The sequence below is a fragment of the uncultured Jatrophihabitans sp. genome (assembly GCF_964244045.1).
Taxonomy (GTDB): domain Bacteria; phylum Actinomycetota; class Actinomycetes; order Mycobacteriales; family Jatrophihabitantaceae; genus Jatrophihabitans.
Map to the genome: position 1 here is coordinate 179,325 of NZ_CAXTHK010000003.1, position 55,135 is coordinate 234,459.

60 protein-coding genes and 2 tRNA genes (2 of these 62 only partly in view) are annotated in these 55,135 nt (G+C 69.1%); 40 read left to right on the forward strand and 22 right to left on the reverse strand.

Translation table 11 applies throughout. The features are described 5' to 3' along the window. The 3 genes from trxB to ACFFC4_RS04015 all read left to right on the forward strand — a co-directional run. Window positions 1-320, forward strand: partial view of a thioredoxin-disulfide reductase gene (gene trxB / locus ACFFC4_RS04005; protein ID WP_375498011.1) — the final stretch only. Its footprint begins 658 nt before the window's first position; 320 of the gene's 978 nt are visible here — the last part of the coding sequence; its start codon lies beyond the left edge, outside the window; its stop codon occupies window positions 318-320. Between the two features lie 148 nt (window positions 321-468). Next, a complete protein-coding gene (gene trxA / locus ACFFC4_RS04010) occupies window positions 469-798 on the forward strand; it encodes a thioredoxin (RefSeq protein ID WP_375498013.1) in 330 nt (109 codons plus the stop codon). Between the two features lie 210 nt (window positions 799-1,008). Continuing rightward, entirely contained in the window at window positions 1,009-2,127 is a 1,119-nt protein-coding gene (locus ACFFC4_RS04015; RefSeq protein ID WP_375498015.1) for an N-acetylmuramoyl-L-alanine amidase, read from the forward strand. Window positions 2,128-2,173: 46 nt separating this feature from the next. On the opposite strand, the gene ACFFC4_RS04020 is transcribed toward ACFFC4_RS04015, so the two are convergent. Continuing rightward, on the reverse strand, window positions 2,174-3,382 hold the full coding sequence (locus ACFFC4_RS04020) for a pyridoxal phosphate-dependent aminotransferase (protein WP_375498150.1): 1,209 nt from the start codon (window positions 3,380-3,382) through the stop codon (window positions 2,174-2,176). Window positions 3,383-3,464: 82 nt separating this feature from the next. Here ACFFC4_RS04020 and ACFFC4_RS04025 point away from each other — a divergent pair, with 82 nt between their 5' ends. Next, on the forward strand, window positions 3,465-4,091 hold the full coding sequence (locus ACFFC4_RS04025) for a nitroreductase family protein (RefSeq protein WP_375498017.1): 627 nt from the start codon (window positions 3,465-3,467) through the stop codon (window positions 4,089-4,091). Here ACFFC4_RS04025 and ACFFC4_RS04030 read toward each other — a convergent pair. From ACFFC4_RS04030 to rpmH, 8 genes are all read right to left on the reverse strand, one after another. Continuing rightward, complete coding sequence (locus ACFFC4_RS04030; RefSeq protein ID WP_375498019.1) at window positions 4,058-5,116, reverse strand: ParB/RepB/Spo0J family partition protein; 1,059 nt, start codon at window positions 5,114-5,116, stop codon at window positions 4,058-4,060. The two genes, ACFFC4_RS04025 and ACFFC4_RS04030, sit on opposite strands and share 34 nt — an antisense overlap. Continuing rightward, window positions 5,109-6,197 carry a ParA family protein gene (locus ACFFC4_RS04035; RefSeq protein WP_375498021.1) on the reverse strand — a complete coding sequence of 363 codons (1,089 nt, stop codon included), beginning with the start codon at window positions 6,195-6,197 and terminating at the stop codon, window positions 5,109-5,111. Before ACFFC4_RS04035 ends, ACFFC4_RS04030 begins: the two co-directional genes overlap by 8 nt. Next, window positions 6,197-6,892, reverse strand: a complete 696-nt coding sequence (gene rsmG, locus ACFFC4_RS04040) for a 16S rRNA (guanine(527)-N(7))-methyltransferase RsmG (RefSeq protein ID WP_375498023.1) — start codon at window positions 6,890-6,892, stop codon at window positions 6,197-6,199. The genes ACFFC4_RS04035 and rsmG overlap by 1 nt, the downstream gene beginning before the upstream one ends. Continuing rightward, a complete protein-coding gene (locus tag ACFFC4_RS04045) occupies window positions 6,892-7,485 on the reverse strand; it encodes a protein jag (protein ID WP_375498025.1) in 594 nt (197 codons plus the stop codon). Before ACFFC4_RS04045 ends, rsmG begins: the two co-directional genes overlap by 1 nt. 76 nt (window positions 7,486-7,561) lie before the next feature. Beyond that, complete coding sequence (yidC, locus tag ACFFC4_RS04050) at window positions 7,562-8,701, reverse strand: membrane protein insertase YidC (RefSeq protein WP_375498027.1); 1,140 nt, start codon at window positions 8,699-8,701, stop codon at window positions 7,562-7,564. A 10-nt stretch (window positions 8,702-8,711) separates the two neighbouring features. Next, the gene (gene yidD, locus ACFFC4_RS04055; protein ID WP_375498029.1) at window positions 8,712-9,005 is read right to left on the reverse strand and encodes a membrane protein insertion efficiency factor YidD; all 294 of its coding nucleotides are present in this window, start codon (window positions 9,003-9,005) and stop codon (window positions 8,712-8,714) included. Continuing rightward, window positions 9,002-9,367: a ribonuclease P protein component gene (rnpA, locus tag ACFFC4_RS04060; RefSeq protein ID WP_375498031.1), complete on the reverse strand. Its 366-nt coding sequence runs from the start codon at window positions 9,365-9,367 to the stop codon at window positions 9,002-9,004. Before rnpA ends, yidD begins: the two co-directional genes overlap by 4 nt. Before the next feature lie 35 nt (window positions 9,368-9,402). Then, window positions 9,403-9,540 (reverse strand): 50S ribosomal protein L34, encoded by a 138-nt coding sequence (gene rpmH, locus ACFFC4_RS04065; RefSeq protein WP_375484554.1) that lies wholly within the window; start codon window positions 9,538-9,540, stop codon window positions 9,403-9,405. 518 nt (window positions 9,541-10,058) lie between these two features. Here rpmH and dnaA point away from each other — a divergent pair. From dnaA to ACFFC4_RS04115, 10 genes are all read left to right on the forward strand, one after another. Further along, window positions 10,059-11,477, forward strand: coding sequence for a chromosomal replication initiator protein DnaA (gene dnaA, locus ACFFC4_RS04070; RefSeq protein WP_375498033.1), 1,419 nt, complete (start codon window positions 10,059-10,061; stop codon window positions 11,475-11,477). A 313-nt stretch (window positions 11,478-11,790) separates the two neighbouring features. After that, window positions 11,791-12,939 carry a DNA polymerase III subunit beta gene (gene dnaN, locus ACFFC4_RS04075; RefSeq protein ID WP_375498035.1) on the forward strand — a complete coding sequence of 383 codons (1,149 nt, stop codon included), beginning with the start codon at window positions 11,791-11,793 and terminating at the stop codon, window positions 12,937-12,939. A gap of 3 nt (window positions 12,940-12,942) precedes the next feature. Next, window positions 12,943-14,109, forward strand: coding sequence for a DNA replication/repair protein RecF (gene recF / locus ACFFC4_RS04080; RefSeq protein ID WP_375498037.1), 1,167 nt, complete (start codon window positions 12,943-12,945; stop codon window positions 14,107-14,109). 177 nt (window positions 14,110-14,286) lie between these two features. Continuing rightward, a complete protein-coding gene (locus ACFFC4_RS04085; RefSeq protein ID WP_375498039.1) occupies window positions 14,287-14,955 on the forward strand; it encodes a DUF721 domain-containing protein in 669 nt (222 codons plus the stop codon). 269 nt (window positions 14,956-15,224) lie between these two features. After that, on the forward strand, window positions 15,225-17,267 hold the full coding sequence (gene gyrB, locus ACFFC4_RS04090) for a DNA topoisomerase (ATP-hydrolyzing) subunit B (RefSeq protein WP_375498041.1): 2,043 nt from the start codon (window positions 15,225-15,227) through the stop codon (window positions 17,265-17,267). Between the two features lie 143 nt (window positions 17,268-17,410). Continuing rightward, entirely contained in the window at window positions 17,411-19,888 is a 2,478-nt protein-coding gene (gyrA, locus tag ACFFC4_RS04095) for a DNA gyrase subunit A (protein ID WP_375498043.1), read from the forward strand. Window position 19,889: 1 nt separating this feature from the next. Continuing rightward, window positions 19,890-20,522, forward strand: a complete 633-nt coding sequence (locus tag ACFFC4_RS04100; protein ID WP_375498045.1) for a DUF3566 domain-containing protein — start codon at window positions 19,890-19,892, stop codon at window positions 20,520-20,522. A 22-nt stretch (window positions 20,523-20,544) separates the two neighbouring features. Further along, a tRNA-Ile gene (locus ACFFC4_RS04105) sits at window positions 20,545-20,618 on the forward strand. A 48-nt stretch (window positions 20,619-20,666) separates the two neighbouring features. Next, complete coding sequence (locus tag ACFFC4_RS04110) at window positions 20,667-20,798, forward strand: DLW-39 family protein (protein ID WP_375498047.1); 132 nt, start codon at window positions 20,667-20,669, stop codon at window positions 20,796-20,798. 45 nt (window positions 20,799-20,843) lie between these two features. Continuing rightward, a tRNA-Ala gene (locus ACFFC4_RS04115) sits at window positions 20,844-20,919 on the forward strand. A gap of 17 nt (window positions 20,920-20,936) precedes the next feature. Here the strand turns inward: ACFFC4_RS04115 and ACFFC4_RS04120 are convergent. Further along, window positions 20,937-22,049, reverse strand: coding sequence for an EAL domain-containing protein (locus ACFFC4_RS04120; RefSeq protein WP_375498049.1), 1,113 nt, complete (start codon window positions 22,047-22,049; stop codon window positions 20,937-20,939). Between the two features lie 362 nt (window positions 22,050-22,411). Between ACFFC4_RS04120 and ACFFC4_RS04125 the strand changes: the two genes are divergently transcribed. The 6 genes from ACFFC4_RS04125 (at window position 22,412) to ACFFC4_RS04150 (ending at window position 28,628) form a co-directional block, all read left to right on the forward strand. Continuing rightward, the gene (locus tag ACFFC4_RS04125; RefSeq protein WP_375498051.1) at window positions 22,412-24,322 is read left to right on the forward strand and encodes a protease pro-enzyme activation domain-containing protein; all 1,911 of its coding nucleotides are present in this window, start codon (window positions 22,412-22,414) and stop codon (window positions 24,320-24,322) included. Window positions 24,323-24,386: 64 nt separating this feature from the next. Then, a complete protein-coding gene (locus ACFFC4_RS04130; RefSeq protein ID WP_375498053.1) occupies window positions 24,387-25,679 on the forward strand; it encodes a MurT ligase domain-containing protein in 1,293 nt (430 codons plus the stop codon). Window positions 25,680-25,692: 13 nt separating this feature from the next. Beyond that, window positions 25,693-26,409: a type 1 glutamine amidotransferase gene (locus ACFFC4_RS04135; RefSeq protein WP_375498055.1), complete on the forward strand. Its 717-nt coding sequence runs from the start codon at window positions 25,693-25,695 to the stop codon at window positions 26,407-26,409. Then, a complete protein-coding gene (locus ACFFC4_RS04140) occupies window positions 26,406-27,068 on the forward strand; it encodes a hypothetical protein (RefSeq protein ID WP_375498057.1) in 663 nt (220 codons plus the stop codon). The genes ACFFC4_RS04135 and ACFFC4_RS04140 overlap by 4 nt, the downstream gene beginning before the upstream one ends. A 147-nt stretch (window positions 27,069-27,215) precedes the next feature. Then, window positions 27,216-27,743, forward strand: a complete 528-nt coding sequence (locus ACFFC4_RS04145) for a peptidylprolyl isomerase (RefSeq protein WP_375498059.1) — start codon at window positions 27,216-27,218, stop codon at window positions 27,741-27,743. Window positions 27,744-27,746: 3 nt separating this feature from the next. Continuing rightward, window positions 27,747-28,628, forward strand: a complete 882-nt coding sequence (locus tag ACFFC4_RS04150) for a rhomboid family intramembrane serine protease (RefSeq protein WP_375498061.1) — start codon at window positions 27,747-27,749, stop codon at window positions 28,626-28,628. Between the two features lie 6 nt (window positions 28,629-28,634). Here ACFFC4_RS04150 and ACFFC4_RS04155 read toward each other — a convergent pair whose 3' ends face one another. Next, the gene (locus ACFFC4_RS04155; protein WP_375498063.1) at window positions 28,635-29,060 is read right to left on the reverse strand and encodes a PH domain-containing protein; all 426 of its coding nucleotides are present in this window, start codon (window positions 29,058-29,060) and stop codon (window positions 28,635-28,637) included. A gap of 72 nt (window positions 29,061-29,132) precedes the next feature. Continuing rightward, entirely contained in the window at window positions 29,133-29,429 is a 297-nt protein-coding gene (locus ACFFC4_RS04160; protein ID WP_375498065.1) for a cell division protein CrgA, read from the reverse strand. A 59-nt stretch (window positions 29,430-29,488) separates the two neighbouring features. Here ACFFC4_RS04160 and ACFFC4_RS04165 point away from each other — a divergent pair, with 59 nt between their 5' ends. The 6 genes from ACFFC4_RS04165 to ACFFC4_RS04190 all read left to right on the forward strand — a co-directional run bounded on the left by ACFFC4_RS04165 (window position 29,489) and on the right by ACFFC4_RS04190 (window position 34,402). Then, window positions 29,489-30,223: a DUF881 domain-containing protein gene (locus ACFFC4_RS04165; RefSeq protein WP_375498067.1), complete on the forward strand. Its 735-nt coding sequence runs from the start codon at window positions 29,489-29,491 to the stop codon at window positions 30,221-30,223. Window positions 30,224-30,318: 95 nt separating this feature from the next. Further along, a complete protein-coding gene (locus ACFFC4_RS04170; protein WP_375498068.1) occupies window positions 30,319-31,164 on the forward strand; it encodes a class E sortase in 846 nt (281 codons plus the stop codon). Continuing rightward, window positions 31,164-31,325: a hypothetical protein gene (locus tag ACFFC4_RS04175; protein ID WP_375498070.1), complete on the forward strand. Its 162-nt coding sequence runs from the start codon at window positions 31,164-31,166 to the stop codon at window positions 31,323-31,325. Before ACFFC4_RS04170 ends, ACFFC4_RS04175 begins: the two co-directional genes overlap by 1 nt. Beyond that, window positions 31,322-31,978 carry an aminodeoxychorismate/anthranilate synthase component II gene (locus ACFFC4_RS04180; RefSeq protein ID WP_375498072.1) on the forward strand — a complete coding sequence of 219 codons (657 nt, stop codon included), beginning with the start codon at window positions 31,322-31,324 and terminating at the stop codon, window positions 31,976-31,978. The genes ACFFC4_RS04175 and ACFFC4_RS04180 overlap by 4 nt, the downstream gene beginning before the upstream one ends. Window positions 31,979-32,073: 95 nt before the next feature. Continuing rightward, on the forward strand, window positions 32,074-32,631 hold the full coding sequence (locus tag ACFFC4_RS04185; protein ID WP_375498074.1) for an RNA polymerase sigma factor: 558 nt from the start codon (window positions 32,074-32,076) through the stop codon (window positions 32,629-32,631). Then, the gene (locus tag ACFFC4_RS04190) at window positions 32,624-34,402 is read left to right on the forward strand and encodes a hypothetical protein (RefSeq protein ID WP_375498076.1); all 1,779 of its coding nucleotides are present in this window, start codon (window positions 32,624-32,626) and stop codon (window positions 34,400-34,402) included. Before ACFFC4_RS04185 ends, ACFFC4_RS04190 begins: the two co-directional genes overlap by 8 nt. 70 nt (window positions 34,403-34,472) lie before the next feature. On the opposite strand, the gene ACFFC4_RS04195 is transcribed toward ACFFC4_RS04190, so the two are convergent. Continuing rightward, window positions 34,473-35,324: a heavy metal-binding domain-containing protein gene (locus ACFFC4_RS04195; RefSeq protein WP_375498078.1), complete on the reverse strand. Its 852-nt coding sequence runs from the start codon at window positions 35,322-35,324 to the stop codon at window positions 34,473-34,475. A 94-nt stretch (window positions 35,325-35,418) separates the two neighbouring features. Between ACFFC4_RS04195 and ACFFC4_RS04200 the strand changes: the two genes are divergently transcribed. Continuing rightward, a complete protein-coding gene (locus ACFFC4_RS04200; protein WP_375498080.1) occupies window positions 35,419-35,862 on the forward strand; it encodes a hypothetical protein in 444 nt (147 codons plus the stop codon). An 8-nt stretch (window positions 35,863-35,870) separates the two neighbouring features. Here the strand turns inward: ACFFC4_RS04200 and ACFFC4_RS04205 are convergent, their stop codons facing one another. Further along, complete coding sequence (locus ACFFC4_RS04205) at window positions 35,871-36,446, reverse strand: HhH-GPD-type base excision DNA repair protein (protein ID WP_375498082.1); 576 nt, start codon at window positions 36,444-36,446, stop codon at window positions 35,871-35,873. Between ACFFC4_RS04205 and ACFFC4_RS04210 the strand changes: the two genes are divergently transcribed. The 3 genes from ACFFC4_RS04210 to ACFFC4_RS04220 are packed head-to-tail and all read left to right on the forward strand — an operon-like array spanning window position 36,441 to window position 39,335. Next, a complete protein-coding gene (locus ACFFC4_RS04210) occupies window positions 36,441-37,982 on the forward strand; it encodes a cryptochrome/photolyase family protein (RefSeq protein WP_375498084.1) in 1,542 nt (513 codons plus the stop codon). The two genes, ACFFC4_RS04205 and ACFFC4_RS04210, sit on opposite strands and share 6 nt — an antisense overlap. Beyond that, window positions 37,979-38,386: a (deoxy)nucleoside triphosphate pyrophosphohydrolase gene (locus tag ACFFC4_RS04215; RefSeq protein WP_375498086.1), complete on the forward strand. Its 408-nt coding sequence runs from the start codon at window positions 37,979-37,981 to the stop codon at window positions 38,384-38,386. Before ACFFC4_RS04210 ends, ACFFC4_RS04215 begins: the two co-directional genes overlap by 4 nt. A 22-nt stretch (window positions 38,387-38,408) precedes the next feature. Next, a complete protein-coding gene (locus ACFFC4_RS04220) occupies window positions 38,409-39,335 on the forward strand; it encodes an alpha/beta hydrolase (RefSeq protein ID WP_375498088.1) in 927 nt (308 codons plus the stop codon). Between the two features lie 71 nt (window positions 39,336-39,406). On the opposite strand, the gene hutH is transcribed toward ACFFC4_RS04220, so the two are convergent. Continuing rightward, complete coding sequence (gene hutH / locus ACFFC4_RS04225; RefSeq protein ID WP_375498090.1) at window positions 39,407-40,966, reverse strand: histidine ammonia-lyase; 1,560 nt, start codon at window positions 40,964-40,966, stop codon at window positions 39,407-39,409. 110 nt (window positions 40,967-41,076) lie between these two features. Between hutH and ACFFC4_RS04230 the strand changes: the two genes are divergently transcribed. Further along, on the forward strand, window positions 41,077-42,060 hold the full coding sequence (locus ACFFC4_RS04230) for an NAD(P)H-quinone oxidoreductase (protein WP_375498092.1): 984 nt from the start codon (window positions 41,077-41,079) through the stop codon (window positions 42,058-42,060). 13 nt (window positions 42,061-42,073) lie between these two features. Here the strand turns inward: ACFFC4_RS04230 and ACFFC4_RS04235 are convergent, their stop codons facing one another. Then, a complete protein-coding gene (locus tag ACFFC4_RS04235) occupies window positions 42,074-43,285 on the reverse strand; it encodes an aminotransferase class V-fold PLP-dependent enzyme (RefSeq protein WP_375498094.1) in 1,212 nt (403 codons plus the stop codon). Window positions 43,286-43,332: 47 nt separating this feature from the next. Here ACFFC4_RS04235 and ACFFC4_RS04240 point away from each other — a divergent pair, with 47 nt between their 5' ends. Then, window positions 43,333-43,926 (forward strand): bacterial proteasome activator family protein, encoded by a 594-nt coding sequence (locus tag ACFFC4_RS04240; RefSeq protein ID WP_375498096.1) that lies wholly within the window; start codon window positions 43,333-43,335, stop codon window positions 43,924-43,926. A gap of 19 nt (window positions 43,927-43,945) precedes the next feature. Next, on the forward strand, window positions 43,946-45,385 hold the full coding sequence (locus tag ACFFC4_RS04245; protein ID WP_375498098.1) for an acyl-CoA synthetase: 1,440 nt from the start codon (window positions 43,946-43,948) through the stop codon (window positions 45,383-45,385). Here ACFFC4_RS04245 and ACFFC4_RS04250 read toward each other — a convergent pair. From ACFFC4_RS04250 to serS, 3 genes are read right to left on the reverse strand one after another with little or no spacing between them, the layout of a single operon-like run. After that, complete coding sequence (locus ACFFC4_RS04250; protein ID WP_375498100.1) at window positions 45,369-45,818, reverse strand: hypothetical protein; 450 nt, start codon at window positions 45,816-45,818, stop codon at window positions 45,369-45,371. The genes ACFFC4_RS04245 and ACFFC4_RS04250 overlap by 17 nt on opposite strands. A 13-nt stretch (window positions 45,819-45,831) precedes the next feature. Next, on the reverse strand, window positions 45,832-46,680 hold the full coding sequence (locus tag ACFFC4_RS04255; protein WP_375498102.1) for an HAD family hydrolase: 849 nt from the start codon (window positions 46,678-46,680) through the stop codon (window positions 45,832-45,834). After that, the gene (gene serS, locus ACFFC4_RS04260; RefSeq protein ID WP_375498104.1) at window positions 46,680-47,942 is read right to left on the reverse strand and encodes a serine--tRNA ligase; all 1,263 of its coding nucleotides are present in this window, start codon (window positions 47,940-47,942) and stop codon (window positions 46,680-46,682) included. Before serS ends, ACFFC4_RS04255 begins: the two co-directional genes overlap by 1 nt. Window positions 47,943-48,043: 101 nt before the next feature. Between serS and ACFFC4_RS04265 the strand changes: the two genes are divergently transcribed. From ACFFC4_RS04265 to ACFFC4_RS04275, 3 genes are read left to right on the forward strand one after another with little or no spacing between them, the layout of a single operon-like run. Further along, window positions 48,044-48,346, forward strand: coding sequence for a WXG100 family type VII secretion target (locus ACFFC4_RS04265; RefSeq protein ID WP_375498106.1), 303 nt, complete (start codon window positions 48,044-48,046; stop codon window positions 48,344-48,346). Further along, a complete protein-coding gene (locus tag ACFFC4_RS04270) occupies window positions 48,343-48,630 on the forward strand; it encodes a WXG100 family type VII secretion target (protein WP_375498108.1) in 288 nt (95 codons plus the stop codon). Before ACFFC4_RS04265 ends, ACFFC4_RS04270 begins: the two co-directional genes overlap by 4 nt. A 34-nt stretch (window positions 48,631-48,664) precedes the next feature. Beyond that, the gene (locus ACFFC4_RS04275; RefSeq protein WP_375498110.1) at window positions 48,665-48,982 is read left to right on the forward strand and encodes a GroES family chaperonin; all 318 of its coding nucleotides are present in this window, start codon (window positions 48,665-48,667) and stop codon (window positions 48,980-48,982) included. Here ACFFC4_RS04275 and pheA read toward each other — a convergent pair. Continuing rightward, complete coding sequence (pheA, locus tag ACFFC4_RS04280; protein ID WP_375498112.1) at window positions 48,979-49,902, reverse strand: prephenate dehydratase; 924 nt, start codon at window positions 49,900-49,902, stop codon at window positions 48,979-48,981. The two genes, ACFFC4_RS04275 and pheA, sit on opposite strands and share 4 nt — an antisense overlap. Window positions 49,903-49,993: 91 nt before the next feature. Then, window positions 49,994-50,527, reverse strand: coding sequence for a DUF4446 family protein (locus ACFFC4_RS04285; protein ID WP_375498114.1), 534 nt, complete (start codon window positions 50,525-50,527; stop codon window positions 49,994-49,996). A 173-nt stretch (window positions 50,528-50,700) separates the two neighbouring features. On the opposite strand from ACFFC4_RS04285, the gene hppD reads away from it, so the two are divergent. The 3 genes from hppD (at window position 50,701) to hisC (ending at window position 54,752) form a co-directional block, all read left to right on the forward strand. Then, window positions 50,701-51,897 (forward strand): 4-hydroxyphenylpyruvate dioxygenase, encoded by a 1,197-nt coding sequence (hppD, locus tag ACFFC4_RS04290; RefSeq protein ID WP_375498116.1) that lies wholly within the window; start codon window positions 50,701-50,703, stop codon window positions 51,895-51,897. A 129-nt stretch (window positions 51,898-52,026) separates the two neighbouring features. Further along, window positions 52,027-53,697 (forward strand): DEAD/DEAH box helicase, encoded by a 1,671-nt coding sequence (locus ACFFC4_RS04295; protein ID WP_375498118.1) that lies wholly within the window; start codon window positions 52,027-52,029, stop codon window positions 53,695-53,697. After that, the gene (gene hisC, locus ACFFC4_RS04300) at window positions 53,694-54,752 is read left to right on the forward strand and encodes a histidinol-phosphate transaminase (protein ID WP_375498120.1); all 1,059 of its coding nucleotides are present in this window, start codon (window positions 53,694-53,696) and stop codon (window positions 54,750-54,752) included. Before ACFFC4_RS04295 ends, hisC begins: the two co-directional genes overlap by 4 nt. On the opposite strand, the gene ACFFC4_RS04305 is transcribed toward hisC, so the two are convergent. Then, window positions 54,749-54,946 (reverse strand): hypothetical protein, encoded by a 198-nt coding sequence (locus ACFFC4_RS04305; protein WP_375498122.1) that lies wholly within the window; start codon window positions 54,944-54,946, stop codon window positions 54,749-54,751. The genes hisC and ACFFC4_RS04305 overlap by 4 nt on opposite strands. A gap of 181 nt (window positions 54,947-55,127) precedes the next feature. Between ACFFC4_RS04305 and ACFFC4_RS04310 the strand changes: the two genes are divergently transcribed. Beyond that, window positions 55,128-55,135, forward strand: partial view of an NAD-glutamate dehydrogenase gene (locus tag ACFFC4_RS04310; RefSeq protein WP_375498124.1) — the 5' portion only. Its footprint extends 4,777 nt past the window's final position; only the first 8 of its 4,785 coding nucleotides appear in the window; the start codon lies at window positions 55,128-55,130; the stop codon falls past the right edge of the window.

Consider the following 55,135-nt stretch of genomic DNA (forward strand, 5'->3'; position numbering starts at 1 on the left):
CCACCACCGGTGCTGAGCGCGAGCTCGAGGTGACAGGTCTGTTCATTGCCATCGGCCACGACCCGCGCAGCGAACTGGTCAAGGGCCAGATCGACCTAGACGCCGAGGGTTACGTACTGACCCACGACGGCACGTACACGAATGTCAACGGAGTGTTCGCTGCCGGCGACCTGGTCGACCACACCTACCGGCAGGCGATCACCGCCGCAGGCAGCGGGTGTCAAGCGGCCCTGGACGCCGAGCGCTACCTGGCCGCGCTGGATGACCCATCAGCGCCTTCGCTAGCCACCGAGCGATCGGTGCTGGTCGGTAACGCCTGACTCTCGGGGCACGCCAGCATCGCTGAGTCACACACGTTTCACGGGAAACAACCTGACGACGCCCTCGATCAGGAATCTGCGCCATCTCGCTCGCGTTCCACTTACGGGTCGGCTCGCCGGCCGACACCACATCGACAGGAGACACATCATGGGCGCCAACACCAAGGCCGTCACCGACAGCAGCTTCGACACAGATGTCCTGAACGCCGACGGGCCGGTCCTCGTCGACTTCTGGGCCGAGTGGTGCGGACCGTGCCGTCAGGTGGCTCCCGTGCTCGAGGAGATTGCCGGCGAGCAGGCCGGCAAGCTCACCATTGCGAAGCTCAACATCGACGAGAACCCGGAGACGGCTCGCAAATACCAGGTCATGTCCATCCCCACGATGGCCGTGTTCCAGGGCGGCGAGCTGGTCAAGACCATCGTCGGTGCTCGGCCCAAGGCCGCCATCCTGCGAGAGCTGACCGATTTCGTCGGCTGATACTCGTGCTGCCACGTGAGGCGGTCACCCTGTGGGTGGCCGCCTCGCGTCGTTGTCCGGGCTGGCTGCCGAGACATCTGAAGGTGCGCCGTGTTCCGCGTACGGCACGGCGACCGACTGAGGCACACTGAGGCAGAATGACCGAGGTCCGATGATCTGTCGGCCCGCCCGGTCCCGTTACCCCGATGCGATTGCCGAGGTCCGACGCTCATGCAGCCATTGCGCCTCGGTGATACCGGCAGCGCCGTGGCCCAGGTTCGGGCCATGCTGGCCACCATCGGGCTGCTGAACAACACCGCGCCCGCGTCCGCAGACACTTTTGACGACGCGACCGAGCTGGCCGTCCGGCATTTCCAGCAGCGTCGCGGTATCTCCGTCGACGGCACGGTGGGTCGGGAGACATTCGCCGCCCTCACCGGCGCGCACTGGAAGCTCGGCGACCGTCCGCTGGCCCACGAGGCCGGTCAACCGCTGTTCGGTGACGACGTCGCCGAGCTGCAAACGCAGCTCATGGAGCTCGGCTTTACGTTGTCCCGCGCCGACGGCGTCTTCGGGCTCAGTACCGCGGCAGCGCTACGCAGCTTCCAGCGAGACTACGGGCTCATTGCCGACGGCATCTGCGGGCTCGACACGCTGCGGGCACTGCGCCAGCTCGGCCGCCGGGTAGTGGGCGGACGCCCGCAGTTGCTCCGTGATCAGATTGCCGTGGCCGACTCCGGCCCGAATTTGCTAGGCAAGCGCATCGTCCTGGACGCCGGCCACGGCGGCAGCGACGGCGGCGTGGTGGTCGACGGCATCCGCGAGGCCGACCTCGTCTGGGAGCTCACCTCCCGGTTGCAGGGCCGGCTCAGCGCGCTGGGCGTGCAGACCTGGTCCACCCGTGGCCCGCACAACGGCGCCACTGACGAGGCGCGGGCGCAGCTGGCGAACGAGGTCGGCGCCGACCTGCTGCTGTCCATCCACATCGACGGCTCGGCGTCGCCGCGCGCCAACGGCATCGCCGCGTACTACTACGGCGCGGGCGAGTCCAGCTCGACGATCGGTGAGCGCCTGGCCGATCTCGCCCAGCGCGAACTCGTGGCGCGCACCGGCATGCTCGACTGCCGCATCCACGGCAAGACCTGGTCGTTGCTGCGACTGACCCGGATGCCCACCGTGCGCGTCGAGCTGGGTTATCTCAGCGCAGCGGAGGATCGCAGCAAGCTGCTGGACCCGCTGTTCCGGGACACCATGGCTGAGGGACTGCTGGTCGCCGTGCAGCGCCTATACCTGCCGTTCGGCGATGATCCCACCACGGGGGTCATGCGCATTCCGGCTGCCGCGCACTGACAGGTTGGGCCGAGGTTACCGAGCGCTGACAGGCTCAGACCACCCGTCAGAGATCACCCTGATAGCTCGACAGGAATTCGCCGAGCCGCTCGATTGCAGCTCTCAACTGATCCGGGTACGGCAACGTCACGATGCGCAGGTGATCCGGGGCGAACCAGTTGAACCCACTGCCCTGCACCACGAGGACGTGATGCGAGCGCAAGAATTCGAGCACGAACTGCTGGTCGTCGCGGATCGGGTACCGTTCCGGATCCAGCCGCGGAAACACGTACAGCGCGCCCTTCGGCTGCACGCAGGTCACGCCCGGGATCGCCCGCAACGCCTGTACCGCCGCATCGCGCTGGGCCAGCAGCCGACCGCCGGGCAGGATCAGCTCGCGGATGCTCTGCCGGCCGCCGAGCGCGATCTGCACGGCGTGCTGGGCCGGCACGTTCGCGCACAGCCGCATGTTCGCCAGGATGGAGATGCCCTCGAGATAATTTGCCGCGTGCCGCTTGGGACCCGTCACCAACATCCACCCCGACCGGAACCCGGCAACCCGGTAGGCCTTCGACAGGCCGTTGAACGTCAGCGTGAAGACATCCGGCGCGATCCGCGCGAACGGCACGTGCACCGCGTCGTCGTAGAGGATCTTGTCGTAGATCTCATCGGACAGCACGACCAAACTGTGCTCGCGCGCGAGATCGGCCAGCTGCAGCAGCATCGCCTCGCTGTAAACGGCCCCGGTGGGGTTGTTCGGGTTGATGATGACAATGGCCTTGGTGCGCGTCGAGATCTTCGAGCGGATGTCCTCGAGGTCCGGCTGCCACTCATTTTCTTCGTCGCAGCGGTAGTGCACCGGCCGGCCGCCGGCCAGGGACGTGGTGGCCGTCCAGAGCGGATAGTCCGGTGCCGGGACCAGCACCTCATCGCCGTTGTCGAGCATGGCCTGCAGGCTGATCGAGATCAGCTCGCTGACCCCGTTGCCGAGCCACACATCGTCGACGTCGATGTTGTCCAGGCCCTGCGCCTGGTAGTGGTGCATCACGGCAGTGCGGGCCGAGAGCAGGCCCTGCGAGTCCGAGTACCCCTGCGCAGTCGGCAGGTTGCGAATGACGTCGACCAGGATCTCGTCAGGCGCCTCGAAACCGAACGGTGCCGGGTTGCCGATGTTGAGCTTAAGGATCCGGCGACCTTCCTCCTCGAGGCGTTTGGCCTCGTCGAGGACCGGTCCCCGGATGTCGTAACAGACGTCCTGGAGCTTGCGCGACTGCATCAGGTCCACACTGGCCACCCTAGTCACGACGGCACATTCGCCTAAAGCCGATTAACCAATTCTCGCCTGGCACAGTGAGGCAGTGGAATTCGCTGAGGTCGTCCGCCGCCGCCGCATGATCCGCTCGTACGACCCCGACCGTCCGGTGCCGCCGGACGTGGTGCAAAACCTACTTAACCTCGCGATTCGGGCGCCGTCAGCAGGCCATACCCAAGGTTGGAGATTCCTCGTACTAGCTGACATAACATCGAAGTCCAGGTTCTGGACGGCCACGACCGACGGCGCAGCGGATCGCTGGCTGACCCGAATGCGGACCGCGCCCGTGTTGATCGTCTGCCTGTCCGATCGGGAGGCCTATCTCGAGCGCTACGCCGAACCCGACAAGGGCTGGACCGATCGAGACGTGGAGCGCTGGCCGATCCCCTACTGGCACGTCGACACCGGGATGGCCGCGATGATCATATTGCTGGCCGCCCAGGACGCCGGGCTGGCCAGCTGCTTCTTCGGGGTGCCGGGTAAACACTGGGCGCGCTTCCGTACCGCCTTTTCGGTGCCGGAACGGCTCGACCCGGTCGGCGTCGTCAGCCTCGGCTACTCCGCACCTAACAACTCCGCACCCGACGTGCGCTCGCCGTCGCTGAAGCGCGGCCGACGCAGCCTGCACGATGTCGTCGCCTATGGCTCGTTCGGAGCCGAACCCGTCGCCTGACCCCGCCGCTGCGCCGAGACCTTCGGCGCCATCACGGCGACGATCCGTTCCAGGTCGTCGATCGAGCCGAATTCGACGGTGATCTTCCCTTTGCGCCTGCCGATGTCGACGCGCACGCGGGTGTCGAAGATATCGGACAGGTCCGCAGCCAGCTCGGTGACGGCCGGGGCAGTGATCGTGCGCGCGGGCGGGCGGCGCACGCGCGGAGCGCCGTCGTCGCCGCGCTGGGCCAGCGACACCAGCTCCTCGGTGGCCCGTACGGACAGGCCCTCGGCAACTATTCGCCCGGCCAACTCGTCTTGGCTGTCCCGGTCATCGAGGCCGAGCAAGGCCCGGGCGTGGCCGGCCGAGAGCACGCCAGCGGCCACCCGTCGCTGCACGGCAACCGGCAGGTTCAGCAGCCGGATCGTGTTGCTGACCTGGGGCCGGCTGCGTCCGATCCGTTGCGCCAGCTCGTCGTGGGTGGTCCCGAACTCCTGCAGCAGCTGCTGGTATGCAGCTGCCTCCTCCAACGGGTTCAGCTGCGCGCGGTGGATGTTCTCCAGCAGGGCGTCGCGCAACATGGCGTCGTCGGTGGTGGTGCGCACGATGGCTGGGATGCGCTCCAGCCCGGCCGCGATGGCCGCCCGCAGCCGGCGCTCCCCCATGACCAGTTCGTAGCCTCCCGCCGGATCAGCGCGAACGACGACGGGCTGCAGGACGCCGAATTCCCGAATCGAATGGCTGAGTTCGGCCAACGCGTCCTCGTCGAACACCTGCCGGGGTTGCCTGGCGTTCGGGTGGATGTCGGCGACGGGAACCTCGGCCAGCGTCGCGCCCGGCACCTCGGCCGGGGAATCGTGCTCGGCCCGAGCCGCTGCTGCTTCGGCGCCCGCAGTCGGTGAGGCGTCGGGCGAGTCAAGCGAGTCGAGGGACGCCGCGCGGTCGCCGGTCGCATCCGCCTCGGAAGCCGGCTCCGGGGGCGCGGTGGGAATCAGCGCCCCCAGGCCCCGCCCGAGGCCGCCACGACGCTGCTTGTTACTCATTGCGATCCTCCGACGCTGTCGTGACCGATGACTGTGCTGCCGCCGCGGGCATGCCGATCGGGCGAGCCCCGCGCTCGGCGAGTTCGCGCGCTGCTTGAACGTATCCGATAGCGCCCCGGGAGCCGGCGTCATAGGTGATGACCGTCTGCCCGAAACCAGGAGCCTCGGACACCCGGACGTTGCGCGGAATTGTGGGAGTCAGCACGAGGTCACCGAAGTGCCTACGGACCTCGTCGGCAACCTGATCGGCTAGCCGAGTGCGACTGTCGTACATGGTCAGCAGCACGGTGGTCACCTCGAGCGTCGGGTTGAGGTGCGATTTCACCAGCTCGACCGTCTTGACCAACTGCGCCAGACCCTCGAGCGCGTAGTACTCGCACTGGATCGGCAGCAACACCTCGCGGGCCGCCACCAGAGCGTTCAGGGTCAGTAGTCCCAGCGACGGCGGGCAGTCGATGAGGACGTAGTCGACCGGTTCATGATCGGCGGCTCGGTCAGCGGATCGGTCCGCTGCGAGGTAGGTCTGGAGCGCGCGCTGCAGCCGGTACTCACGCGCGACCTGCGAGGTGAGCTCGATGTCTGCGCCGGCGAGGTCCAACGTGGCCGGGACGCACTGCAGCAGCGGCGCGAACTCCGTGGTCTGCACGACGTCGGCGATCGCGCGGCCGCCGAGCAGCACGTCGTAGATTGACGCTGTTCCGACGCCGTGCTCGATGCCCAACGCAGTGCTGGCGTTGCCCTGCGGGTCGAGGTCGATCAACAACACCCGCAGGCCGTGCAACGCCAGCGCGGCGGCAACATTCACCGCACTCGTCGTCTTGCCCACGCCACCCTTCTGGTTGGCGACAGTCATAACCCGGGTCGCCGGCGGGCGGAGCCACTGCTCCTGGCGCACGTTGCGCACCTGGATCGCCTGGGCTGCCTCTCGTGCGATGGGGGTCTCGTCGTCAGTGTGCAGTGGGAGCCCGACGGTCTCGGCAATGAATGTTTCACGGGAAACACCACTAGAGGCGGCGCGGAACGCAACCGGGTCGGTTTCACGTGAAACCCGCGCATCGCCATGCGGACTGTTGTCCTGCATCACTGAGACCTCCGTCGCCGCGCGCTTCGTTGCACCCGGATTACCTGAGTAGCGGGCATCGCATACTCCTGGCCCAGCTGGACCACCTCGATCTCGGCCACCGAGGCTCGTAGCGCAGGTTGCGCCGTAGCGTGGAACTGAGCCACCTCGTCGGCTGCTCTTGATCCTTTCAGGGCCAGCAGCCGTCCACCAGGGCCCAGCAGCGGCAGGCACCAGCCCAACAGCCGAGGAAGCGGAGCAACGGCCCGGGCGGTGACCCACGCGCCGTCCCCGATTGCCAACCGAGTCGCGGGATCCTCGGCCCGCCCACGCAGAACCTGCACCCGCGACTCGAGCTCAAGCCCGACGACTGCCTGCTCGAGGAACATCGATCGACGCAACATGGGTTCCACCAGCACCACCTGCAGGTCCGCCCGCCGGATCGCCATCGGCAGCCCAGGTAGCCCGGCGCCGCTGCCGACATCGACGACCGTGGCCCCCGCCGGTACGAGGTCCGTGACCACTGCCGAATTGGCGAGGTGTCGCTCCCAGATCCGCGGCACCTCGCGCGGGCCGAGATGACCATGCTCGATGCCGGGACCGGCCAACAGTCGTGCGTAGCGCTCGGCCAGCTCGAGAGCGTCACCGAACAACGCCTGAGCAGCCGATGTCGCCGCCGGCAGCTCCGAACCGACCACGTGGTCGGCCGGGTCCATCACCGCTGGGTCAGGATGACAACCCGCCGGTGCGGCTCCTCGCCCTCGGACTCGCTGATGACACCCTCGATCGCCGAGACGGCGTCGTGGACGACCTTGCGCTCGAACGGGTTCATCGGTGCGAGCCGCACCGGCTCGTCGTTGTCGCGCACCCGGACTGCGGTGGCCGCGGCCAGCTTCTCGAGCTCGGTACGCCGCGCCTGACGGTGCCCGCTGACGTCCAGCATCAACCGGCTGCGCACGCCCGTCTGCTGCTGCACGGCAAGGCGGGTCAGTTCCTGCAGCGCGTCGAGAGTCTCGCCGTGACCGCCGACGAGGGCCTGGAGGTCGCCGCCCACGATCGCGACCGCGGCGCGGCCGTTCTCGACGTCGAGATCGATGTCGCCGTCGTAGTCGACAATATCGAGCAAGCGCTCGAGGTAGTCGGCCGCAATGTCGCCCTCCTGCACCAGGAGCGAATCACCGGCCCGCTCGGCTGGGACGTCGTCGCTGGTGTCCGCGGAATCGTCGGCCGTTTCGGAAGATGCGTCCAGCTTGTCGGCAGTACCGGTGGCGTGGGTGGCCAGCTCGTAGCCAGTGTCGGTGTTACTCACGGGGTGTTCCTCTCCTGCGGGTCCCGAGCAGCTGCTCGGGCAGATTCATCGGCCAGACGGCAGAGCGGGCGGGAGTTCAGCGCCGCTTCTTGGTCTGGGTGGCGCGTTTGGCCGGCGGCCGCTTGCCGGACGGACGATTGGGCCGCTGCCCCGGTCGGGGCACGGCACCTCGGGCCGGCTCACTACGGGTCGCACCGCCGCTCGTGCCTGCACTGCCCGCGCCCGCCCCCGACACACTGCGGGACGCTGCTCCGCCGGTACTAGCGGCGTCGCCGGATCCGGAGGCCGCAGAGGTCGCAGAGGTGCCGTTCTTGGACATGCGTACGGGGCGCTGGCCCGGCTTGGGCGCGAGAGTCTTGCCGACCGCGCCCACCGTCGCCGGCGTGCCCTCGTCGGCTGGTGGGTGGAAGCGAATGATGTAGCCCTGCTGGCCCAGCGTCCACAGGTTGCTCGTGAACCAGTACAGCAGGACACCGAGCGGGAAGTTGAACAGCAACCCCGAGGCCAACGTGCCGACCGGGATCAGGTACAGCATCAGCTTCTGCACGGTCGCCGCCGTGCCCTCGGCCGGCGTAGTGGCGTTCGCACGCACCAGCAGCTGGGTGGCAAACGTCGCCGAAGCGCTGATGATCAACAATATGACCAGCAGGATCTTCGTCGACGACGGGTCGCCCCCGAGACCCCTGATGATGGAACTGGAGTCGCGGAACGACGCGGCCAACGGCGCGTTGAAAATGTGTGCGCGAGCGGCGTCACACGTCTCGCCCTTCTGACCGCCGGAGAAGGTGTAGAGCTCGAGCAGCTTGCTGTTGCTGCCCTTCAGGGTCGTGGCGTTGCACAGCCGGTTGGAGTTCGAGATGTGCCGCAGCACGTGGTAGAGCCCGATGAACACCGGGATCTGCAGGAACATCGGCAGACAGCCGGCCAGCGGGTTGAACCCCTCGGACTGCTGCAGGGCCATCATCTCGCGATTCAGGGCTGCCTTGTCACCCTTGTGCTTCTCACGCAGCTTCTGGATCTTCGGTTGGATCTTCTGCATGTTGCGCTGGTAGTGCACCTGCTTGACGAACAGCCGGAACAGCAGCAACCGGGCAGTAATGACCAGGAAGACGATCGACAACGCCCAGGCCCAGTTCGCGCCGACGCCGATGGCGTTGAACAGATCATGCCAACGCAGCAGGACCCACGAGACCGCGGTGTAGAGGAAGTTCAGCACTCAGATACTCCTAGCGGCTGGCGGTCGCGGGGACGGCCCGGTGAGAGAGGTCGTGGGGATCCGGCCGGCCAACGAGCGGCGGCACGGGGTCGTGCCCGCCGGTGTGCAACGGGTGGCAGCGCAGCAAGCGCCGCAGCGCCAGCCAGCCGCCGCGCGCCGAACCGTGCGTGCTGATCGCCTCGACGGCATACTCGCTGCACGTCGGGAGATAGCGGCAGGTAGGTGGACGTAGCGGGCTGATCGCGGTGCGGTACAACGAGATGAGGGCGACCAGGGCCCGGGCCAGCGGCGTGCGACGGCTCACGGCCGCGCGCCCTTCGAGATCCGGGACAGCGCATGGTCGAGGTCTCGACCCAGTTCGGCCGAACCGGCCGCGCTCGCGCCCGGCAGCGCGCGTACGACGGTGCCGCTACCGAGAGCAAGCGCATCCAGGCGGGTGGCGAGCTGGGCGCGCAACCGACGGGTGACGGTGTGCCGCTCGACGCTGTTGCCGACGGCCTTGCTCACCACGAACCCGACCAGTGGCGGCCTACTCGACGGACCGTGCAACGACGTGCCGTCCAGAGACGTGCCGTCCAGAGACAAGGCGTGGTGCACGACGACCCGCCCGGTGCGCGCACGGAGCCCGACGCGCATGACGGTGCTGAAGTCCGTCGAGCGACGCATCCGATGGGCACTAGGCAGCACTCGAGCCGCCAGGCTCAGGCGGACAGTTCGCTGCGGCCCTTGCGGCGGCGCGCGGACACGATGGCGCGCCCGGCGCGGGTGCGCATGCGCAGCCGGAACCCGTGCGTCTTTGCGCGGCGGCGGTTGTTCGGCTGAAAGGTGCGCTTGCTCACGGGTCAGATCTCCTGGTTCGACAGCGATGCGGTGACCGCGCGGCGGGGGCGAAGGTGCAGACGATGGAACGTGCAACGTAGGTGTTGCGATCTGCCGCGGGCTTCCGGACAGTGGGTGGCGCACGGCGCAACCCACACACTCTTGCAACGATACGGAGCCAGGTGTGCGCTGGTCAAACTGCCGGGCATCCGCTACCCAATCCGCCCCGTCGGACCGGGGCTACGCCCCCTACCGGTGTGGGGCCCAACGACACGCCGGGACCTATTGTCGTGCCTCACAGTCCGCTAGTAGGTTCCCCTCTCGCTGCTCAATGTGGAGTGGCGTCACGGTGGTTGCGGGATGTCAGAACCCCCTGGGGTCTGCGCCCGCGACGCCCATCGTGTCGTCCGTCCACAGTCTGTGGACAACGCTGTGGATTTCGGGCGGCATGTCGTTTCATGAGAGGGTCGGAACTCAGCCCAGCACCATCGTCGTGACGTCCCCCCGCGACCGACATGCAACATGGAAGAGCCGCCCCGTGGACGACAGCGCCGAACTGGTCGCCGTCTGGAACAGAGCCAGACCGCGCTTCGAGGATCCGTCGATCCGCCCCCAGCAGAAGGCCTGGATCGGACTCACCCGACCGCTCGGGCTTGTCGAGGACACGGCGTTGCTGGCGGCACCGAACGATTTCGCGAAGGATTACCTCGAGAACCGGCTACGCCCGCTCATCGCATCTGTGCTCAGCGAGGAACTCGGCCGCGACATCCGGGTGGCTGTCACCGTGCAGAGCAATGACAGCGCCGCTCCGGTGCAGGACGATCTGGACGACGGGCTGACGACCGACGAGGACGACTGGGTGGCTGACTCGCCGCGCACCCTGACGCCGTCCTACCGCCCCAAGCATGCCGACGACGCCCGCGACACCCGGCTCAACCCGAAGTACACCTTCGACACCTTCGTCATCGGCTCCAGCAACCGCTTCACCCACGCCGCCGCGGTGGCCGTGGCGGAGGCGCCGGCGCGGGCCTACAACCCGCTGTTCATCTACGGCGACTCGGGGTTGGGCAAGACCCACCTGTTGCACGCGATCGGGCATTACGCGCAGCGGCTGCAGGCCGGCCTGCGCACCCGCTACATCTCCAGCGAGGAATTCACCAACGACTTCATCAACTCGGTGCGCGACGACAAGATGCAGGCCTTCCAGACGCGCTACCGCTCGGTTGACCTGCTGCTGATCGACGACATCCAATTCCTGGAGCGTGCCGAGCGCACCCAGGAGGAGTTCTTCCACACCTTCAACACGCTGCACAATGCCAACAAGCAGATCGTGATCAGCTCTGACAAGTCCCCGCGGCAGCTGAACTCGCTCGAGGACCGCTTGCGCACCCGCTTCGAGTGGGGGCTGATCAGCGACGTGCAGGCCCCCGACCTCGAGACCCGCATCGCCATCTTGCGCAAGAAGGCGGCCCAGGAGGGCACGAACCCACCGGCGGTGGTGCTGGAGTTCATCGCCTCCAAGATCCAGAGCAACATCCGCGAGCTCGAGGGGGCGCTTATCCGCGTCACCGCGTTCGCCAGCCTGAACCGCCAGTCGGTCGAGCTGGGTCTGGCCGAGATGGTCCTCAAGGACCTCGTGGGCGAGAACGACGCACCACAGATCACCGCGCCGACGATCATGGCCGTCACGGCCGAGTACTTCCAGATCAGCCTCGACGACCTCACCGGCCAATCTCGCAGCCGCACGCTGGTCGCAGCACGGCAGATGGCCATGTACCTCTGCCGCGAGCTCACCGACCTCTCGCTACCCAAAATCGGCGAGAAGTTCGGCAACCGCGACCACACGACGGTCATGCACGCTGAGCGCAAGATTCGTGCCCAGATGGCCGAGAAGCTGACCGTCTACAACCAGATCTCCGAGCTCACCAGCCGCATCAAGGTGCGGGCCCGCTCGTGACATGCGTATCTGTGGACAGACCTGTGGACCGTGGCGGACGCAGTGTGGACGGCACCGACGGACGCCCAGTCGTCCACCGAATTGTCATTCGCCGGTGGACGACGCGGGCGTTGTCGTCCACAGCCCGTAAGGTGCGCCGGGCCAGCGTTCGTGGGCAATCGAGCACGTCATCCCCAGTGTCCACAGTTGCGAAGACGATGGACGAGAATCTCAATTCATTGATGGTGAACGACCAGAGCTGTAGCCCGGTGGACAACATGGACAGCCACCAGTCCGACGTGACGTGGGGCGACAGCATCGACGGAGGTAGGCGATGAAGTTCCGGGTCGAGCGTGACGCTCTGGCCGATGCGGTCACCTGGGCAGCGCGCAGCCTGGCCAGCCGGCCGACCCTGCCCGTGCTCGCCGGCCTGCTCCTGCAGGTGCAGGACAACCAGCTCTCGGTGTCCGGCTTCGACCTCGAGGCGTCGACTCAGGTCGACCTCGAGGTGAGCTCGGGCGCCGACGGGCAGGCGCTCGTGTCCGGCCGGCTGCTGGCCGACATCACCCGGGCTCTGCCGCCGCATCCCGTCGACGTCGTCCTGGACGGCTCGCGGTTGACGATCGCGTGTGGCTCGGCTCGCTTCACGTTGCCCGGCATGCCCGTCGACGACTACCCGAAGCTGCCCGACATGCCCACGACCGCGGGCACCGTCGATGGCGCCGAATTCGCGGCTGCGGTGGCGCAGGTCGCGGTGGCCGCCGGGCGTGACGACACGCTGCCGATGCTGACCGGCGTTCGACTCGAGATCGACGCCGACTTGCTGACCCTTGCGGCCACCGACCGCTACCGCCTCGCCGTGCGCGAGCTGTCGTGGCACCCCGGCGACCCGAGCGCGGCCGCCGTCCAGGTTCTCGTCCCGGCCCGCACCCTGGCTGACGCGGCCAAGAGCCTGGCGAACAGCGAGTCGATGACGATCGCACTATCAGGAGTGAATGGGGCGGGTGCGGGCGGTTCCGGTGAGGGCATCATCGGCTTCGCCGGTACCACCAATGGCCGGGCCAGCCGCGCAACCACCCGCCTGCTCGACGCGACGTTCCCCGCCTATCGGTCGTTGCTGCCCACCGAGTGGGCCTCCAGCGCCGAGGTCCCGGTGCCGCCGCTCGTCGAGGCCGTCCGCCGCGTCGCGCTGGTCACCGACCGCAACGCCCCGGTGCGCATGGAATTCGCCGACGGCAACGTCTCGTTGACGGCCGGCGGCGATGACGAGGGACGGGCCGAGGAACAGCTCGAGGTCGCCTACGACGGCGAGCCGATCACCACGGCCTTCAACCCGCAGTTCCTGCTCGACGGCCTGGGCGCCCTGGCCACCAGCACGGCGCGGATGTTGTTCACGTCCTCGACGAAGCCGGTCGTGCTGCGACCGACGGAGAGCGACACCGAGTACACGTACCTGATCATGCCGGTGCGGCTGCCCGGCTGATCGGTGCACGTCCGTCACCTCGCGGTCGCCGACTTCCGCAGCTGGACCAGCGCCGACCTGGCGCTGCAGCCCGGCCCGGTGGTGCTCGTCGGCGCCAATGGTCAGGGCAAGACCAACCTCGTCGAGGCACTCGGGTACCTGGCAACCCTTGGCAGCCATCGCGTCGCCCAGGATGCGCCGCTGATCCGGGCCGGCGCAGAGCGGGCCGTTGTCCGCGCCGCCGTGGCCGCGGACGGTCGCGAACTGCGCGTCGAGGTCGAGATCGTGGCCGGCAGAGCCAACCGCGCCCGACTCAACGGGGCGCCCGTATCGCGCCCGCGCGACATCCTCGGGGTCCTGCGCACGGTGCTGTTCGCTCCAGAGGACCTCGCCATCGTGCGCGGGGACCCCAGCGAACGGCGCCGCTTCCTAGACGAGGTCGTCGTGGCCCGAACTCCTCGGATGGCCGGCGTCCGGGCGGACTACGACCGCGTGCTCAAACAGCGCGCGGCGTTGCTCAAGTCGGCCGGCGGGGCCCGGCGCAGAGCGGGCGGAACCGAGCTGCCCACTCTGGACGTCTGGGACGGACACCTGGCCGAGTACGGCTCGCAGCTGTTGCACGCCCGGCTCGAAGCCGTCCGCGCGCTGCGGCCGCATGCGGCGGCGGCCTACGCACAGGTCGCGCCGTCGAGCGTCGAACTCCGCTTGCGCTACGTGACTGCGCTGGCCGAGGTGTTGCCTGCGCTGGACACCCTGAACGATCCCGAGCACATACCGCCGCCGGCCGAGCTCGCGCAGGGCATGCTGGCGCAGCTGCAGCTGGTCCGTGCCGCTGAACTCGACCGCGGTGTGAACCTGGTGGGCCCGCACCGGGACGACCTGGACGCCCGGCTCGGCGAGCTGCCGCTGCGCGGGTACGCAAGTCACGGCGAGAGCTGGTCAGCTGCGTTGTCACTACGGCTAGGCTGTTACGACCTACTGCGAGCCGACACCCTGCCGGGAGGCGATCCGGTGCTCATACTGGATGACGTGTTCGCCGAACTGGATGTCGACCGGCGCGCCCAGCTCGCGTTCGTCGCCGGCAAAGCCGAACAAGCCATCATCACGGCCGCCGTAGTCGGTGATGTGCCACCGGAGCTGCACGGGGTCCGGATCGGCATCTCGGACGGCAGGATTGGTCATGCGGAGTAGGACGCCGGTCCCGGTGTTTTCCACAGGTTCTCGTGGAAAAGTGCGGCGGCCTGTGGACGGGCTGGCGTGGGGAACCGCCCAAATCCGACGAAAATGGCAACTAACTCACCGCCCTAATGCACCCCTTGTGGATAACGAAGGAGGACCGCGGACCCTCTACTGCGGCGGGGTGGCGCCATGACCCGCGACTACGACCGCGCAATGCCGCCCGACGTACCTGTCGAATGGGAACCTGTCGAGGGCCGACCTGTCGAACTCGACGCATCTGTCGGACCTGTCGACCCCGTTGCCGGTTCGTACGCCAGCGACGAGAACGGCGGCGCTGACGGTGACGGCGATGACGACGACCTTGCCCGGAGCGCCCTGGCCGGCGCTCGTGGGTCCACCCGTGCCGCCGGTGGTCGCCGCCGGACAGGTTCCCGCCGTCGCCGTCCTGACGAGTCCGGCCGTAATCGAGGCGGCTACTCCGGCTCCGGACCCGATCCGGTCCGCGATCCCCAGCGGCTCGGCGACCTGCTGCCCGGCTACGTCGCCGACCTGGGGTGGGAGCAACCGATGGCCGACGCCCGGGTCTTCGCACAGTGGGCCGCGCTGGTCGGGGCCGACGTCGCAGCGCACTGCGAGCCGCAGAGCCTGCGCGACGGCGAGCTGCGCATCACGGCAGAGTCCACGGCCTGGGCCACCCAGCTGCGTCTGTTGGCCGGCACGCTGCTGGCACGCCTCGTCGCCGAACTCGGCCCGCAGGTGGTCACCAGATTGGTGATCAGCGGACCGACCGCACCCAGCTGGAAACACGGCCCGCGCAGTGTGCGCAACGGCCGTGGCCCGCGCGACACCTACGGCTGATCGGGCCTCAGCGCGTGGTCCCCAGCTTCCCAGTAGGGACCCGCATGAAAAGGGGGGCCGATCGCTCAGCGTCCACATCAGCCCGCGTTGCGCCCCGCTACTGCCCTCGGGAGGGCTAGACTGGACAGGCAACCATCGGTCCGCTGAGTCCGGGTACAGGTCGACGCGCAGCGTCGCAGTCCGGCTGGACCCGATTTAGCCCGAGTTCTAGTCATCCGCCGATGTTCCGGCTGGGTGGTGCGCGCCCGCGGGCGAGGAAGGTCCAACAGATGACCAGTGCAACGAGCAGCCCGGCCCGTAAGCCCGCAGCCAAGAAGAACGAGTACAGCGGCAGCTCGATCACCGTGCTCGAGGGCCTCGAGGCGGTGCGCAAGCGCCCCGGCATGTACATCGGATCCACGTCGGCGCGCGGCCTGCACCACCTGGTCTGGGAGGTTGTCGACAACTCCGTCGACGAGGCATTGGCCGGGCACGCCGACCGCATCGACGTCACCCTGCTGGCCGACGGTGGCGTCCGCGTCAAGGACAACGGCCGTGGCATGCCGGTCGACATGCACCCCACGCAGAAGCGGCCGACGGTCGAGGTCATCCTCACCGTCCTGCACGCGGGTGGAAAGTTCGACGGCAAGGCGTACGCGGTATCCGGCGGCCTGCACGGCGTCGGCATCTCGGTAGTCAACGCGCTGAGCCACCGCCTCGAGGTCGACATCGAACGCGACGGCTTCCGCTGGACCCAGCCCTACGTCGACCAGGCCCCGGCCGAACCGCTGAAGAAGAACGAGCCGTCGACGAAGACCGGCACGACCGTCACCTTCTGGGCCGATCCGAACATCTTCGAGACCACCGAGTACGACTACGAGACGATCCGCCGGCGCGTCCAGGAGATGGCCTTCCTGAACAAGGGGCTGACCATCGTGCTGCGCGACGAGCGCGCCGAGAAGATCGTCGAGGAGGACGACTCCCAGGTCGGCTCCACCTCACCTGATGCACCGACTAAGCCCCCCATGGTCCGCGAGGTCACCTACTCCTACGCCGACGGCATCGCCGACTTCGTCCGACACATCAACCGGACCAAGGAAGCGATCCACGCCAACGTCATCTCCTTCTCCGGCGAGGACAAGGAAAAGGCGCTGTCGCTCGAGATCGCCATGCAGTGGAATGTCTCGTTCGCCGAGAGCGTGCACACCTTCGCCAACACCATCGCCACCATCGAGGGCGGTACCCACGAAGAGGGTTTCCGTGCCGCACTGACGACCGTGGTCAACAAGTGGGCGGTGGCTCAGAAGCTTGTCAAGAACACCAACGACGACCGCCTCACCGGCGACGACATCCGCGAGGGCCTGGCCGCGATCATCTCCATCAAGCTCGGCGAGCCGCAGTTCGAGGGCCAGACCAAGACCAAGCTCGGCAACTCGAGTGCCAAGACCTTCGTGCAGTCGGTCTGCAACCAGTGGATCGAGGACTGGTTCAACCGCAACCCCGCCGAGGCAAAGCGGATCGTCACCAAGATGACCCAGGCCGCGCGGGCCCGCAAGGCCGCGCAGCAGGCCCGCAAGCTGGCCCGCAAGGGCGCCCTCGACACCTTCGGCATGCCGGGCAAGCTGGCCGACTGCCGCTCGACCGAACCGGGCGAGAGCGAGCTCTACATCGTCGAGGGCGACTCGGCCGGTGGCTCGGCCAAGTCGGCCCGCAACTCGCAGTTCCAAGCGATCCTGCCCATCCGCGGCAAGATCATCAACGTCGAGAAGTCGCGCATCGACCGGGTGCTCAAGAACAACGAGGTCCAGTCGCTGATCACCGCGCTCGGCACTGGCATCCACGACGACTTCGACCTCACCAAGCTGCGCTATCACAAGATCGTGCTGATGGCCGACGCCGACGTCGACGGTCAGCACATCACCACCCTGCTGCTCACCCTGCTGTTCCGGTTCATGCGGCCGCTCATCGAGGCCGGCCACGTCTACCTCGCCGCTCCGCCGCTCTACAAGATCAAGTGGTCGAAAGGCGAGCCGGGCTACGCCTTCTCCGACCGGGAACGTGACGCCCTGATCAAGGACGGTCTCGCCACCGGTCGCAAGCTGCCCAAGGACGAGACCGACCGCACGCAGCGCTACAAGGGTCTCGGCGAGATGAACGCCACCGAGCTCTGGGAAACCACCATGGACCCCGACCACCGCATCCTGCGACTGGTGACCTTGGATGACGCCGCCACCGCAGACGAGCTGTTCAGCATCCTCATGGGCGAAGACGTCGAAGCCCGGCGGAGCTTCATCATCCGCAACGCCCGAGACGTGCGTTTTCTGGACATCTGAGCGAACATGCGTCGCCATCTGAACCGCTCGCTCTGCTCGGGTCCGTCTGACGCCGCATACCGCAAGCTCGCTTCGCTCGCGCAGCGCTCAGCTCTTCGCGCACGCGCTCATCGACCGGTGGTCACCCTCGAAAGGCAATTCCAATGACAGATATAACCGAGCCGCCAGGGTACGACCGCATCGAGCCCGTCGACATTCAGACGGAGATGCAGCGCAGCTACATCGACTATGCGATGTCGGTCATCGTGGGGCGGGCGCTGCCTGATGTGCGGGACGGGTTGAAACCCGTGCACCGCAAGATCCTGTACGGGATGTTCGACTCGGGGTTCCGGCCTGACCGCGGGTACGTGAAGTGCGGGCGGGTCGTCGGCGACGTGATGGGCAACTACCACCCGCACGGCGACTCGGCGTTGTACGACGCGCTCGTGCGGATGGCGCAGCCGTGGTCGCTGCGCTACCCGCTGATCGACCCGCAGGGCAACTTCGGCTCGCCGGGCAACGACCCGGCCGCGGCGATGCGCTACACCGAGTGCCGGCTGGCGCCGCTGGCGATGGCGATGCTGGCCGACATCGACAAGGACACCGTCGACTTCGTCCCGAACTACGCGGGCAACACCGTCGAGCCGGTAATCCTGCCTGCGCGTATCCCAAACCTGCTGATGAACGGTTCCGAGGGCATTGCGGTCGGCATGGCCACCCGGATCCCGCCGCACAACCTGCGCGAGCTGGCCGCCGGCGTCACCTTCGCCCTGGACCACCCGGACGCGACCGACGAGGAGCTCCTCGAGAAGCTCATCGAGCTCATCCCTGGCCCGGACTTCCCGACCAAGGGCCTGATCGTCGGCCGCGACGGCATCGAGGATGCCTACCGCACCGGCCGCGGGTCGATCCGGATGCGCGCCGTCGTCGAGATCGAGGAGGACCAGAAGGGCGCCACCATCCTGGTCATCACCGAGCTGCCCTACCAGGTCAACCCCGACAACCTCGTCACCTCGATCGCCGAGCAGGTCAGGGAAGGCAAGATCGCCGGCGTCCGCAACATCCAGGACGAGAGCTCCGACCGCATCGGCATGCGGATCGTCATCATCCTGAGCCGCGACGCGGTGGCCAAGGTCGTGCTCAACAACCTCTTCAAGCACACCCAGCTGCAGACAACGTTCGGCGCCAACATGTTGGCCATCGTCGACGGAGTACCGCGCACCCTGCGCCTGGACCAGTTCGTCACGCACTACGTCAATCACCAGGTCGAGGTCATTCAACGACGCACGCGCTACCTGCTCAAGCAGGCCGAGGAACGTGCGCACATCCTGCGGGCGCTGCTCAAGGCGCTTGATCAACTCGACGCCGTCATTGCCCTGATCCGCAGCGCGCCGTCGGCCGATGCCGCGCGCGGTGGGCTGATGGAACTGCTGGAGATCGACGAGATCCAGGCCACCGCAATCCTGGACCTGCAGCTGCGTCGCCTCGCCGCGCTCGAGCGGCAGCGGATCCTCGACGAGGCCAACGAGATCGAAGCCAAGATCGCCGACTACACCGACATCCTGGCCAAGCCGGGCCGGCAGCGGCAGATCATCCGCGACGAGATGAACGAGATCGTCGACAAGTACGGCGACGAGCGGCGCACCCGGATGATCCCGCACGACGGTGATGTCTCGATCGAGGACCTCATCGCGCAGGAGGACGTCGTCGTCACCATCACCCGTGGTGGCTATGCCAAGCGAACAAAGACCGATCTGTATCGCGCGCAGCGGCGTGGCGGCAAGGGCGTGCAGGGCGCGGGACTGCGCCAGGACGACATCGTCGAGCACTTCTTCGTGACCTCGACGCACGACTGGATCCTGTTCTTCACCAACAAGGGCCGTGTCTATCGGGCCAAGGCCTACGAGCTGCCCGAGGCGAACCGCAATGCGCGCGGTCAGCACGTCGCAAATCTGCTGGCCTTCCAGCCGGACGAGGAGATCGCCGACGTCATCACGCTGAACAACTACGAGGTCGCGCCCTACCTCGTCCTTGCCACCAAGCACGGCCTGGTGAAGAAGACCAAACTGATCGACTTCGACTCCAACCGTTCGGGCGGACTCGTGGCCATCAACCTGCGCGAGGACGACGAGCTGATCGACGCCGCGCTGATCTCGGCCAGTCACGACCTGCTACTGGTCAGTCGCCGGGCGATGTCGATCCGCTTCACCGCCGACGACGATGCCCTGCGCCCCATGGGCCGGGCAACATCAGGCGTGTTCGGCATGCGCTTCAACGACGGGGACTCGCTGCTTTCCATGGTGGTGGTCGACGACGAGAACGCAGAAATCTTGGTCGCCACTGAGGGCGGCTACGCCAAGCGGACGCGGGTCGGGGAGTATCCGGTCCAAGGCCGGGGAGGCAAGGGTGTGCTCACCGCGCGTATCGTCTCCACCCGAGGCGGACTTGTGGGCGCCATCGCCGTCGCTCCCAGGGACGAGATCTACGCCATCACCTCTGACGGCGTCGTGATCCGCACGACCGCCGGCGAGGTTCGCCGGGCGCAGCGCCAGACGATGGGCGTGCGACTGATGAACCTGCCCGACGGCGTGCTGTTGAACGCCATTGCCCGCAACGCCGACGAGCCTGACGTGACGGAGTGACATGACCGAAGGCGGAGCCTCCAGCGGCCCACCGGCCCAGCAGGCCGCGCCGCGCAGCCCCGACTACGGCTTCTCCACCCCGCAGCACACCACTGCTGGCAACGGCTCGTCGGCGTGGAATGCGGGTCCGGCCGCTCCCGCCGGTTACGGCGGGACCAGTGCCGACTCCCCCACCGGCGCGCTGCCGGTGGTTCCGGTCGACGGTTCGCCGACAGGCGCAACCACATCGACCGCCGCGACCCCCGGCAGCGCACCGAGCAAGCCCCGCTCCGCCGGTAACCGCGGTCCTCGGCGGGCCCGGTTGCAGCTGCGCCACATCAACCCGTGGACGGTGCTCAAGTTCTCCTGCGTGCTCTCGATCGCCCTGTTCTTCGTGTGGTTGATCGTGGTCGGCGTGCTCTTCGGCATCCTCGACGGTGCAGGCATCATCAGCAAGATCAACGACACGGTCACCACCATTCAGGGCGGCGACGCCCAGGCCCCGGTGACCGCGGGCGTGGTGTTCGGCGGCGCGGCCATCATCGGTGTCGTGAACGTCGTCCTGTTCATCGCGTTGTCGACGGTCGGCTCACTCGTCTACAACCTGTGTGCCGACCTGGTCGGGGGCATCGAGATCACGCTGTCCGAGCGCTGATAGTCTTACGCGTCGCGTTCGCGGGCCTGTAGCTCAGACGGTTAGAGCGCATCCCTGATAAGGATGAGGCCGGAGGTTCAAGTCCTCCCAGGCCCACCCCGCGTGCCCATCGGGCACCTGTACCCCGGGCGTATCGTTGGCCCGGTGCGCCAGACGAAACCCGCCCTGCTGATCGCTGCTCTCGCTGCGGCGATCGCCACCGCCGCTCGTCGGCGACAGGCCCAGCACGACGCCGAGATCCTGTGGCGGGAAGCCACCTCCGACGCGTCCCGCTGACGCAGGCGCGGCACCGCGCGCCGCTATAGTGGGGCGTTCGGTTGAGGGGCCATAGCTCAGTTGGCAGAGCGCTGCCTTTGCAAGGCAGATGTCCGGAGTTCGAATCTCCGTGGCTCCACCACTAGGTGTTTCCGACGGCTAGGTGTTCGGCTCGCCCGCGCTCAGGTGCGACATGAGCCGCTCGATGCGCAGGACGCCGAGGAAGCGCCCGGCGTCGTCCGTGCAGGCAAGCGGCGTGAAGCGCACCTCGCGTGGTCGCGCCATGGCTTGCTTGACGGCGTCGGCCACCGGGGTGTCGATGTGGACGGCGAGCACCGGGCTCGTCACCCACTGCCCGGTGCTGCCCTGCTCGAGCAGCGCCGTCGGCCGGCGCTGCTCGTCGAGCACGACCAGCACGTCGAAACCGGTTGTCTCCGGCAGCACGCTCTGGGCCGCCTGCAGATTCGTCGTCGTGTAGGACTGCTGCACCAGGGCGTGCAGGACACCGTCGGTGGGCGCGACGTTGGTGGGCAGTGCGGTGCGGGCGGTGCGTTTGATGTCGGGCCAGAATTGCTGCGCTTCGCCGATGAAAGAGCCCTGCGCGAGTGGGACGTCCAGCCCGGCGAGGGCGCGCAGCTCGGCCGAGGTCGTGACGCCCTCGGCGAGGATGCATGCGTCGAGCTGCGCTGCGAGCCGACCGGTGACTTCGATAGCTGAGCGCTTGGCTTCCGAGCGGTCGGCGCCGCGGACCCAGGCCCGACCCAACCGGATGATGGCCGGCTTGAGCCGCACGATGCTGGTGAGTTCGGGCTGAGCCGCACCGCGGCCCCCGACCGCGACGAGCGCACCGGCTGCGCGGTAGGCCTCCAGCGCCGGCGTCACCGCCTCGAGCGGACCGATCGAGAACTCGGCGATGTCGAGTACCACCCCGTCCAGGGTGGTGTAGTCGGTGAGCGCGGCATGGATCCGATGATCGGCGAGCAGCGCCAGCGGCACCGGGATGGAGATGAAGGTGTTGGTCGGCAGGGTGGGGATCGCTGCGAGTGCCGCGCGGGCGGTCGCTGCGACGCCGGCGGCCCTGAGGTCCGCCCGAGCGGCGTCCTGATCACCGTCCGCCGTACCGATTTCGGACTTACCGTCACTGTGCGTCACGGCTTGGTAGCCGGCGGCCGTGCCCCATGCAACGTGCAGGATGGGCTGGTAGGTGACGGTAAAGGTCGAGCTCGTCGTATCGAGCGCAGGCACGACGTCGTCGAGCACCGGGCTTGCCACCGGGGCATTCGCTGACAACATGGTGTTCCGCTCGGCAGTCAGGGGGTGGCCGAGCTTGGGATATGGGCAGGTAGGCACGCGTTGCGACCTGGCACCACGTCGCCGCAGGCGAGGTGTTTCATCGTCGGTCCTCCGAGGTATAACTGCAGGTTCCCCGTGCGTGCTGATGTTAGTTGCAAGTAAAGCCATTCGGCAAGGCTGTCAATCCTGTCGTAAGCGACATGTCGGTCACTTTCGGCCTGGCAGCAACAAGTCACCGGTTAGCACCCCGCAATACCTATAAATCTCCTAGGTTGAGGGCTTCCTGCTCAAAAACCGGCCGACCGGCCGGCGGGCAGGCGATCTTGCTACGGAGGACATGCATGCACCCACGCACCATCGCGGCGGCTACGGTCGCCGCGGGAACGCTGGTCGGCTCGATGATCGCGGTGATCCCTTCGACATCGGCCACGCCGCCCACACCGCAGGCTATTCCTAACACCAAACCGACGTGGACCGCTTCCGCCCAGAACCTCGGTGCGGCCAAACCCAGCGCCCCGATCTCGGCCCGGGTCTACTTCGCGCCCAAGGGCGGCCTGGCCGCGGTGAAAACCGCGGTCGCGGCGATCTCCACGCCGGGCAGCGCGCAGTACCAGCAGTATTTGACCCAACCGCAGTACCAGCAACGCTTCGGTATCACGGCCGCCACGGTGGCCAACGCCACCAAGTACCTGCGTTCGTACGGGCTGCAGGTCAGTGCGCCGAGTGCCGGCAACCACTACGTCACCATCACCGGCACGGTGAAGGGCGCCAACCAGGCGTTCGGCACGGAGATCGCGCGTTTCCAGCACGACGGGCAGGCGGTGCAGGCCCCGGCCAAGACGCTGGCGGTGCCGGCCTCGTTAGGTGCCGCCATCCTCACCGTCACGGGCTTGGACACCACCCCACAGCACAAGACACCGGAGACCAAGCAGGACGCGCCGCCGCCGGCGGGCTTCCGTAACGGACGACCCTGCTCGATCTATTTCGGTGCTCTCCAGGCGACCTACCAGGCCGACTTCAAGACCAAGCTGCCGAAGTTCAACGGCACGACGCTGTCGTATGCACCCTGCGGCTACACCGGTCCGCAGTTCCGCAGCGCATACGAGGGCAACAGCACCCTGACCGGCAAGGGGGTCACCGTGGGCATCGTCGACGCGTACGCCGCCCCGACGATCGCCAAGGACGCCAACACCTACGCCACGAACCACGGCGACGGTTCCTACACATCGGGCCAGCTCGTCCAGACCGTGCCAGCCTCGTTTACCAATCAGCAGGAATGCGGCCCGTCGGGGTGGTACGGCGAGGAGACGCTCGACGTCGAAGCCGTGCACGCAATGGCGCCGGATGCGAAGATCCACTACTACGGCGCCCAGAGCTGCGAGGACGATGACTTCACCGACACGCTGCAGCAACTCGTCGACGACAACGACGTGTCTATCGTCAGCAACTCCTACGGTGACCAGGGCGAATCCATCCCTGCGGACGAGATCAACGCCGAGGAAGCCGTCTTCCTGCAGGGTGCGGCCCAGGGCATCAGCTTCCTGTTCTCCTCGGGCGACGACGGCGACGAGCTCGCCGCCACCGGCCTGAAGCAGGCCGATTACGAGGCTTCGGACCCATATGTGACCGCCGTGGGCGGCACCTCAACCGGCATCGACGGCAATGGGGCCATCTCATTCGAGGCTGGTTGGGGAACCAACAAGTACAGCCTGTCCAGCAACGGCAAGTCGTGGACCCCGGTCGGGTTCCTCTACGGCGCCGGTGGCGGGGAGTCGGCACTGTTCAACCAGCCGGCTTACCAGGCCAAGGTCACCAATGATGCCTACCGGCAGGTACCGGATGTGGCGATGGACGCCGACCCGAATACCGGCATGCTCATCGGCGAGACGCAGACGTTCACCACCGGCAAGGCCTACGGGGAGTACCGCATCGGCGGGACGAGCCTGGCCTCGCCGCTGTTCGCCGGGCTCACCGCGCTGACCGTGCAGAACGCCGGCAAGCGAGCTGGGTTCCTCAACCCGACGATCTACGCCAAGCCGGGGAACTTCACGGACGTCAAGGGCAACCCCAAGGTCGCCGGTGACGTTCGCGTGGACTTCATCAACGGCGAGAACGCCACGGACGGGCTGCTGTACTCCGTCCGGACCTTCGGCCAGGACTCCAGCCTCGTGGTAACGAAGGGCTACGACCAGGTCACGGGAGTCGGCGTCCCGAACGCCGGCTGGCTGACCGCCTTCGGCACGAAGAAGTAACACCGTCCAGTGCGGATCGAGGGCGCGCCGCTTCGGCGGCGCGCCCTCGGTACCGTTGCTCTCCGTGACCCCCCCGGGCTGCTCGCGAATGACGGCCGTGCTCGCCGTCTGGCTCGGGAAGCTCACGCTGCTGGCGCTTCGCGCCCTGGGCCGACGCGGCAATGCGATGCCCGGCCTGGTGGTCGAGAAGGTCTTCCCGCGCTACCTGGCCACCGCGCTGGCGCGGCTGCCGCAGGGCGTCGTCGTCGTCACCGGTACCAACGGCAAGACCACGACGACCAAGATGGTGGCCACGATCCTGGGTGAGCGGTACCGGGTGCTGACCAATGACACCGGGTCGAATTTCGTGCGTGGCGCGATCACGGCCACGGTCGAGCACGCGTCCTGGTCTGGGTGGTTGCGCTACGACGTCGCCGTCTTCGAGCTTGACGAGGCGTGGGCGGTGCGCTTCGTCGAGCGGGTGGCACCCCAGCACTGCCTGCTGCTCAATGTCATGCGCGACCAGCTCGACCGCTTCGGCGAGATCGACACCACCGCGCGACTGCTCGGCAAGGTCGCCGCGGCCACGACCGGGCACGTCGTGCTCAACCGCGACGACGAACGTGTGGCTGCGCTCGCCGCGGACACCGCCGCGCAGGTCAGCTGCTACGGCGTCACACCCGAACTGCGCGAGCTTTTCCCCAACGACGAGGAGCTCTACGGCGGGCCGGTGACCATCTCCTCGGTGCCGGCGGCCGTCGAGCTGCGGACGCTGCCGTCGCCGTCGCATCCGGCGGCCACGTTACGGGTCGACGGCACCGACCACGACGTCGTATTACGCGCCGAAGGCCCGCACAACGCCCAGAACGCGTGTGGCGCCGCCGCGCTCGGCCTGGCGCTCGGGTTGGACGTCGACACCGTGCTGGTGGGGTTGGCCAAGGTGTCGCCCGCCTTCGGCCGCGGGCAGTCCTTCGAGGTCGACGGGCGCCGGGTGGTGCTGCAGCTGGTGAAGAACCCGGCCGGCTTCCGGCAGACCCTGCGCACCTTGGATATGCAAACGCCCGACGCGGTGGTGGTCGCCATCAACGACGACTACGCCGACGGTCGGGACGTCTCGTGGCTCTGGGACGTCGACTTCGCGGTGTTGTCGGGGTTGCCCACCCGTCTCTCGACGGCCGGTACCCGGGCCGCCGACATGGCCGTGCGGCTGCGCTACGACGACGTCGCGGTGGAGGAGATCGAACCGGATCTCGAGAAGGCGCTGCGCTCGTCCGTGCGCTCGGTGGATGACGATGGCCACGTCGTCATCTTCAGTACCTACACCGCCATGTGGGCGCTGCATGCGGTGCTGCAGCGGATCGGGACGGCGCTGTCGTGAAGGCGGCACTGGGATGAAGGCGCTCCGGCTCGTGCACCTCTACCCCCGCGAGATGAACATCTACGGCGACACCGGCAACGTCCTCGTCCTGCGCCGCCGGTTGCAGTGGCGCGGGCTGGCGGTGACCATCACCCCGGTGAGCGTCGGCGACCCGCTGCCGCACGACGCGGACATCCTGCTCGGCGGCGGTGGGCAGGACGCTGCGCAGGGTGACATCGGCGCGGACTTCGCGCAGCGCGGTCCGCAGTTGCGCGCCATGGCCGACGACGGCGTGGTCATGCTCGCCATCTGTGGCACCTACCAAATGCTCGGGCACGAATTCGTCACCCAGGAGGGTCGCCGCATCGCCGGCGTCGGGGTGCTGGACGTCGTCACGCACGGCCAGCCCGTCCGGTTGATCGGCAACAACTGGGTCGTCACCCCGCAGGCCGGCCGGCTCGTCGGCTATGAGAACCACAGCGGGCTGACGACGCTCGGGCCGGGCGCCGCGCCGTTGGGCACGTCGCAGCTCGGACGGGGCAACAACGGCAAGGACGGCACGGAGGGGGCGGTGCGCGACAACGTCATCGGCACCTACCTGCACGGCCCGGTGCTGGCCAAGAGCCCTCGCTTCGCCGACGACCTGTTGCGCCGGGCCTACCTCCGGCGCGGGGAGCCGGCCGAGCTCGAGCCGATCGACGACGCGCTGCCCGAGCTCGCGGCCCGGGTCGCGGTGGGACGGCCCCGGTGAGGCGGCCGGCGTTGGGGGTGGCGGCCGCGGCCGCTCTGCTGTCGCTCACGGCGTGTACGTCCAGCGGCGAACCCGCGGGCCCGTCCGCCACTCGCACCATCGTGCAGACCGAGACCGCGCCCGCGCCGACCATCTCGTTCACCCCGGCGCCAGCCACAACCGTCCCCGCCTTGGGCGACCGGACGACCGCACCGAAGGGGGAGCGGTTCCAGAAGTGCCCGTACATCAAGGCCGGTAAGGACAGCGATCCGACGAATGAGGCGAACATTGCCGACCTCGAGGGCGACCGGGTCGGCCGCGTCACGGTGCTCACCGGCCTGCGACCCGTCGGTTGCCGGTTCTACTTCTCCTACTCCTACGGAGACACCCGGCACGAGGCCGTTGCCGATATCCGCCCGCGCACGTTCCCCAGCGCCACTGACGCCCACAACGCGCTCGTGCTCACTGCCCGCGCCGGTACCGAGCCGATCAGCGAGCCGAACTTCGCCCCCGGGGTCGACGGCATCGCCTACCGGACGAAGTTTTTCGGCCCGGACGGAGTTCAGGACTGGGCCTTCGCGTTTGCCAAGGGCAAGGTCCTGGTGGTCGTGCACACCCAGGTCACCATCTCGTCGAAGAATGCCGTGAACATCGGGCACGCGATTGTCGGGAAGTTCTGAGCGTCCGATCAGCCGTGTCGTGATCTTGATTGGTGGCCGCCGGGCCCGACGACCCACCCAGCTGGACCGCCACCGGGCTGTCGCCGTGCTCGCCCAACGACGGGAGGACGCCCGGCTCGCTAAGCCCCGTCTGGCAGGATTGCCGGCATGAGCAATGCAACCCAGATCGCCACGCTGCACACCACGTCCGGTGACATCCGGATCGAGCTGTTCGGCAACCATGCCCCGAAGACGGTCAAGAACTTCGTCGACCTCGCGACCGGCGCGAAGGAATGGACACACCCCGGTACCCGCCAGAAGACCAACGACCCGCTCTACGATGGCACCGTCTTCCACCGGGTCATCCAGGGTTTCATGATCCAGGGCGGCGACCCGCTGGGCGAGGGCTTCGGCGACCCGGGGTACAAGTTCGCCGACGAGTTCCACCCCGACCTGCAGTTCGACCGGCCCTACCTGCTGGCGATGGCCAACTCGGGCCCGAACACCAACGGCTCCCAGTTCTTCATCACCGTCGGCCGCACACCGCACCTGAACCGCAAGCACTCGATCTTCGGCGAGGTCGCCGACGCCGACGGCCGCGCCGTCGTTGATGCGATCGCCACCACCAAGACCGGGCGCGGCGACAAGCCGGTCGAGCCGATCTCGATCACCTCGATCACGGTCGAGCCCGCCTGAGCAATGGGGCAGAGTCCGGGCGGGCCGGCCGAGCAGGTCGTCCAGCGTTGCTATCGCCACCCCGACCGGGAGGCGATGATCCGCTGCACGCGCTGCGACCGGCCGATCTGCCCGGACTGCATGCGCCCTGCCTCGGTGGGTTTCCACTGCCCGGACGACGTGCGCGACGGTGCGCGCTCGGTTCGCGCGCCACGCACGATGGTCGGTGGCCGACTGCGGGATAGCCCGCCGTACGTCACGATCACCTTGATCGTGCTGAACATCGCCGCGTACCTGGTGAGTGGGACGCTCGACGGCGCGTCATTGCGCGATCCGGTGTCGCACCCCTCGCGGCTGTTCATCGATTGGCAGCTCTTCCCCCCGGCCATCCACAACAATCACGAGTACTACGAGCTGATCACGTCGGCGTTCCTGCACCTGAGTCCGCTGCACATCGCGTCCAACATGCTGTCGCTGGCCATCGTCGGACCAATTCTGGAGCGGGCTCTGGGCCGCTGGCGATTCCTCGCCGTCTACCTGCTGAGCGCGCTCGGTGGCAGCGCAGCGATCTATGCCTTCGGCAACGAGATCGGTTACACCGCGGGCGCGTCCGGCGCCATTTTCGGGCTGTTCGGCGCGTGCCTGATCCTCATCCGCAAGCTCGGGCTGAACGCGCAGTGGCTGATCGGCACGATCGTCCTGAACTTCGTGATCACCTTCTCGGTGCCGCACATCTCCAAGCTCGGGCACATCGGCGGGTTCCTCACCGGCCTGCTGGCCACCACGGCCATCGCCGGGTTGCCGAACCTACGCCAGCGCATCGAACCGCGGCTACAGGCTGCCGGCCTGGGAGGGGTGCTAATGCTGATCATCGTGGTGGTCGGGGTGCGCACCGCTACCTGGTGACGCGGGTCAGCCGGGGCGGAACGCGTTGATCAGGTCGGCTGCCTGCTCGGGGTCGGTCCCGATGGCGCGCCGGCTCAGCACCACCAGCACCGCCTCGGCGTCGATCTCGAGGACGGTGCTGCGCAGCCCGAGGTGCAGCCGACTGTCCGCCCGCACGTGCTCAACGTCCGACCAGGCCAACGTCGCCCGCGTCGCGGGTGTCCGGATCCGCAGGCCGTCGGCGTCGGCGACCAGCCTGGGCGAGAACACGACGTCACTGATCGCGTAGGCGGCGAGCACGACCGCCGCAATGAGGGCCAGCAGCCCGCCCGGCCCGGTGCCCGCGAGCCCCGCAGCAACGACGGCGAGCAGCGCCCCGGCGGCGGCCAGAGCGGTCATGCGGCGCTCGGGCGCGAAGCAGGCACGCGGCGCGACGTCAGCGGAGTTGTCCACAGGCTTTTCCCCAGCTGGGGACAGAACTACAGTCGTGTAATCACAGGCGTGGAAAACGTTGTGGACGCTGGCTCAGCGCCAACGGACTGCCATGATCAGGCCGAGCAGCATGATCCCGAAGCCGACGGCGAAGTTCCATGCGTCCAGGCTGGCCATCACGGGGATGTGTGGGTCGGTGCCGCTCGAGGTCAGGTAGTAGGTGACCAGATACGCCAGCCCGATCAGCAGGACGATGGCCATGACGACCGGATACCAGGCCGGGCTGGGCGAGAGCTGCCGCACCGGTGCCGCCGCGCTCGACGAGGACCGGACCGGCGCGTCATTCTTCTTGCGGACCTTGGACTTGGGCACGTGCTTACTCCAGTTCATGCGGTGGGACTCATACTGGTGACGAAGATCTGCCACCGACTGCCGCTAGCGTAGTCGCCATGGTGCAGCCGGGCTCGGGCACGCGCACCTGGCGCCTGCTCGTGCCGGTGGTCTCCCTGGTGGCCGGGGTCGGCTTCGCAACGAGCGCGCGAGACTCACACGGTACCGAGCTGCGCGCGCCCGGCATCGTCAGCCTCGGCGACACCGTGCGCTCCGCCGAGCGCACGGTGCGTGGGCTGAACGCCCAGGTGAGCTCGTTGCAGGTACAGGTGCAGTCGGCGGCCGCGCTCGCGGGCAGCACGGACGGCCGGGTCTCAGCCGCGCAGCGCCGCGTCGCCCCACTTGCGGCGGCCGGCGGGCTGACCGCGGTGCACGGCGAGGGGACGCTGGTGGTGCTCGACGACGCCAGGATCGGCGCTGCCAACGCCGGCGTCGATCCCAATCAGTTGGTGGTGCACCAGTCGGACCTGCAGTCGGTGGTGAACGCGTTGTGGGCCGGTGGTGCCGAGGCGATGTCGATCGCGGGTGAGCGGGTCATTCCCACCTCGGCCGTACGCTGTGTAGGCAACACACTGTTGCTCAACGGCGACGTGTACTCGCCGCCGTTCCGTGTTGCGGCGGTCGGTCCATCGGCGACAATGCAGAAGCAGTTGGCTTCCTCCCCCGGGGTCAAGGCGTTCCAGGAGGCGGCCGGGTATTTCGGCTTGGGCTACACCGTCGAGTCCAAGGACAGGGTGGACGTGCCCGCTTACACCGGGCCGCTGACCCTCAGCTACGCCCACGCCGGATCGTAAGTCCGTCGACACCACGGAGGATTCATGACCGACCTGCGCTTCGCTTCGGTCGCCGGAGGCCATGCCCAAACGTCGCGTTCCGACTGCGTCGTCGCGTGACCGACACGGCGATTGCTGAGCCGTCGCCGCCCCCTGCGCATCGTGCGGCGGGCCGCTCGGTTGGTGACCGGATCCGCTTCGTCCTGCGCGGGATCGGCCAGACGCTCATCACGGCCGGATTGGTCGTGCTGCTGTTCGTCGTCTACGAGGTATGGATCACGAACCTGTTCGCCGACCGCGAGCAGTCGCACGTCGCCGACACCTTCAAGAAGGAGATCGTCGACGGGAAGGACCCGCTCCTGCCCCTGCCCGGCAGCAAGGATCCGACGATCCCGCTCGGCGACGGCATCGCTGTGCTCTACATCCCCCGTCTGGGCAAGGACTTCCATTTCGCCATCGTCCAGGGCAGCGTGGTGCCTACTGACGGACAGCTTGAGAAAGGCCCGGCCCACTACCGAGACACTCAATTGCCCGGGCAGGTCGGCAACTTCGCGATGGCCGGGCACCGAGTCGGCAAGGGCGAACCGTTCCTCAACCTCGACCAGTTGCGCGCCGGCGATTCGGTGATCGTCGAGACCGGCTCCTACTGGTACGTCTACCGGGTGAAGGGCCAGCAGCACGGGCTGACGAAGAAGGACGACGACGGAATCGCTGGCCGTCAGATCGTGTCGCCCACTGATGGCAACGTTTTGCTTCCAGTGCCGAATCACCAAGGCGCGAAGCCCACCGAGGCTTTGCTAACGATGACAACCTGCCATCCGAAGTACTCAGCGAATAAGCGGATGATCATTCATGCTGCACTCGATAGCTCGGCCACGGTGAAGGTTGCAGCCCAGTCCGGCAACGCCGTGCTGACCATGCCCGATTCGATCAAGGCGTTGTTTTCGGCGGTGAGCACCTGATGTACGTCTGGATCTGGCGCCACCTGCCCGGGCCGGTCGCGGCCAAACTCGGGCAAACGCTCGTGCTGCTGCTTCTCGTCACCGCCCTGCTGCTGTTCGTGATCTTCCCGTGGATCGAGCCACACCTGCCCATCAACCAGGTCACGGTGCCCAACAAGTGACCCGCGTGCTCGTCGTCGACAACTACGACAGCTTCGTCTACAACCTCGTGCAGTACCTCGCCCAGCTCGGAGCCGAGGTCGTCGTGCGGCGCAACGATGAGGTGACGGTCGGCGAACTCGACGACCTCCGGGTCGACGGCGTCCTGATCTCGCCCGGCCCCGGTGAGCCGGCCGACGCCGGTTGCTCGCTGGCCATGGTCGAGGCCGCCGCCGAGCGCGCGCTGCCCTTGTTCGGCGTGTGCCTGGGTCATCAGGCCATCGGCGAGGTGTTCGGGGCGCCGGTGATTCGCGCCTCCGAGCTGCTGCACGGCAAGACCAGCGCCGTGCTGCACGACGGCACCGGCGTGCTCGCCGGGTTGCCCTCGCCGTTCACGGCCACCCGGTACCACTCGCTGGCCGTCGCCGAGGACACGCTCGCACCCGAGATCCTGGTGACGGGTCGGACGGCTACCGGCATCGTCATGGCGCTACGGCATGCCACGCTGCCCATCGACGGCGTGCAGTTCCACCCCGAATCGGTATTGACGCAGGGCGGGCACCGGATGGTGGCCACCTGGTTGGCCCGGTGCGGGGCGTCCGTCGACGACGCGTTCGTCGCCCGCCTCGGTGACGAGGTTACCGCCCTGCAAGCGACGGCGTTCGCGCCGGCCTGAGCCGAACTCTTTGCTCAACCCTGTTGCTGACGCCGGCCGGCGTGCGTCTGTAGTGGTGAAGCGGTCGCCACGGCTGCTGCGACAGGAGGCTGTCAGTGGACGCTGACGACTCGGCGATCGACGTCGTCGTGACGTCGACGGCGGCGCCGGCTCCATCCGCTGCCCTATCGCACCTGTTCGCAGATCACTACCTGCAACTCGTACGGCTCGCGCGGCGCCTCGTCGACGACAATGACACTGCCGAAGATGTCGTTCAAGACGTCTTCGCGGGACTCGATGTGACTCGCGTCGCCGACCTCGGCGCTCCGGATCGTTACCTGCGGGCTGCCGTGGTCAATCGGTGCCGGTCGGTCCTACGCCGGCGACGGGTGGTGCGTCTGACCTCGGTGGGTCATCGGCGTCCACCGGGCACCAGCGAGGCGGTCGAGCCGGCCGACGCACCGCTCTTGCTGACCGAGCGCCGGCGACGCGTGCTCGACGCTGTCACGCACCTGCCCGGCCGTCAGCGGGAGGTCATCGTGCTCACGTACTACCTGGACATGGACATCGCCGGCGTCGCCGCGCTGCTGAGAATCAGCCCGAGCGCCGCCTCCTCGTCGCTGGGCCGCGCCCTCGCCACCCTCACCCGCATGCTGGGAGACGACGATGCCTGACCTCGAAGCTGAGTTACGTGCGGCCCTGACGGCGGCGGCGGACGAACTGACCACAGCCGATCTGCGGCAGCCGCAGCCGCCCGTCTCGAGCTATCGCGGCGGGCCGCATCGACAATGGACCATCGCGGCGTGCATAGCACTCGTCATCGCGCTGGCTGCCGGGCTGACCCTGGTGGTGAGCAGGCACCAGCAGCGGGCGGCTGCGCCGGATCCGTCCTCGCTGGTCGGTTGGGTTTGGTCGATAACCGAGGTGACCCATGACGGAACGACGTCCGCTGTTGCTGCGCAAGCAGGGCAGTCGACCTTCAGCCCGAATTCCTTCTACTTCCTGCCCGACGGTCGATGGGGGGCGGCCGACCTGCTCAACGCCTACGAGGGGACGTACACCCTCGCTGGTGAGACGGTGCGTATCCACGGCGGCGTCCGGCAGGCCGAGTCGGTCGGCGGCATGCCGGCAACGGGCCTACCGCTGGCAGCCGCACTCGCGGTGTTCAAATCCGGGGTGCCGGCCCGGGTGACGATCACCGGGAACACGGTGATGCTGCGATTCGGCTCCGACCGGCTGGTCGCCACGCGGCCGGCTGCGATCACATCACCGATCATCGGCACGAACTGGCGGATCACGGAGGTACGGCACGGCGCGCAGCAACAGCAGATGCCTGGCAATGCCCAGTTCACCGAGCCGACCCCGACCCTGGCGTTCTTGCGCAGCGGCGTCGCCGTGCTGACTGACCTGAACTTGCTCAGGACCGGGCACTACACGGTTGCCGGATCGACCTTGACGCTGCAGAACATCGAGTTGCACCCTCGGGCCCGCAATACCCAGGATCCCGCTCTCGAACTGCTGAACGGCTCGCTCCGCGAACTCGAGACCCCCGGCGTCCGGATCAGGTTCGCCGTCAGTGGGTCGGAGCTGTCCCTTGTCGCCGGTGATTACACCGTCACGGCAGAGTCGCTGTCGAAGGAGCCGACCCCGACCCCGACACCCACCTTCGCGCGGCACCAAGGAAAGACGCCCGCCTTCGTCGGCTATGAATGGAACATCACCGCCGTCGAGCACGGCGGCAAGCGGGTGAGCATCCCGGCCTCGTTCCGCGGTTCGGTGACCTTCAGCAGCCGCGGCGAATTCAGCGGGGGTGCCGGGAGCAGCGGCCAGGCCGGCACTTACCAGTTGACGAAGCGCGGCTATGTTGCGAGGAATCTGGCCGACAATCTGCTGTTCGGGCCAAGGGGTTCGGCCGGGGAGACTCTTGAGCGTGCGTTGCGTGCGATCGAGACCTCTAACGCCGAGATCATCGTCAGCACCTCCGGACGCACGATCACGATGATGCACGGCGGGTACGTGGTAATCGGCGTCCGTGGTCAACGCGTACGCAGCTTCGCGGACTTAAGCCCGGTACGTGACCCGGCCGCGCTGACCGGTATCACGTGGACCCTTACCGGCATCAGCCAACAGCCGAACGAGGTCGGTGGTCGCCCGACCTTTGCGCAGCCCGACGCCCCGATCACCGTCGAGTTCGCCGGCCCCGCCGGAGGTCAGGGGGCGGTCACGAGTGGCTGCGCCACGGCCTCTGCGTCGGTCTTGACGGGGCAGCTCCTGTTCAGCACGCCGTGGTCACCGCCGACTGGCTGTCAGACCGGCGTACACCTTGGTTCAGCGCAAGCTGCGTTCGTCTATCGGTTGCTGACGCGCAGCGACTTCTGGTCGGTTTATCAGGGGGTGCTGACCATCGCCCGAGCCGGAGTGGGGACGCTGCGGTTCCATCGGTGAGTGCAGGGCGCGGGTACCGCGCGAAGCAAGCGGGTGTCCCTTCGCGGCAGGAAGGCACGGGTAGGTCAGGTCAGCTGTCCAGGCCGAGGGTGAACGTGGGCTTGGGTGCGGTCTCGGGCAGCCGGTGCGACGGGTCGAGCTGGCGGATCGCGGTGCCGGTGGCGAAGAACTCGGTCGCGTGCTCACCCCAGACGTGGTTGTGAACGTCGACCGTGACGCCGACGATCCCGGTGGCGCGGGCCTGGGTGGCCTCGTACTGCATCCGCGCCAGAGACAGCTCCCGGGCCTGATAGATGCCCTGGGTGAAGATCACCATCTCTTGGTTGACACCTGCCTGGCGCAGTGACTGCATGACGCTCTGGTGTGCAATGTGGTAGACGCAGGTACCCAGGACGAAGGCGACCGGCACCGAGCCCGCAGCGAGCAGGCGATAGAAGTCCTGCGCCGATAGGTCGGAGGAGAAGGCCCGGCCGTCGGGCGCGCGGTGTGCCCCATGGCCCTGCAGCGCTCGGACCGCGGTGCCTGTGGCGATGAACTCGAGCACCCCCTGGCCCCACACGTACTGCTGCGCCCGCAGGGTCACGCCGACGACCCCGTCGGCGCCGAGGCGGTCGGCTTCGGCCTGCATCCGGCTCATCGCGAGTTCGCGTGCGGAGTACATCGCCTGCGTCAGGACGGTCAGTTCCTGGTTCTGTCCCCACCGGCTGATCTGGATTCCGATGTGGTAGATCGACGATCCGACGACGAAGCCCAGCGGCTCGAAGCCCGCCTCGTTGAGCAGGACGTACTCCGACACAGACAAGTCCGAGGTGAACACTGCCCCGGGAGTCGCGCCGGCGGTGTTCGCCAACCGGTTGTTCGCGGCGTCGGGTTCCCAGTTCGCCCCGGCGTCCTGGACGTCGTTGCGGCCGAACACGGCCATGGATCCTCCTGCTGTCCCCGGGCGTGGTCCGCCAGCCTGTGCGTCGACCCTAGAGGGACGATCTTGAGAACTCACCACGCTTTACAGTGCGTCCATGCAGCCGCTGGAACCGCCGACGCCGCCAGGTGAGCCCGGTCCGCCGGGTGAGCCCGGTCCGCTGGGCGACCTGGTGGTAGCGCACTTCCGGCGCGTCGAGGTCGCCATGCTCGGCCGCGTCCTGATTTCGACGTTGAGCGGTGCGCTCCCGGCACCGATGGTTCGGGTCGAACGGCGGCGATCGTTCGGACGTCGGCGGACCGGGCGGGCCGGCGAACCGATCGGGATCACGGTCACGGCCGGCGACCGGACGCTGACGTTTCGGGCTCCTGAGGTCGGGGTGGCCGAGGCCACCGTGGGTTTCACCGTGCGGGGCGTTGTGCTGTCCTCGACCCCGGTGCCGGTCGCGCAGTGGCTCGACGAACTGGGTGTCCTGCTCGGTCAGCTGACCAGCGACGACGAGGCCACCCGCGCCGCTCTTGAGCGAGCGTTGCTGAGCTGACGGCGGGCCTAGGTCGCGGCCTGCTTTGCGGCTGCCTTCACCTGCTGCTTGGTGGCCCGCACCTTCTTCAGCGACGCGTCGTCGACCACGTCGGCGACCGAGCGGAAGGCGTCGGGCTCGCCGTAATTGCCGCTCGCCTCGCGCCAGCCGGCGGGCCGGACGCCGAACTGCTTGCCGAGCAGCGCCGCGAAGATGCGGGCTTTCTGGTCGCCGAAGCCGGGCAACCGGCCGATGCGGGCCACCAGGTCGGCACCGTCGGCAGCCTGCGTCCAGACGTTCTCGGCGCGCCCGTCGAACTCCTCGAGGAGCAGCTGGGCGAGCGACTGGACCCGCTTGGCCATCGCGGCGGGGAAGCGGTGCAGGGCGGGCGGGGTGCGGAACAGCTCCTCGAAGGCCGACGGGTCGTACCCGGCGATGGTGGCGGCGTCGAGGCTGCTCCCGTCGCCGAGGCGCTCGAGCAGCACCGACGGTGAGGTGAACGCCTTCTCCATCGGGATCTGCTGGTCGAGCAGCATGCCGACGAGCAGGGCCAGCGGATCGTGTTCGAGCAGCGCGTTGCCGGCGTCGGTGGTGGCGAGATGCATGCCGGAATCCCATCACACCGGCGGGATCGCCGCGGGCTGGGAAGGCTGGTCCGCGTGACGACATCGAGACGATGGCTGTTCGGCGATCAGCTCGGCCCGGCCTTCCTCGACGACGCCGACCAACCGGCGCTGATGATCGAGTCGCGCCGCGTGTTTGCGCGGCGACGGTTCCACCGCCAGAAGGCGCACCTGGTGCTATCGGCCATGCGCCACCGCGCGGCCGAACTCGGCGAGCAGTGCCGCTACGTCCAGGCCGACACCTACCGCGAGGCGCTGGCGCAGGTCGGTGAGCCGCTCACCGTGTGCCACCCGACCTCGCACGCCGCGCTCGACTTCGTCCGGTCGCTGGACGGCGTCGAGGTGCTCGAGCCGCGCGGGTACGCCACGTCGCTCGAGGACTTCACCCGCTGGGCCGACGGGCGCGGGAACAAACGGCTGCTCATGGAGGATTTCTACCGCGAGTCGCGACGCCGCCTGGACGTTCTGATGGACGGCAGCGAACCGGCCGGCGGGAAGTGGAACTTCGATGCCGACAACCGCGAGCCGCCACCGAAGAGCGCCGTGCTCGGCGTCGACGAGCCGTGGTTCCCCGACGAGGACGAGATCGATGAGCAGGTGCGTGTCGACCTCGACCGGTGGGCGGCCGACGGCGACGTCCAGTTCCTCGGCGACGACGGCCCGCGCCGGTTCGCCGCCACCCGCGGTGAGGCGCAGGCCGCACTCGATCGCTTCGTCGATGCCCGGCTCGCGACCTTCGGCGCGCACGAGGACGCGATCCTGACTGCCGACCCGTGGATGTCGCACTCGATGCTCTCCGCACCGCTGAACCTCGGGCTGCTCGACCCCGTCGAGGTTGTGCGGCAGGCCGAGCATTCGTACCGGTCGGGCGGGGCGCCGATCGCGTCGGTCGAGGGGTTCGCGCGTCAGGTGATCGGCTGGCGCGACTACGTCTGGCACCTGTACTGGTACCAGCCGCGCGACTACCGGCGCGGCAATGCGCTGCAGGCGACCAAGGACCTGCCGACGTGGTTCGCCGAACTCGACCACGAGCGGGTCGGCGCGGCCTGCCTGTCCGACACGCTGGCCAAGCTGGCGCAGCACGGCTGGGTGCACCACATCCCGCGCCTCATGGTGCTGGGCAATTACGCGATGCAGCGGGGCTGGCGGCCGTCGCAGGTCACCGACTGGTTCCACCGCGCGTTCGTCGACGGCTACGACTGGGTGATGGTGCCCAACGTCGTCGGGATGTCGCAGTACGCCGACGGTGGGGTGATGGCGACGAAGCCCTACGCCGGCGGCGGCGCCTACATCGACCGCATGAGCGACTACTGCGGCGGCTGTCGCTACGACCCGAAGGTGCGGGTCGGTGAGAACGCCTGCCCGTTCACCGCCGGCTACTGGGCCTTCCTCGAGCGCAACCGCGACAAGCTGCAGGGCAACTTCCGGATGGGCCAGCCGCTGCGTGGCCTGGACCGGCTCAAGGACCTCGGCGCGCTCGTCGAGCAGGAGCGTTCGCGCGGGTCGCGGGCGCCGTGACGTTGCTCGAGGTGGTCGCGGCGGCGATCGTCCTGGACGGGCAGGTGCTGGCGGCTCGTCGTTCCCGGCCCGTCGACCTTGCCGGCCGCTGGGAGTTCCCCGGCGGCAAGGTCGAACCCGGTGAGGACGACAGGGCCGCGCTAACGCGGGAGTGCCGCGAGGAGCTGGGCGTCGAGATCGAGGTCGGCCGGCAGCTCGTCTCGGCGAGCGACGAGCGGGTGACGCTCGCGCTGTACGCGGCCGTGCTCGACGCGGGCACCCCCGAGCCCGGCGACTCGCACGACGAGCTGCGCTGGTTGACCGCCTCGACGCTCGCGTCCGTCGACTGGCTACCCATCGACGCCGCGCTGCTCGATCCGGTGCGTCTGCTGTTGCGGTCACCCGATGCGAGGAGCACCGTGTAGCGGATTGGCCACGGGGGTGGACATGAACGAACGCACGAGCAGCACCGCGCTCGAGACGATCAGCTTCGACAGCTCGGGGACCCGGTGCGAGGCCTGGTACCTGCGCGCGGGCAACGACGAGCTGACGACGTCGCGTGGGCGACCCTGCGTCGTGATGGCGCACGGCTTCGGCGCCACCCGCGACGCCGGCCTGCTGCCGTTCGCCGAGCACTTCGCCGCGGCCGGGGCCGACGTCCTGATCTTCGACTACCGCGGCTTCGGGACCTCCGACGGGGCGCTGCGCCAGGACGTCGACCACCGCCGGCACCGCGAGGACTACCACGCGGCGATCGTCGCCGCCCGGGCCCGTCGTGGCGTCGACCCGTCCCGGATCGCCGTGTGGGGCAGCTCGTACTCCGGGGGGCACGTCATTGCGGTGGCCGCACAGGACCAGCGCGTCGCGGCGGTTGTCAGCCAGGGCGCGGCTATGGACGGCCTGGCCGCGCTGCTCATGGTGCGCGGCGAGAGCGGCACCGGGAAGGCACTCGCGCTGACGAAAGCCGGGCTGCGCGACGCGGCCCGGGCGCTGCGGCGCCGCCCACCGGAGCTCCTGGCGATCGTCGGGCCGCCCGGGTCCGATGCTGTCATCTCGGCACCCGGGGCGGACGTCGGCTACCGCAACATCATGGGCCCGACGTTCCGCAACGAGATGTGCGCCCGCGGGATCCTCCGCCTCGCCCGGAACCGGCCGGTGCGGGTGGCTGCCAAGGTGCTGTGCCCGGTCCTCGTCGTGGTGGCCGAGCAGGACAACATCGCGCCGGTGGCGTCGGTGCGCAAGGCGGCGGCCAAGATGCCGCGCTCCGAGACGCTGTCGCTGCCGGTCGGGCACTTCGACATCTACGTCGGGGAACCCTTCGAGGAGTCCGTTGCGGCGCAGGTGGAGTTCCTGCGCCGCGCGCTCGCGGGTTGACGCCCATCGGTGATCAACAGCACCGAAACGTCGTGACACGACGTTTCAGTGCTGTTGATCAGGGGGGCGGGTCAGGCGAGCGGAGCGTCCAGGGCGGACTCGGCGGCCCGCACGGCGTGGCCGGAGGCCACGAACTGCACGGCGGCCTCGATCTCCGGGGCAAGGTAGCGGTCGGGGCCCGGCCCGGCGACGTGCTCGCGCAGCGCCCGGACCACGGCGCCGGTGGCCGGGCCGGGCTGCAGCGGGGCACGCAGGTCGAGAGCCCGGGCGGCGGTGAGCAGCTCGATGGCCAGGACCCGGGTGAGCGCGTCGACACTGCGACGCAGCTTGCGGGCGGCCGACCAGCCCATCGAGACGTGGTCCTCCTGCATCGCGCTCGACGGGATCGAATCGACGCTCGCGGGCACGGCCAGCCGCTTGAGCTCAGACACCAGGGCTGCCTGCGTGTACTGGGCGATCATGTGGCCCGAGTCGACACCGGGATCGTCGGCCAGGAACGGCGGGAGCCCGCGCGAGCGGGTGGCGTCGAGCATCCGGTCGGTGCGTCGCTCGCTGATGCTGGCCACGTCCGCGGCCGGGATGGCCAGGAAGTCCAGGACGTACGCGACGGGTGCGCCGTGGAAGTTGCCGTTGCTCTCGACGCGGCCGTCTGGCGTGACGACGGGGTTGTCGACGGCCGCCCGCAGCTCGTACCCGGCGACCATCCGGGCGTGGGCCAGGGTGTCGCGGGCCGCGCCGGCGACTTGCGGCGCGCAGCGCATGGAGTAGGCGTCCTGGACGTAGACGCAGTCCGGGCCGGCGTGGCTGGCCACGATCGGTGAGCCGGCCAGCAGCAGCCGCATGTTGCCCGCCGCGACGGCCTGGCCGGGCTGCGGGCGCAGGGCCTGCAGGTCCGCGGCGAATACGGCGCTGGTTCCGAGCATGGCCTCGACGCTCATCGCCGCGGTGAGGTCGGCGGTGCGCAGCAGCAGGTCGAGGTCGGTGCAGGCCAGCAGCAACTGGCCGAGCATGCCGTCGGTTCCGTTGATCAGCGCCAAGCCCTCCTTCTCGGCCAGCTGGACCGGCTCGAGACCCGCGGCGGCCAGGGCCTCGGCGGCGGGCCGTTCGACGCCGTCCGGGTCATGGACCGTGCCCTCGCCGATGAGGGCCAGCGCGACGTGCGCGAGCGGCGCGAGGTCGCCGGAGCAGCCCAGCGAGCCGTACTCGCGCACGATCGGTGTGATGCCGGCGTCCAGCATGCCGGCGAGCGTGGCCGCGGTTTGTGGCCGGACGCCGGTGCGGCCGGTGGCCAGCGTCGACAGGCGCAGCAGCATCAGAGCGCGTACGACCTCGCGTTCGACCTCGGGACCGCTGCCCGCCGCGTGCGAGCGGATCAATGATTGCTGCAGCAATGCGCGCCGCTCCAGCGGGATGTGCTTCATGGCCAGCGCGCCGAACCCCGTCGAGATGCCGTAGTGCGGTTCGACGTCGCCGGCCAGCGCCTCCACGACGCCGCGGGTGGTCGCGATCGCCTGCTGCGCCTCGGCGGTCAGCTCGACACCGGCGCCGAACCGGGCCACCGCGACGAGCTCGGCCTCACTGACCGGGCCGGTACCGACGGTGACGCGGGTGGAGAGGGGCTGAACGCTCATCCGGCCACTGTCCCGTGCGCGGCCATGCCGGGCGACGCGCCACGCGTCTCGTCTCGGATATCAGACCGCCCGTGACCGGGCGGACTGGAGTGCTGGGTACGGTCGAACCCATGCGTGCTGTTGTCATCACCCAGCCCGGTGGCCCCGAGGTCCTGCAGGTGCAGGACGTCCCCGATCCGTCACCGAAACCCGACGAGGTGATCGTGCAGGTGGCGGCCGCCGGGCTGAACCGGGCCGACCTGATGCAGCGTCAGGGGCACTACCCGCCGCCGCCGGGCGCGTCGGAGTACCTGGGCATGGAGGTGTCGGGGACCGTCGCCGCGGTCGGCGACACGGTCGCGGGCTGGAGCGTCGGCGACCGGGTCTGCGCGCTGCTGGCCGGCGGGGGTTACGCCGAGCAGGTCGCGGTGCCGGTGGGTCAGCTGATGGCCGTGCCGTCCGGGGTTGACCTCGTGACCGCCGCCGCCCTGCCCGAGGTCACCTGCACCGTGTGGTCGATGGTGTTCGGAGCGGACTCGGGCCGGTTGCAGCCCGGCGAGTCGCTGCTGGTGCACGGCGGGTCGAGCGGCATCGGCACCATGGCGATCCAGCTGGCCGTCGGTCGCGGGTCGCGGGTGCTCGTCACCGCCGGCTCTCAGCGCAAGCTCGACTTCTGCCGCGAGCTCGGCGCCGACGTATTGATCAATTACAAGGACGAGGACTTCGTCGAGCGGGTGCAGGCCGAGACCGACGGCGCGGGCGTCGACGTCATCCTCGACAACATGGGCGCGTCCTACCTGGCTCGCAACGTGGCTGCGCTGGCTACCGATGGCCGGCTCGTCGTCCTGGGCCTGCAGGGCGGGGCGAAGGGCGAGCTCGACTTGCGCGCGCTGCTGAGCAAACGGGCTACGGTGCACGCGGCCGGACTGCGCGCGCGGCCGGCTCCGCAGAAGGCCGCCATCGTGGCCGAGGTCCAAAACGCCATCTGGCCGATGATCGAGTCCGGCGCGGTACGGCCCGTCGTCGACACCGTGCTGCCCCTGGACGAGGCCGGCCGGGCGCATCAGCTGATGAACGACAGCGGCCACATCGGCAAGATCCTGCTCACGCCCTGATCACTCGGGCTCTCTAGCCGACCAGCTGACGCAGCGCCTCGAGCAGCTGGCCGACCTCGGCGGCTGACGTGTGCGGCATGAGGCCGACGAAGCACGCGCCGCCGATCTCGTCGGCGCCGACCGCGCGCAGCAGCTCGGCGATGCCGGCCGGGCCGGTCCACACCGAGACGTCGTGTCGCTGCAGGAACGTGCCCACCTGCTCGGGTGTGCGGCCGGCCACCGTGAAGGCAGCGACCGGCAGTTCGCGGTCGGGCGCGCCCAGCACGGTGACGCCGGGCAGGGCGCGCAGCCCGTCGTCCAGGGTGCGGTACAGCCCACGGGTGTACTCGCCGGCGAGCCGTTGCGACTGCACGAGTCGGGCTCGCCGGTCGCCGCTGGCGTTCTCGGCGAGGTCGGCAAGGTGGTCGACGGCGGCCGTGAACCCGTCGAGCAGCTCGACGGGCAGCGGCGGTACCTCGAAGTCGCCGGGCACGACGGAGTCGTCGGACACGGCGCGCAGCTCCTCGAGCAGCCCTGGTCGGGTGATCAGCGCCGCGACGGTCGGGCCGCCGAACGCCGGCGCCGCGACGGCAACGACGTCGGCCCCGAGCTCGGCGAGGTCGAGGGGCAGGTACAACGGCGCGACGCCGGCGTCGACGACGACCAGGGCGCCGCGCGCGTGCGCGAGGTCGGCGATGGCGCGGGTGTCGGGCACCGCGCCACTAGCCGGGTTGCCCAGGGCCACGGTGACCACGCGGGTACGTCGGCCGATCAGCTTGTCGTACTGCCAGGTCGGCAGCGCGCCGGTCTCGACGTCGACCTCCGCCCACCGGGCGATCGCGCCGCGCGAGCGGGCCAGGCGCAGCCAGGGGTGCAGGGCTACGTCGGCGTCCAGGCGGCTGACCACGACCTCGTCGCCGAGCTGCCAGTCCGAGGATGCGACGGTGGCCAGGCGCAGCAGCAGCGACACGCTGCTGGAGCCCAGCACGACGTCCTCGGGGCGACCCTTGACGAGATCAGCGGCCGCCCAGCGCGCCCGCAGGACCCGGGTTGCGGCCTGCTGGGAGCGGGTGGAGTGCGACCCGGGTTGAGCCGGGGCCGAGCGCAGGGTGCCGATGATGGCGCGGATGACGGACTCCGGCTGCAGCGCCGCGAACGAGCCGTCCAGCGCAGCGGTGCGGGTGGCCAGCGTGGGATAGAGGCCACGCACCCGCGCGACGTCGACGCCGATCACTTCCACGCCCACCCCCGCCTCGCTGTTGCTGGCTCCGGCCGCCCGGGCAGACTGGAGCCGTGAGCGAACCTTCCCACGACCCCGTGCCAACGTCGACCGGTAGTGCTGAGGTCCACGACGTCGCTGACGCGTCCCCTGACGCCGACCAACGCGACGTCGACGAGATTACGGCGCAGGTCGAGCAACCGGCGAAGGTCATGCGCATCGGCACGATGATCAAGCAGTTGCTCGAAGAGGTCCGGGCCGCCCCGCTCGACGAGGCCGGCCGGCGCCGGCTGCGCGAGATCCACGAGACCTCGATCTCCGAACTCGAGGACGGGCTGGCGCCCGAGCTGCGCGATGAGCTGCGCAGGCTCAGCCTGCCCTTCGGCGGCGAGGTCCCGTCCGAGGCCGAGCTGCGCATCGCCCAGGCCCAGCTCGTCGGCTGGCTCGAGGGCCTGTTCCACGGCATCCAGACCGCGCTGTTCGCCCAGCAGGCCGCGGCCCGCGCCCAGCTCGAGGAGATGCGCCGCCGCGCGCTGCCCAGCGGATCAGGCGACGGACAGGTCATCGTGGGGCCGGGTGGCCAGATGATCCTGCCGCCGGGCGTGCGGATCGGGCAGTCCGAGGAGCAGGACGGCGGCGGCGGCCGGGGCACCGGCCAGTACCTGTAGCGCTGTCTAGGTTCTTCGCGTGGCCAACTTCGTCCGGGACGTCGTGCTGGCGCGCGATCCTGACGACCGCGCCGTCATCACGCTTGAGGCCGACGGCACCCGCGTGGAGTGGACGTTCGGCGAGCTCACTCGGGCAGCCGGTGCTTTTGCAGCGTCGCTGACGGAGCAGGGTGTGGGCCGCGGGACGGTGGTGCTGACGCTCGTCGGCAGCCGGATCGAGTACGTGCTGAGCATCCTCGCCGGGTTGTGGCTTGGCGCGCCGGTGCTGCCCTGCAGCGAGCAGCTGCGCACGAAGGACATCGCGCTTCGCCTCGAGCGGGCGCGTCCAGGCCTGGTGCTGTGCGACCCGCGCAACCGGGCCGCGCTCGACGCGGCCGCGCCGACCTGCCCGGTACTCACCCCGGAACCCGCATTGTGGTCCGGCGCCGCCGACCCGCCGCCGTTCGCCGAGCTGGACAACGTCGACCCGGCGTTCGTGCTGTTCACCTCCGGCACCAGCGGCGAGCCCAAGCTCGTCACCCACGGGCAGCGCTACGTGTTCGGGCAGCGGTTGCAGGCCACCGAATGGATGGCCGCTCGTCCCGGCGAGCTGGTGTGGTCAACCGCGGCTCCCGGTTGGTCGAAGGCCGCACGCAACTGCTTCATCGCGCCCTGGCTCGGCGGCGCAGCGGCGCTACTGCAGGACGCCCGCTTCGACGCGCCGCAGCGCCTGGCCACGATCCGCGCCGAGCACGTCGACGTGCTGTGCATGGCGCCCACCGAGTTCCGCCTCATCGCGGCAGCGGGTCCGATCGGGGAACTGCCCTCGGTTCGTCGCGCGGTCACCGCCGGCGAGCCGCTGGGCGTGCCGGCGTTCCAAGCGTGGCGCGAGCAGACCGGCCTGGAGATTTCCGACGGCTACGGCCAGACCGAGACGGGCCAGGTCACCGGCGTGCGTCCCGGCGAGACCGCGCCACCCGGTTCGATGGGCCGGCCGCTGCCGGGAATCGCGGTCGAGATCGTCGACGGCGAGCTGACCGTCGATCCGACGACCGTCCCGACCTTCTTCCTCGGCTACGACGGCCAATCCATACCGATGAGTATGTGGCGCACCGGCGATCAGGTGCGCCAGGACGACGAGGGTTGGTTGTTCTTCGAGTCCCGCGCCGACGACGTGATCATCAGCGCCGGCTACCGCATCGGCCCGACCGAGGTCGAGTCTGCGCTGCAGTCGCATCCGGCGGTCCGGGAGTGCGCCGTGCTGGGGGTGCCCGACGAGACGCGCGGCTCGGTGGTCGGCGCCGCGGTGGTCGTCAAGGCCGGCGTCGAGGCCGGGGACGCGCTCGTTGCCGAGCTACAGGCGCATGTTCGGTCCGAGACCGCGCCCTATAAATACCCGCGCCGGGTGTGGTTCGTCGACGAGCTGCCCAAGACCGACAGCGGCAAGATCCACCGAGCCGCGCTCAAGCCGCCTTCCTGAGCTTGACGTCCTGGGCCCGGGCGACCCCGGTGACGAGGTCAGGCGGCTGGTCGGGCGTGCTCGAGCTCAGGGTGACGGCGACGGACACCGACCCCTCGACGAAGAAGATGCTGTCCTGCAAAGCGCCATACCCTTTGGTACGGCCGGCGATACGGTGGCCGTCGGCGCCGATCGCGACCGCGCCGGAGTGGGTGGTGCTACGCAGGCTGTCGACGGCGGTGCGGAACGCCGTCGCGGCGTCGGCGCGTGCGGCTGCCGGGTCCGGTGCGGCCACCAGCGTCACGCTGAGTTGGCGGAAGCCGCCCGCAGCCGTGAAGTACCGGATGGCCGTAGCCGTCGTGGGCCGGTCCTCGCCGGCCGGTGTCATCGCGGTGTAGCCGGGCAGATCGACGTCGGGGCTGGTGACCAGGACAGCCGCCAGTGCCGCGCGCATCAGGCTGCCGGCCTCACGCGAGGACGCGCTCGATGAGTTCGGCGACGGCGTCGTCGTCGTTGCGCCCGACCGTGACCGCCGCCGCGGCGCGCGCGGACGCATGGCCGTTGGCAACCGCGAAAGAGTGCCCGGCCCACTCCAGCATCGGGATGTCGTTGGGCATGTCACCGACGGCCAGGATGTCCTCGCGGCGGATGTCGTGCCGCGCGGCCAGCTCGGCAAGCCCAGTGGCCTTGGTGACGCCGGCCGCGGCGATCTCGAGCAACCCGTAGGACGACGAGTGGGTGATGGTGGCTCGCTCGCCGAGCAGCTCGGTGGCCGCGACCAGGAAATGATCGGGCTGCGCCGAACGGTCTTTTGCCAGCAGCTTGATGCCGGGCTGACTGGCGATGTCGGCGAGCGTGCCCATCGGCGGTTCCGGGATGGGTCGGCCGTGCCGGTCGAGTCGCGGGTTCACCCGCCAGTCGTGGACGTACCCGGGCTCGGCGGCGAAGCCGTGCGGGTACTCGACCGCGAACGCAACGTCCGGAAACTGCACGCGCAGCTCGTCGCCGATCTCGCGCATCAGCTCCGGCGGCAGCGAGTGGACCGACAGCAGGCTCTGGTCGGCCATGTCGTAGAGCACCGCGCCGTTGGCGCCGACGGCGACGCCGACGTGCCCGGTCTCGTCCATGACGTCGTCGAGCCAGCGCGGCGGACGCCCGGTGACGAACGCGACGACGAGACCGGCTGCGGTCGCGTCGCGCAGGGCGGCGCGGGTGCGGTCGGACACCGTGTCGTCGCTGCGCAGCAGCGTCCCGTCCAGGTCGGTGGCTATCAAGCGGATGCCGGCCGTCGACAGGTCTGCGATCTCGGCGGGCATCACGGCGCGGTCAGCAGTTCCCGGCCGCCCAGCCACGGGCGCAGCGCGGCCGGCACGTACACCGAGCCGTCGGGCTGCTGGTGGTGGTCGAGCAGGCAGGCGATGGTGCGCGCCGCGGCGCACAGCGTCCCGTTCAACGTCGCGACCGGCGTGGTGCCCTTCTCGCCTTTGAGCCGGATGTTCAGCCGGCGGGACTGGAAGGTCGTGCAGTTCGACGTCGACGTCAGCTCGCGGTAAGCCTGTTGCGACGGGAACCACGCCTCGATGTCGAACTTGCGCGCGGCGCTGGTGCCGAGATCGCCGGCGGCGACGTCGATGACGCGGTAGCTGAGCTCGAGGGCGTCCATGAACTCGCGCTCCCAGGCCAGCAGCCGCTGGTGCTCGTCCTGCGCGTCCTCGGGTCGGACGTAGGAGAACATCTCGACCTTGTCGAACCAGTGGACGCGGATGATGCCCTTGGTGTCCTTGCCGTAGGAGCCGGCCTCGCGACGGAAGCAGCTCGAGAATCCCGCATAGCGCAGCGGCAGCGCCGCCGGGTCGAGGATCTCGCCCTGGTGGTAGCCGGCCAGCGCGACCTCCGAGGTGCCGACGAGGTACAGGTCGTCGTCCTTGTCGAGGTGGTAGACCTCGCTGGCGTGGGCGCCGAGGAAGCCGGTGCCCTCCATGATCTCGGGCTTGACGAGCGCCGGGGCGATGATCGGGACGAAGCCGGCCGCGGTGGCCTGCGCCATGGCCATGTTGACCAGCGCGAACTCCAGCTGGGCGCCGATGCCGGTGAGGAAGTAGAAGCGGGCGCCGCTGACCTTGGCGCCGCGGTCGGTGTCGATGGCCTTCAGCGCGGCGCCGATCTCGACGTGGTCGCGCGCGTTTTCGACCTCGGGCGGGGTGCCGACCGTCTCCAGGGTCACGAAGTCGGCCTCGCCGCCGGGCGGCACCCCGTCCTCGACCAGGTTGGCGATCAAGAGCTGCGTCGTGCGCAGCTCCGCGTCAGCGTCGCCCTGCTCGACCTCCGCCGCCTTGACCAGCTGGGCGAGCTCCTTTGCTCTGCTCAGTAGGACTGAGCGCTCGTCGGGTGCGGCTTTGCCGACCTGCTTGCTCAGTGTCTTCTGCTCGGCCCGCAGGGTGTCGGCGCGGGTGACGGCCGCCCGGCGGGCGTCGTCGGCGGCGAGCAGGGTGTCGACGATCGCCTCGTCGGCGCCGCGCAGGCGTTGCGAGGCGCGGACGCGGTCGGGGTCGTCGCGCACCACTTTGAGGTCGATCACCTGACCAGGCTACTGACGGGACGGAACGTCGTTGTCCACAGGCCGCTCCGTGCCAGCCGCGGGCGATCTAGGGTCGACGCGGAGCACAGGAGGTGATCGCGGTGTCCGGTTACGACGTCGACCCGGTCGAGCTGTTCGCCGCCCGGGGGCGGGTGCAGGAGGCAGCCCAGGACGGACGCACCGAGCTGGCGCGGCTCGAATCGCTCGCGAACGACGTCTTCGCCGGCGGCTGGCGCGGCGGCGCGGCGAGCGCCTTCCACGCCGGCTACACCGAATGGCACGAGGGCGTCTCCACGATGCTGGCCGCGCTCGACACCCTGGCCCAGGCGCTCGGCGACGCGGGGCTGGACTACGAGCGGGCCGAGGGCACGAACACCACCGGCTTTCATCGGATGGCATCATGAGCTTCACGATCGACCCCGAGCAGCTGGACGAGCTGATCACCCAGCTCGCCCGCTTCGGCCGATCGCTCGAGTCGGTGCAGACCGACGTGCAGTCCCGGATGAACCGGGTGCACGCGGTGTGGCGCGGGGTAGCGGCCGAGGAGCAGGCGGCCGCGCACGCGCGGTGGCGCACCGGCAGCCAGGAGATGCACGAGGCCCTGCAGACTATGCGGACGGTCGTGGCCACCGCGCAGGAGAACTACTCGGCCGCGATCCGCGTCAACGGCGCGCTCTGGGCACGGTGAGCCCCTTCACCGACGCGCCCGTAGGGTCTGCCCCATGAGCGACCGGTTGCCGATCAAGATGCTGCACGACCGCGTCCTGGTGCGGGAGCCGCGCGAGGACGGCGAGCGCCGCTCGACCGGCGGCATCCTGATCCCGGCGACTGCCACCGTCTCCAAGCGGCTGTCGTGGGGTGAGGTCGTGGCCGTCGGCAATCACGTGCGCGCGGTCGAGACCGGCGACCGCGTGCTCTTCAGCCCCGACGACCGCTTCGAGGTCGAGATCGCCGGCGAGGCCCTGATGCTGCTGCGCGAGCGCGACCTGCACGCGGTGGCTGCCGAACGAAACGACGCGAACACCGGCCTCTATCTCTAGCCGCCACCCGTTTCGCGCATCCGGGCCAGCCAGGCCTGCGAGTCGATGAACGAGGTGTCGGTGCGCCCGTCCGGTACCGGCCCCTGCGTCCCGTCGCGGCGGGGGTACGAGCCCAGATAGCGGACGTCGGCGCACACCCGGTGCAGCGCGGCCAGGGCGTCGCCGACCCGCTGGTCGGTGATGTGGCCCTCGCAGTCGATGGAGAAGCAGTAGTCGCCCATCCGCCCCTTGGTCGGCCGGGATTCGATGCGGGTCAGGTTCACCCCGCGCGAGGCGAACTCGCCGAGCAGTTCCAGCAGCGCCCCCGAATGGTCCTCGCGCAGGTAGGCGACGAGCGACGTCCGGTCGTTGCCGGTCGGTGCGGGCGGCGGGACGGGACGGGTGAGCAGGACGAAGCGGGTCACCGCACCGTCGGCGTCGGCGATGTCGTGGGCCACGACGTCCAGCCCGTACAGCTCACCGGCGACGGCAGCCCCGACCGCGGCGTCGAACTCGCCACCGGCCACCGCCTGAGCGGCCCCGGCGGTCGAACCGACGAACGTCACCTGTGCCGTGGGTAGGTTCGCGATCAGCCACCGGCGGACCTGCGCCTCGGCGTGCGGATGCGTGGCGACGCTGGTGATGTTGCCCAACTGTGTCCCCGGCTTGGCCATCAGCTCGAAGGTGACGCGTAGGTAGACCTCGTCGGCCACGACCAGCGCCTCGCCGTTGGCGAGCTCGTCCAGGGTGGCTGGCACCGCCCCCTCGACGGAGTTCTCGAGCGGCACGAGCGCCGCGTCGGCCTGCCCGGCTCGCACCGCGTCGATGGCCAGGGTGACGTTGCCCAGCGGCAGCAACGTCGCGCCCGCGGCGACCGGCAGCTCGCGCACGGCGGCGTGCGCGAACGTGCCCTCCGGCCCGAGGAACGCGATCGTGGTCACGGGCGAACGCAGTGAGCGCGGGACGGATGGGCATGGCCTTCGGCGGCCGGAGCGCAGCGGAGGACGGTCATCCGCGCAGGGTAGCGACGGGTCAGGACGCTTTGCGGCCCAGTAGCGGACGGCGCCGGGCCAGGGCCGACGACACGGCCTGCTGCTCCTCGGGTGTCAGCTCGTGCTCGCCTTTGCCGCCGGCCACGCCTTTGGCGTAGACGCGGGTGTCGCTGGCGCTGGCGATGGCGCTGATCGTCACGCCGTCGCCCTTGCCGTCGAGCAGGGCGAGTGAGAACGACAGACGCCCGGACATCTCGCCGAACGCGTCGTAGCGCACGAGCGCAAGATTCTCGAGCGCGCCCTGCTTGGCCTCGGCCGGCTTGCCCCGACCGGCGTGCAGACCGTCGGCGACGAGCGCGCGCAGATCGGCGATCTCCTCGGCGATGACCTCGGTGCGCTCGCTGTTGCGCTCGGTCAGTTCGACGAGCGAAAGCTGACCGTCCGGGCCGCGCGTCCCGCGCGCGATGATCGTCGTCGCGCGGCGCAGCTTGGCAAGCGTCCGCAGCGCGACGTACGCCGCCACGAGGGCGACGTAGGCGAGGACGAGCGCGAAGACCGCGACGTAGGTGGGCATCGTCGCCAAGGCTATGGCCGCACCCGCCACCGACCGGGGAGGACACGGCCGCGGGCGACACGATTGGACAGTCTGTACAGCTCATTGACCCATGGCATGTACAGAGTGCAGCACGATGTGCAGATCGAATGGACAGGCTTGTTCACTCCCAGCCCGAAGTGCAGGCTGCGGGTATGACGAGCACCCAGGATCTCACCCCGGCCGAGCGGTCCGCCGAGCTCACCGTCGAGCGGCTGCAGCAACTCGTCGGCCTCGTCGACTACGACGAGCGCACCGACCCGTTCCCCGTCACGGCGATGGACGCGGTCGTCTTTGTCTCGGGAAACGCCACCCAGAGCGCGCTCTACTACCAGCACGCCTACGGCATGACGTTGGTCGGCTACACCGGGCCGGAGACCGGCAACCGCGATCACAAGGGCTTCGTGCTGACGTCGGGTTCGGCCCGCTTCGTCATCCTCGGCGCCGTCGACCCGGCCAGCCCGCTGGCCGACCACCACCGCCGGCACGGCGACGGCATCGTCGACCTCGCCTTGGAGGTGCCCGACGTCGACCGCTGCATAGCGCACGCCCGCGCCGAGGGCGCCACCATCCTCGACGAGCCGCACGATGTCAGCGACGAGCACGGCACCGTGCGCACGGCCGCCATCGCGGCCTACGGTGAGACCCGGCACACGCTGATCGACCGCTCGCGCTACACCGGCGTCTACCTGCCCGGGTTCGTCGCTCGCACCGGCGCAATGACGCCCGCGCCGTTCCCGCTGTTCAGCGCCGTCGACCATTGTGTTGGCAATGTCGAGCTGGGCCGGATGAACGAGTGGGTCGACTTCTACAACCGCGTCATGGGCTTCGTGAACATGGCCGAATTCGTCGGCGACGACATCGCCACCGACTATTCGGCGCTGATGAGCAAGGTGGTCGCGAACGGCAACCACCGGGTCAAGTTCCCGCTCAACGAGCCGGCGCTGGGCAAGAAGCGTTCGCAGATCGATGAGTACCTGGACTTCTACGGCGCGCCGGGCTGCCAGCACATCGCCATCGCGACCACGGACATCCTGCGGGCCGTCGACGAGATGCGGGCACGCGGCGTCGAGTTCCTGGCCACGCCGGACAGCTACTACGACGACCCCGAGCTGCGGGCCCGCATCGGCCAGGTGCGCGTCCCGGTCGAGGAGCTGAAGCAGCGCGCGATCCTGGTCGACCGCGACGAGGACGGCTACCTGCTGCAGGTCTTCACCCGGCCGGTCGGCGACCGGCCGACCGTCTTCTTCGAGCTCATCGAGCGGCACGGCTCGCTCGGCTTCGGCAAAGGCAACTTCCGCGCCCTCTTCGAGGCCATCGAGCGTGAACAAGATCTCAGAGGGAATCTCTAACCCGCCGGGAGCGATCTGGTCTGACCCGCTCGCTTCGCTCGGGGCCATCCTGCGATCGCGTCGCTTGCTCGCTGCGCTCGCGCGAGCGGCGGACTCTTCGCGCGAGCGCTCATCGCACCGTCTGGGACGATGGTCCATGTGACTTCGTTTGCTGAGTTGGAGCTGCGGCCGGAACTGCAGCACGTCCTCGACTCGCTCGGTTACGAGGAACCCACGCCGATCCAGCGTGAGAGCATCCCGCCCCTGCTCGCCGGACACGACGTCGTCGGTCAGGCGGCCACCGGCACGGGCAAGACGGCGGCGTTCGCGCTGCCGTTATTACAACGCATCACGCCGGGTGGCTCGGCTCCGCAGGCCCTGGTGCTCGTCCCCACCCGCGAGCTGGCCATCCAGGTCGCCGAGGCCATCCACCGCTACGGCCGACAGCTCGGCGCGCGGGTGCTGGCCGTCTACGGCGGGCAGCCGATCACCCGGCAGATCCGAGCTCTCGAGCACGGCGTTGATGTCGTGGTCGCCACCCCGGGTCGTGCCATCGACCACATCAGCCGCCGCACCGTCGACTTCGGCCAGCTGCGCACGGTCGTGCTCGACGAGGCCGACGAGATGCTCGACATGGGGTTTGCCGAGGACATCGAGGCGATCATGGAGGCCGTCCCGAGCGAGCGGCAGACGGTGCTGTTCAGCGCCACCCTGCCCAAGCGCATCGACGGCCTGGTGCGCCGCTACCTGACCGACCCGGTGCGGGTGCTCATCCGGACTGAGCAGAGCAGCACCGAGACGGCGCTGGTCCGTCAGGTGGCCTACCTGGTCCCCCGGCAGCACAAGGCGAACGCCCTTGGTCGGCTGCTCGACATCGAGTCCGCGACGGCGGCGGTGATCTTCTGCCGCACCCGCGAGGAGGTCGACTCCCTCGGCGAGACGCTGGCCGCTCGCGGCTATCGCGCCGACGCGTTGCACGGCGGCATGACGCAGGACCAGCGCGACCGCGTCATGACCAAGGTCCGCAACCGCACCACCGAGGTCCTCGTCGCCACCGACGTCGCGGCCCGCGGCCTGGACATCGACCATCTCACGCACGTCGTCAACTACGACCTGCCCAACGCTCCCGACTCCTACGTCCACCGCATCGGACGGGTGGGCCGCGCCGGCCGCGAAGGCACCGCCATCACCCTTGTCGAGCCGCGCCAGCATCGGCTGCTCAAGAGCATCGAGAAGGCGACGAAGCAGAAGATCTCCGTCGAGACGTTGCCCACCGTGGCCGACCTGCGGGCCCGGCGGCTCGAGCTCACGCGCGCGGCGCTGTCCGACGCGCTGCGCGACGCCGACGGCCTCGAGCAGTACCGCGTCGTCGTCGACACGCTCACCGATGAGCACGACCTCATGGAGATCGCGCTCGCCGCGGTCAAGCTCGCTCATGAATCAGGTACTGACGACGACCAGGACACCATCGACATCCCGTTGGTGCGCCCGTCCAGCGGCGACGGGGACGGTCCGCACGCAGCCAAGTCCCGCCCCAAGTCCGGCCCGACCACCACGATCTTCGTCAGCCTGGGCCATGCGGCCAAGGTCCGCCCGCAGGACCTCGTCGGCGCCATCGCCAACGAGACGAGCCTGTCGGGGCGGCAGATCGGCGCCATCGAGATCACCCACAAGTTCTCGACGGTCGAGATCCCGCTGGCCGCCGAGGCCGAGGTCGTCGCCGCGCTGCAGGCAACGATGATCAAGGGCCGCAAGGCGCGCGTCGAGCGGTACAAACCGCCGGCCGAGCGCGGCTTCAAGCCGAAGAGAGACCAGCCATGAGCATCCGGCCGGCCCTGGCCGCCATGCCGGCATACATACCTGGACGTACGGTCGCCGGCGCCATCAAGCTCGCCAGCAACGAGGTGCCCTACCCGCCGCTACCCTCGGTGCTCGCCCGGATCGCCGACGCCGCGGCCGGCATCAACCGCTACCCCGACAACGCCTCGACGGAGCTGACGCAGGCGCTGGCCGCGCGCCTCGGCGTGGCCGTTGAGCAGGTGCGCGTCGGCTGCGGATCGGTATCGCTGTGCACGCAGCTCGTCCAGGCTGTCGCCGACGCCGACGAGGAGGTCATGTACGCCTGGCGCTCGTTTGAGGCCTACCCGATCATCGCCGCGGTCAGCGGCGCGTCGTCGATTCAGGTGCCACTCACCGCCGGGCACGTCCACGACCTGGACGCGATGCTCGAGCGCATCACCGGCAAGACGCGGTTGATCTTCGTCTGCAACCCGAACAACCCCACCGGCACGGTGGTGTCCCGCGACGAGCTCGTGCGCTTCCTGCGCGCCGTCCCGACGGACGTCACGGTCGCCCTGGACGAGGCCTACTGCGAATTCGTCCGCGACGTCGAGGTGCCGGACGGGCTGACGTTGCTCGACGAGTTCCCGAACCTGGTCGTGCTGCGCACGTTCTCCAAGGCCTACGGGCTGGCCGGCCTGCGCGTGGGGTACGCGGTGGCCGGTGATCCCACGGTCGCCATGGCCATCGGCCAGACCCAGGTGCCGTTCTCGGTCACCACGCTCGCTCAGCAGGCGGCACTCGCCAGCCTCGAACCGGCGGCCGAGACCGAATTGCTCGAACGCGTCGACGCAATTGCGGTGGAACGGGAGCGGGTGTTCGCCCGGCTGCTCGACCTCGGCTACCCCGTACCCCCGTCGCAGGCCAACTTTGTCTGGTTACCTCTTGGCGCCGCGACCACCGACTTCGCGGCCGGTTGCGAGGACCGCCGCGTCATCGTGCGCGCCTTTGCCGGCGCCGGCGCGCGGGTCACGATCAGCACGCCCGAGGAGAACGACCGCTTCCTCGAGGCCGCCGCGGAGCTCGCTGCCTCCTAGCGTTCGCCGACCGGTTTGGCTGCGGCTCGGGCGCGCGCCGCGCGCTCGTGCAGGTTGGCCGCAGGACACTGCGGGTCCCGCAACGCAACGGTCACGGCCGGGCCGGCACCGATCACTTCGTCCGGCTCCGTCGAGCGGTAGATGCAGGTGCAGCGGGTCAACGCCATGTCGGCCTCCTGGTTTGAGGTGAACATGATGGTGACAGCGGGTGAACGGCAGCGCTCGGTGACAGGCCGGATCGTGCGCAGTGCCACAGGCGTGGCGCCCGACAAACGCGCTTCGGGACTCCGGGGGGTCGTTCACGCTGGGCAGGCACGCGGTGCCAGGATGGGACGGAACCCGTTCGCTCCATAGTCACAACGAGGTGACTTGCGCATGAAACA

What these genes read in the sequence shown, in the direction of transcription:
- hppD (WP_375498116.1), top strand. Translation starts at nt 50,701, where the DNA reads ATGACGAGCACCCAGGATCTCACCCCGGCCGAGCGGTCCGCCGAGCTC.
- ACFFC4_RS04255 (WP_375498102.1), bottom strand. Translation starts at nt 46,680, where the DNA reads ATGCCCGCCGAGATCGCAGACCTGTCGACGGCCGGCATCCGCTTGATA.
- ACFFC4_RS04220 (WP_375498088.1), top strand. Translation starts at nt 38,409, where the DNA reads ATGAACGAACGCACGAGCAGCACCGCGCTCGAGACGATCAGCTTCGAC.
- ACFFC4_RS04100 (WP_375498045.1), top strand. Translation starts at nt 19,890, where the DNA reads ATGACCGAAGGCGGAGCCTCCAGCGGCCCACCGGCCCAGCAGGCCGCG.
- ACFFC4_RS04210 (WP_375498084.1), top strand. Translation starts at nt 36,441, where the DNA reads ATGCATGCCGGAATCCCATCACACCGGCGGGATCGCCGCGGGCTGGGA.
- dnaN (WP_375498035.1), top strand. Translation starts at nt 11,791, where the DNA reads ATGAAGTTCCGGGTCGAGCGTGACGCTCTGGCCGATGCGGTCACCTGG.
- ACFFC4_RS04230 (WP_375498092.1), top strand. Translation starts at nt 41,077, where the DNA reads ATGCGTGCTGTTGTCATCACCCAGCCCGGTGGCCCCGAGGTCCTGCAG.
- ACFFC4_RS04175 (WP_375498070.1), top strand. Translation starts at nt 31,164, where the DNA reads ATGTACGTCTGGATCTGGCGCCACCTGCCCGGGCCGGTCGCGGCCAAA.
- trxA (WP_375498013.1), top strand. Translation starts at nt 469, where the DNA reads ATGGGCGCCAACACCAAGGCCGTCACCGACAGCAGCTTCGACACAGAT.
- ACFFC4_RS04085 (WP_375498039.1), top strand. Translation starts at nt 14,287, where the DNA reads ATGACCCGCGACTACGACCGCGCAATGCCGCCCGACGTACCTGTCGAA.
- ACFFC4_RS04270 (WP_375498108.1), top strand. Translation starts at nt 48,343, where the DNA reads ATGAGCTTCACGATCGACCCCGAGCAGCTGGACGAGCTGATCACCCAG.
- ACFFC4_RS04295 (WP_375498118.1), top strand. Translation starts at nt 52,027, where the DNA reads ATGGTCCATGTGACTTCGTTTGCTGAGTTGGAGCTGCGGCCGGAACTG.
- ACFFC4_RS04190 (WP_375498076.1), top strand. Translation starts at nt 32,624, where the DNA reads ATGCCTGACCTCGAAGCTGAGTTACGTGCGGCCCTGACGGCGGCGGCG.
- ACFFC4_RS04135 (WP_375498055.1), top strand. Translation starts at nt 25,693, where the DNA reads ATGAAGGCGCTCCGGCTCGTGCACCTCTACCCCCGCGAGATGAACATC.
- ACFFC4_RS04205 (WP_375498082.1), bottom strand. Translation starts at nt 36,446, where the DNA reads ATGCATCTCGCCACCACCGACGCCGGCAACGCGCTGCTCGAACACGAT.
- hutH (WP_375498090.1), bottom strand. Translation starts at nt 40,966, where the DNA reads ATGAGCGTTCAGCCCCTCTCCACCCGCGTCACCGTCGGTACCGGCCCG.
- ACFFC4_RS04285 (WP_375498114.1), bottom strand. Translation starts at nt 50,527, where the DNA reads ATGCCCACCTACGTCGCGGTCTTCGCGCTCGTCCTCGCCTACGTCGCC.
- ACFFC4_RS04030 (WP_375498019.1), bottom strand. Translation starts at nt 5,116, where the DNA reads ATGAGTAACAAGCAGCGTCGTGGCGGCCTCGGGCGGGGCCTGGGGGCG.
- ACFFC4_RS04195 (WP_375498078.1), bottom strand. Translation starts at nt 35,324, where the DNA reads ATGGCCGTGTTCGGCCGCAACGACGTCCAGGACGCCGGGGCGAACTGG.
- ACFFC4_RS04020 (WP_375498150.1), bottom strand. Translation starts at nt 3,382, where the DNA reads ATGCAGTCGCGCAAGCTCCAGGACGTCTGTTACGACATCCGGGGACCG.
- ACFFC4_RS04200 (WP_375498080.1), top strand. Translation starts at nt 35,419, where the DNA reads ATGCAGCCGCTGGAACCGCCGACGCCGCCAGGTGAGCCCGGTCCGCCG.
- ACFFC4_RS04150 (WP_375498061.1), top strand. Translation starts at nt 27,747, where the DNA reads ATGGGGCAGAGTCCGGGCGGGCCGGCCGAGCAGGTCGTCCAGCGTTGC.
- ACFFC4_RS04015 (WP_375498015.1), top strand. Translation starts at nt 1,009, where the DNA reads ATGCAGCCATTGCGCCTCGGTGATACCGGCAGCGCCGTGGCCCAGGTT.
- ACFFC4_RS04250 (WP_375498100.1), bottom strand. Translation starts at nt 45,818, where the DNA reads ATGCGCGCGGCACTGGCGGCTGTCCTGGTCACCAGCCCCGACGTCGAT.
- ACFFC4_RS04125 (WP_375498051.1), top strand. Translation starts at nt 22,412, where the DNA reads ATGCACCCACGCACCATCGCGGCGGCTACGGTCGCCGCGGGAACGCTG.
- rnpA (WP_375498031.1), bottom strand. Translation starts at nt 9,367, where the DNA reads ATGCGTCGCTCGACGGACTTCAGCACCGTCATGCGCGTCGGGCTCCGT.
- gyrB (WP_375498041.1), top strand. Translation starts at nt 15,225, where the DNA reads ATGACCAGTGCAACGAGCAGCCCGGCCCGTAAGCCCGCAGCCAAGAAG.
- hisC (WP_375498120.1), top strand. Translation starts at nt 53,694, where the DNA reads ATGAGCATCCGGCCGGCCCTGGCCGCCATGCCGGCATACATACCTGGA.
- ACFFC4_RS04165 (WP_375498067.1), top strand. Translation starts at nt 29,489, where the DNA reads ATGGTGCAGCCGGGCTCGGGCACGCGCACCTGGCGCCTGCTCGTGCCG.
- ACFFC4_RS04145 (WP_375498059.1), top strand. Translation starts at nt 27,216, where the DNA reads ATGAGCAATGCAACCCAGATCGCCACGCTGCACACCACGTCCGGTGAC.
- gyrA (WP_375498043.1), top strand. Translation starts at nt 17,411, where the DNA reads ATGACAGATATAACCGAGCCGCCAGGGTACGACCGCATCGAGCCCGTC.
- ACFFC4_RS04035 (WP_375498021.1), bottom strand. Translation starts at nt 6,197, where the DNA reads ATGCAGGACAACAGTCCGCATGGCGATGCGCGGGTTTCACGTGAAACC.
- ACFFC4_RS04160 (WP_375498065.1), bottom strand. Translation starts at nt 29,429, where the DNA reads ATGAACTGGAGTAAGCACGTGCCCAAGTCCAAGGTCCGCAAGAAGAAT.
- rsmG (WP_375498023.1), bottom strand. Translation starts at nt 6,892, where the DNA reads ATGGACCCGGCCGACCACGTGGTCGGTTCGGAGCTGCCGGCGGCGACA.
- ACFFC4_RS04305 (WP_375498122.1), bottom strand. Translation starts at nt 54,946, where the DNA reads ATGTTCACCTCAAACCAGGAGGCCGACATGGCGTTGACCCGCTGCACC.
- ACFFC4_RS04275 (WP_375498110.1), top strand. Translation starts at nt 48,665, where the DNA reads ATGAGCGACCGGTTGCCGATCAAGATGCTGCACGACCGCGTCCTGGTG.